The sequence below is a fragment of the Nonomuraea sp. NPDC049684 genome, from assembly GCF_044465345.1.
GTDB lineage: Bacteria > Actinomycetota > Actinomycetes > Streptosporangiales > Streptosporangiaceae > Nonomuraea.
In genome coordinates, this window is the sequence record NZ_JBITLO010000012.1 from 171789 (window position 1) to 228334 (window position 56546).

Annotated in this window: 54 protein-coding genes (2 of these 54 cut by a window edge); 30 read left to right on the top strand and 24 right to left on the bottom strand. The window is 72.4% G+C overall.

All coding sequences use genetic code 11. The features are described 5' to 3' along the window. A protein-coding gene (locus tag ACIBST_RS32950) for a YitT family protein (protein ID WP_397177338.1) crosses the window boundary here: on the bottom strand, positions 1 to 558 show its 5' portion. 45 nt of this gene lie to the left of the window's left edge; 558 of the gene's 603 nt are visible here — the first part of the coding sequence; it begins with the start codon at positions 556 to 558; its stop codon lies off the left edge, out of view. Positions 559 to 621: 63 nt separating this feature from the next. On the opposite strand from ACIBST_RS32950, the gene ACIBST_RS32955 reads away from it, so the two are divergent. Then, entirely contained in the window at positions 622 to 2052 is a 1431-nt protein-coding gene (locus tag ACIBST_RS32955; RefSeq protein ID WP_397177340.1) for a PLP-dependent aminotransferase family protein, read from the top strand. Positions 2053 to 2123: 71 nt separating this feature from the next. Here ACIBST_RS32955 and ACIBST_RS32960 read toward each other — a convergent pair whose 3' ends face one another. Further along, positions 2124 to 2738 carry a trimeric intracellular cation channel family protein gene (locus ACIBST_RS32960; protein ID WP_397177342.1) on the bottom strand — a complete coding sequence of 205 codons (615 nt, stop codon included), beginning with the start codon at positions 2736 to 2738 and terminating at the stop codon, positions 2124 to 2126. Between the two features lie 11 nt (positions 2739 to 2749). Continuing rightward, positions 2750 to 4240: a peptide MFS transporter gene (locus tag ACIBST_RS32965; protein ID WP_397177344.1), complete on the bottom strand. Its 1491-nt coding sequence runs from the start codon at positions 4238 to 4240 to the stop codon at positions 2750 to 2752. A gap of 148 nt (positions 4241 to 4388) precedes the next feature. On the opposite strand from ACIBST_RS32965, the gene ACIBST_RS32970 reads away from it, so the two are divergent. The 3 genes from ACIBST_RS32970 (at position 4389) to ACIBST_RS32980 (ending at position 8126) form a co-directional block, all read left to right on the top strand. Beyond that, positions 4389 to 6242 carry an AMP-dependent synthetase/ligase gene (locus ACIBST_RS32970; RefSeq protein ID WP_397177346.1) on the top strand — a complete coding sequence of 618 codons (1854 nt, stop codon included), beginning with the start codon at positions 4389 to 4391 and terminating at the stop codon, positions 6240 to 6242. Between the two features lie 102 nt (positions 6243 to 6344). Continuing rightward, positions 6345 to 7475: a hypothetical protein gene (locus ACIBST_RS32975; protein ID WP_397177347.1), complete on the top strand. Its 1131-nt coding sequence runs from the start codon at positions 6345 to 6347 to the stop codon at positions 7473 to 7475. Positions 7476 to 7628: 153 nt separating this feature from the next. Continuing rightward, a complete protein-coding gene (locus ACIBST_RS32980; protein WP_397177349.1) occupies positions 7629 to 8126 on the top strand; it encodes a hypothetical protein in 498 nt (165 codons plus the stop codon). Positions 8127 to 8356: 230 nt separating this feature from the next. Here ACIBST_RS32980 and ACIBST_RS32985 read toward each other — a convergent pair whose 3' ends face one another. Further along, positions 8357 to 9010 carry an NAD(P)-dependent oxidoreductase gene (locus ACIBST_RS32985; RefSeq protein WP_397177350.1) on the bottom strand — a complete coding sequence of 218 codons (654 nt, stop codon included), beginning with the start codon at positions 9008 to 9010 and terminating at the stop codon, positions 8357 to 8359. A 112-nt stretch (positions 9011 to 9122) separates the two neighbouring features. Between ACIBST_RS32985 and ACIBST_RS32990 the strand changes: the two genes are divergently transcribed. From ACIBST_RS32990 to ACIBST_RS33000, 3 genes are all read left to right on the top strand, one after another. Further along, positions 9123 to 9488: a winged helix-turn-helix transcriptional regulator gene (locus ACIBST_RS32990; protein WP_397177352.1), complete on the top strand. Its 366-nt coding sequence runs from the start codon at positions 9123 to 9125 to the stop codon at positions 9486 to 9488. A gap of 140 nt (positions 9489 to 9628) precedes the next feature. Continuing rightward, positions 9629 to 10618: a GTP 3',8-cyclase MoaA gene (moaA, locus tag ACIBST_RS32995; protein ID WP_397177354.1), complete on the top strand. Its 990-nt coding sequence runs from the start codon at positions 9629 to 9631 to the stop codon at positions 10616 to 10618. A 1-nt stretch (position 10619) separates the two neighbouring features. Further along, positions 10620 to 11414, top strand: a complete 795-nt coding sequence (locus tag ACIBST_RS33000; protein ID WP_397177356.1) for an NTP transferase domain-containing protein — start codon at positions 10620 to 10622, stop codon at positions 11412 to 11414. A gap of 314 nt (positions 11415 to 11728) precedes the next feature. Here the strand turns inward: ACIBST_RS33000 and ACIBST_RS33005 are convergent, their stop codons facing one another. After that, positions 11729 to 12043, bottom strand: coding sequence for a DUF3099 domain-containing protein (locus ACIBST_RS33005; protein WP_397177358.1), 315 nt, complete (start codon positions 12041 to 12043; stop codon positions 11729 to 11731). 99 nt (positions 12044 to 12142) lie between these two features. Between ACIBST_RS33005 and ACIBST_RS33010 the strand changes: the two genes are divergently transcribed. Next, a complete protein-coding gene (locus tag ACIBST_RS33010) occupies positions 12143 to 12355 on the top strand; it encodes a dodecin (RefSeq protein WP_125642491.1) in 213 nt (70 codons plus the stop codon). Positions 12356 to 12562: 207 nt separating this feature from the next. Here the strand turns inward: ACIBST_RS33010 and ACIBST_RS33015 are convergent, their stop codons facing one another. Then, the gene (locus ACIBST_RS33015; protein WP_397177565.1) at positions 12563 to 13921 is read right to left on the bottom strand and encodes a metallopeptidase TldD-related protein; all 1359 of its coding nucleotides are present in this window, start codon (positions 13919 to 13921) and stop codon (positions 12563 to 12565) included. Between the two features lie 14 nt (positions 13922 to 13935). Continuing rightward, the gene (locus tag ACIBST_RS33020) at positions 13936 to 15429 is read right to left on the bottom strand and encodes a TldD/PmbA family protein (RefSeq protein ID WP_397177360.1); all 1494 of its coding nucleotides are present in this window, start codon (positions 15427 to 15429) and stop codon (positions 13936 to 13938) included. A gap of 77 nt (positions 15430 to 15506) precedes the next feature. Here ACIBST_RS33020 and ACIBST_RS33025 point away from each other — a divergent pair, with 77 nt between their 5' ends. After that, positions 15507 to 16202: a beta-ketoacyl-ACP reductase gene (locus tag ACIBST_RS33025; protein WP_352363417.1), complete on the top strand. Its 696-nt coding sequence runs from the start codon at positions 15507 to 15509 to the stop codon at positions 16200 to 16202. Position 16203: 1 nt separating this feature from the next. Continuing rightward, entirely contained in the window at positions 16204 to 16968 is a 765-nt protein-coding gene (fabI, locus tag ACIBST_RS33030) for an enoyl-ACP reductase FabI (protein WP_352327881.1), read from the top strand. A gap of 7 nt (positions 16969 to 16975) precedes the next feature. On the opposite strand, the gene ACIBST_RS33035 is transcribed toward fabI, so the two are convergent. Beyond that, entirely contained in the window at positions 16976 to 17842 is an 867-nt protein-coding gene (locus ACIBST_RS33035) for a hypothetical protein (protein ID WP_397177362.1), read from the bottom strand. 124 nt (positions 17843 to 17966) lie between these two features. Next, the gene (locus ACIBST_RS33040) at positions 17967 to 18914 is read right to left on the bottom strand and encodes an aldo/keto reductase (protein WP_397177364.1); all 948 of its coding nucleotides are present in this window, start codon (positions 18912 to 18914) and stop codon (positions 17967 to 17969) included. Between the two features lie 146 nt (positions 18915 to 19060). Between ACIBST_RS33040 and ACIBST_RS33045 the strand changes: the two genes are divergently transcribed. The 5 genes from ACIBST_RS33045 to mshC are packed head-to-tail and all read left to right on the top strand — an operon-like array spanning position 19061 to position 22968. Continuing rightward, the gene (locus ACIBST_RS33045) at positions 19061 to 19747 is read left to right on the top strand and encodes a histidine phosphatase family protein (protein ID WP_352327878.1); all 687 of its coding nucleotides are present in this window, start codon (positions 19061 to 19063) and stop codon (positions 19745 to 19747) included. A 9-nt stretch (positions 19748 to 19756) separates the two neighbouring features. Next, the gene (locus tag ACIBST_RS33050; protein ID WP_352363409.1) at positions 19757 to 20305 is read left to right on the top strand and encodes a DUF3090 domain-containing protein; all 549 of its coding nucleotides are present in this window, start codon (positions 19757 to 19759) and stop codon (positions 20303 to 20305) included. After that, complete coding sequence (locus ACIBST_RS33055; protein ID WP_397177366.1) at positions 20302 to 21066, top strand: SCO1664 family protein; 765 nt, start codon at positions 20302 to 20304, stop codon at positions 21064 to 21066. The genes ACIBST_RS33050 and ACIBST_RS33055 overlap by 4 nt, the downstream gene beginning before the upstream one ends. A gap of 31 nt (positions 21067 to 21097) precedes the next feature. Further along, a complete protein-coding gene (locus tag ACIBST_RS33060) occupies positions 21098 to 21754 on the top strand; it encodes an NRDE family protein (protein ID WP_397177368.1) in 657 nt (218 codons plus the stop codon). Then, positions 21751 to 22968 (top strand): cysteine--1-D-myo-inosityl 2-amino-2-deoxy-alpha-D-glucopyranoside ligase, encoded by a 1218-nt coding sequence (gene mshC, locus ACIBST_RS33065; protein ID WP_397177369.1) that lies wholly within the window; start codon positions 21751 to 21753, stop codon positions 22966 to 22968. The genes ACIBST_RS33060 and mshC overlap by 4 nt, the downstream gene beginning before the upstream one ends. Positions 22969 to 23083: 115 nt before the next feature. Here the strand turns inward: mshC and ACIBST_RS33070 are convergent, their stop codons facing one another. Genes ACIBST_RS33070 through ACIBST_RS33110 form a run of 9 tightly spaced genes read right to left on the bottom strand, consistent with a single transcriptional unit; the run spans position 23084 to position 32552 of the window. After that, a complete protein-coding gene (locus tag ACIBST_RS33070; RefSeq protein WP_397177371.1) occupies positions 23084 to 24046 on the bottom strand; it encodes a UDP-glucuronic acid decarboxylase family protein in 963 nt (320 codons plus the stop codon). Next, on the bottom strand, positions 24043 to 24915 hold the full coding sequence (locus ACIBST_RS33075; protein WP_397177373.1) for a glycosyltransferase family 9 protein: 873 nt from the start codon (positions 24913 to 24915) through the stop codon (positions 24043 to 24045). Before ACIBST_RS33075 ends, ACIBST_RS33070 begins: the two co-directional genes overlap by 4 nt. Continuing rightward, a complete protein-coding gene (locus tag ACIBST_RS33080) occupies positions 24906 to 25580 on the bottom strand; it encodes an SDR family oxidoreductase (RefSeq protein ID WP_397177376.1) in 675 nt (224 codons plus the stop codon). Before ACIBST_RS33080 ends, ACIBST_RS33075 begins: the two co-directional genes overlap by 10 nt. Continuing rightward, a complete protein-coding gene (locus ACIBST_RS33085; protein WP_397177378.1) occupies positions 25577 to 26920 on the bottom strand; it encodes a PfkB family carbohydrate kinase in 1344 nt (447 codons plus the stop codon). Before ACIBST_RS33085 ends, ACIBST_RS33080 begins: the two co-directional genes overlap by 4 nt. Further along, the gene (locus tag ACIBST_RS33090; RefSeq protein ID WP_387680190.1) at positions 26920 to 27468 is read right to left on the bottom strand and encodes an SIS domain-containing protein; all 549 of its coding nucleotides are present in this window, start codon (positions 27466 to 27468) and stop codon (positions 26920 to 26922) included. The genes ACIBST_RS33085 and ACIBST_RS33090 overlap by 1 nt, the downstream gene beginning before the upstream one ends. Positions 27469 to 27470: 2 nt before the next feature. Beyond that, positions 27471 to 28661: a glycosyltransferase gene (locus tag ACIBST_RS33095; RefSeq protein ID WP_397177380.1), complete on the bottom strand. Its 1191-nt coding sequence runs from the start codon at positions 28659 to 28661 to the stop codon at positions 27471 to 27473. Next, entirely contained in the window at positions 28658 to 29890 is a 1233-nt protein-coding gene (locus ACIBST_RS33100) for a glycosyltransferase family 9 protein (protein WP_397177382.1), read from the bottom strand. Before ACIBST_RS33100 ends, ACIBST_RS33095 begins: the two co-directional genes overlap by 4 nt. Continuing rightward, a complete protein-coding gene (locus ACIBST_RS33105) occupies positions 29887 to 30924 on the bottom strand; it encodes a glycosyltransferase family 2 protein (protein ID WP_397177384.1) in 1038 nt (345 codons plus the stop codon). Before ACIBST_RS33105 ends, ACIBST_RS33100 begins: the two co-directional genes overlap by 4 nt. Continuing rightward, complete coding sequence (locus tag ACIBST_RS33110) at positions 30921 to 32552, bottom strand: carbamoyltransferase (RefSeq protein ID WP_397177386.1); 1632 nt, start codon at positions 32550 to 32552, stop codon at positions 30921 to 30923. Before ACIBST_RS33110 ends, ACIBST_RS33105 begins: the two co-directional genes overlap by 4 nt. Positions 32553 to 32724: 172 nt before the next feature. Between ACIBST_RS33110 and ACIBST_RS33115 the strand changes: the two genes are divergently transcribed. From ACIBST_RS33115 to ACIBST_RS33125, 3 genes are all read left to right on the top strand, one after another. After that, on the top strand, positions 32725 to 33318 hold the full coding sequence (locus ACIBST_RS33115) for a D-glycero-alpha-D-manno-heptose-1,7-bisphosphate 7-phosphatase (protein ID WP_397177387.1): 594 nt from the start codon (positions 32725 to 32727) through the stop codon (positions 33316 to 33318). Beyond that, positions 33315 to 34235 (top strand): glycosyltransferase, encoded by a 921-nt coding sequence (locus tag ACIBST_RS33120; RefSeq protein WP_397177389.1) that lies wholly within the window; start codon positions 33315 to 33317, stop codon positions 34233 to 34235. Before ACIBST_RS33115 ends, ACIBST_RS33120 begins: the two co-directional genes overlap by 4 nt. Positions 34236 to 34394: 159 nt before the next feature. After that, on the top strand, positions 34395 to 34679 hold the full coding sequence (locus ACIBST_RS33125) for a WhiB family transcriptional regulator (protein ID WP_397177567.1): 285 nt from the start codon (positions 34395 to 34397) through the stop codon (positions 34677 to 34679). Here the strand turns inward: ACIBST_RS33125 and ACIBST_RS33130 are convergent. After that, the gene (locus ACIBST_RS33130) at positions 34615 to 35079 is read right to left on the bottom strand and encodes a peptide deformylase (protein WP_397177390.1); all 465 of its coding nucleotides are present in this window, start codon (positions 35077 to 35079) and stop codon (positions 34615 to 34617) included. The genes ACIBST_RS33125 and ACIBST_RS33130 overlap by 65 nt on opposite strands. Positions 35080 to 35327: 248 nt before the next feature. On the opposite strand from ACIBST_RS33130, the gene ACIBST_RS33135 reads away from it, so the two are divergent. Then, positions 35328 to 36476 (top strand): uroporphyrinogen-III synthase, encoded by a 1149-nt coding sequence (locus tag ACIBST_RS33135; protein WP_397177392.1) that lies wholly within the window; start codon positions 35328 to 35330, stop codon positions 36474 to 36476. 140 nt (positions 36477 to 36616) lie between these two features. Then, positions 36617 to 37366, top strand: coding sequence for a sirohydrochlorin chelatase (locus ACIBST_RS33140; RefSeq protein ID WP_397177394.1), 750 nt, complete (start codon positions 36617 to 36619; stop codon positions 37364 to 37366). 596 nt (positions 37367 to 37962) lie between these two features. Here the strand turns inward: ACIBST_RS33140 and ACIBST_RS33145 are convergent. Further along, on the bottom strand, positions 37963 to 38817 hold the full coding sequence (locus tag ACIBST_RS33145) for a PAC2 family protein (protein ID WP_352325653.1): 855 nt from the start codon (positions 38815 to 38817) through the stop codon (positions 37963 to 37965). A 307-nt stretch (positions 38818 to 39124) separates the two neighbouring features. Here ACIBST_RS33145 and metH point away from each other — a divergent pair, with 307 nt between their 5' ends. From metH to ACIBST_RS33185, 8 genes are all read left to right on the top strand, one after another. Continuing rightward, on the top strand, positions 39125 to 42589 hold the full coding sequence (metH, locus tag ACIBST_RS33150; protein WP_397177395.1) for a methionine synthase: 3465 nt from the start codon (positions 39125 to 39127) through the stop codon (positions 42587 to 42589). 21 nt (positions 42590 to 42610) lie between these two features. Further along, positions 42611 to 43252 carry an HAD family hydrolase gene (locus ACIBST_RS33155; protein WP_397177397.1) on the top strand — a complete coding sequence of 214 codons (642 nt, stop codon included), beginning with the start codon at positions 42611 to 42613 and terminating at the stop codon, positions 43250 to 43252. A gap of 85 nt (positions 43253 to 43337) precedes the next feature. Beyond that, positions 43338 to 43802, top strand: a complete 465-nt coding sequence (locus ACIBST_RS33160) for a cellulose synthase (RefSeq protein WP_397177399.1) — start codon at positions 43338 to 43340, stop codon at positions 43800 to 43802. Positions 43803 to 44076: 274 nt separating this feature from the next. Further along, the gene (locus ACIBST_RS33165) at positions 44077 to 45075 is read left to right on the top strand and encodes an ABC transporter permease (RefSeq protein WP_397177400.1); all 999 of its coding nucleotides are present in this window, start codon (positions 44077 to 44079) and stop codon (positions 45073 to 45075) included. 63 nt (positions 45076 to 45138) lie between these two features. Further along, positions 45139 to 46908 carry an ABC transporter substrate-binding protein gene (locus ACIBST_RS33170; protein WP_397177401.1) on the top strand — a complete coding sequence of 590 codons (1770 nt, stop codon included), beginning with the start codon at positions 45139 to 45141 and terminating at the stop codon, positions 46906 to 46908. 93 nt (positions 46909 to 47001) lie between these two features. After that, positions 47002 to 48015, top strand: coding sequence for an ABC transporter permease (locus ACIBST_RS33175; protein WP_352364030.1), 1014 nt, complete (start codon positions 47002 to 47004; stop codon positions 48013 to 48015). Beyond that, positions 48012 to 49040: an ABC transporter ATP-binding protein gene (locus ACIBST_RS33180; protein ID WP_397177402.1), complete on the top strand. Its 1029-nt coding sequence runs from the start codon at positions 48012 to 48014 to the stop codon at positions 49038 to 49040. The genes ACIBST_RS33175 and ACIBST_RS33180 overlap by 4 nt, the downstream gene beginning before the upstream one ends. Next, positions 49037 to 50068 carry an ABC transporter ATP-binding protein gene (locus ACIBST_RS33185; protein WP_397177404.1) on the top strand — a complete coding sequence of 344 codons (1032 nt, stop codon included), beginning with the start codon at positions 49037 to 49039 and terminating at the stop codon, positions 50066 to 50068. The genes ACIBST_RS33180 and ACIBST_RS33185 overlap by 4 nt, the downstream gene beginning before the upstream one ends. A 72-nt stretch (positions 50069 to 50140) precedes the next feature. On the opposite strand, the gene ACIBST_RS33190 is transcribed toward ACIBST_RS33185, so the two are convergent. The 3 genes from ACIBST_RS33190 to ACIBST_RS33200 form a co-directional block, all read right to left on the bottom strand. Next, positions 50141 to 50824, bottom strand: a complete 684-nt coding sequence (locus tag ACIBST_RS33190; RefSeq protein WP_397177406.1) for a response regulator — start codon at positions 50822 to 50824, stop codon at positions 50141 to 50143. Then, positions 50821 to 51996 (bottom strand): sensor histidine kinase, encoded by a 1176-nt coding sequence (locus ACIBST_RS33195; RefSeq protein ID WP_397177408.1) that lies wholly within the window; start codon positions 51994 to 51996, stop codon positions 50821 to 50823. The genes ACIBST_RS33190 and ACIBST_RS33195 overlap by 4 nt, the downstream gene beginning before the upstream one ends. Before the next feature lie 82 nt (positions 51997 to 52078). Then, positions 52079 to 52939 carry a RecB family exonuclease gene (locus tag ACIBST_RS33200; protein WP_358011338.1) on the bottom strand — a complete coding sequence of 287 codons (861 nt, stop codon included), beginning with the start codon at positions 52937 to 52939 and terminating at the stop codon, positions 52079 to 52081. 116 nt (positions 52940 to 53055) lie between these two features. On the opposite strand from ACIBST_RS33200, the gene ACIBST_RS33205 reads away from it, so the two are divergent. Together ACIBST_RS33205 and ACIBST_RS33210 are read left to right on the top strand one after the other, a co-directional pair. Then, on the top strand, positions 53056 to 54192 hold the full coding sequence (locus tag ACIBST_RS33205; RefSeq protein ID WP_397177410.1) for a site-2 protease family protein: 1137 nt from the start codon (positions 53056 to 53058) through the stop codon (positions 54190 to 54192). Positions 54193 to 54509: 317 nt separating this feature from the next. Continuing rightward, the gene (locus ACIBST_RS33210) at positions 54510 to 56033 is read left to right on the top strand and encodes an FHA domain-containing protein (protein WP_397177412.1); all 1524 of its coding nucleotides are present in this window, start codon (positions 54510 to 54512) and stop codon (positions 56031 to 56033) included. 472 nt (positions 56034 to 56505) lie between these two features. Here ACIBST_RS33210 and ACIBST_RS33215 read toward each other — a convergent pair whose 3' ends face one another. Then, positions 56506 to 56546: the end of a hypothetical protein gene (locus ACIBST_RS33215; RefSeq protein WP_397177414.1), read on the bottom strand. It continues 430 nt past the right edge of the window; 41 of the gene's 471 nt are visible here — the last part of the coding sequence; its start codon lies off the right edge, out of view; it ends in the stop codon at positions 56506 to 56508.

The following is a 56546-nucleotide window of genomic DNA, read 5'->3' on the forward strand; positions in this document are numbered from 1 at the left end:
GATGGCGAGGGCGAAGACCAGCGTCCCGACGCCGACGCTGCCGCCGAGCAGCCAGCCCACGGCCAGCACGGTGAGCTCGATGAGGAAGCGGGCCAGCCGTACGGACAGGCCGAGCCGCATCAGGCCGGTCATGACGCCGTCGCGCGGCCCCGGGCCCATGCCCGCCCCGATGTAGAGCACGGTGGCCAGCGCGATCGCGACCACGCCGAGCGCCACGTACAGCGACTGGACGACCAGGTGGGACGGCGTGGGCAGCAGGAGGATCGCCGCGTCGGCGAACAGGCCGAGGAACACCACGTTGCTGATCGTGCCGAGGCCGGGCCGCTGGCGCAGCGGGATCCACAGCAGCATCACCAGGGCGCCGACGCCGATGATGACGGTGCCGATGGACACGTCCAGCCGCAGGGCCAGGCCCTGGTGGAAGACGTCCCAGGGGTCGTTGCCGAGGCCCGACTCCACCTGCAGCCCGATGCCGGCGCCGTACAGGGCCAGGCCGCCGTACAGGCGCAGGAGGCGGGAGGGGAGGGAACTCAGGCGGGGGACGGTTGCTTCGCTCATGATGGCCCCATGGTGGCAGGCCACCTGGTTGCCAAAACAGGGCCAATCATGGAAAGTGGCCTTATGAGGCATTTGTCGGCTGCGCAAGTGGCCCGGCTGGTCGACGTCGATCCGGCCGCCCGGCCGTACTACCGCGCCCTGGCCGACGGCGTGCGCGCGCTCATCATGGACGGCCAGATCCCCGTACGCGTGCGCATGCCCGCAGAACGCCACCTGGCCGAGACCCTGGGCGTCAGCCGCACCACCGTCACCTCCGCCTACGACCTGCTGCGCGAGCGCGGCTACCTGGACAGCAGGCAGGGCTCGGGAAGCTGGACCACCCTGCCGGACCCGGCCACCACCCGCGAGAACCCCTGGCTGTCCACCGGCGACGACGGCCTGATCCAGCTCCACTGCGCCGCCCCGCCCGCGCCCTCCGCGCTGCGCGAGGCCATGGCCGAGGCCCTGGACGACCTGCCCAGGTACGGCATGGGCAACGGCTACGACCCCATGGGTTTGCCGGTCCTGCGCGAGCGCGTCGCCGCCCGCTACACCGAGCGCGGCCTGGCCACCCGGCCGGACCAGATCGTCGTCACCACCGGCTCCCAGCACGCCATCCAGCTCGTCGCCGGGCTGCTGGTCGGCCCCGGCGACCCCGTCATGGTCGAGTCGCCGACCTACCCGCACGCCATCGACGTGGCCCGCCAGCACGGCGCCCGGATCGTGCCCTTCGGCATCTCGCACGAGGGCTGGCAGCCCGACCTGATGGCCGCCACGATGCGGCAGTCGGCCGCCCGCCTGGCCTACCTCATGCCCGACTTCCACAACCCCACCGGCGCCCTCATGGACGACGCCACCCGCGCCGCCGTCGCCGGCGCGGCCCGCCGCAACGACGTCATCCTGCTGGTCGACGAGACCTGGAGCGAGCTGGCCCTGGACGACGTGCCGCGCACCGCGCCCATGGCCGCCTTCGACACCGACAGCCGCGTGATCAGCATCGGGTCGGCGTCCAAGCTGTGGTGGGGCGGCCTGCGCATCGGCTGGATCCGCACCACGGCCGCCCTGGCCCGCCGGCTGGCCCGGCACCGCGCGGTCGTCGACATCTCCAGCCCGGTCATGGAGCAGCTGGTCACCGCCCGCCTGTTCGAGCGGATGGCGCAGACCCGCGCCGAACGCCTGCGCGGCCTGCGCGCCTCCCGGGACGCGCTGACCGCCGCGCTGGCCCGCCACCTGCCGCAGTGGACGTACACGCCGCCGCGCGGCGGCGGCACGCTGTGGGTGCGGCTCAACGGCGACACCTCCACCACGCTCGCCGACGCCGCCGCCTCCCACGGCGTGCGCCTGGCTCCCGGGCCCTGGTTCGGCCTGGAGGGCACCCTGGAGGGCTACCTGCGGCTGCCGTTCACCCTGCCGCCCGAGACCGTGGCCGACGCCGTCGCCCGCATCGCCCGCGCCCGGATCCAGGGCCCCACCGGCGCCCGCCGCCACCCCGACTCGCTGGTGCCGATGGTGTGAGGGGCTCGCTCGTGCGTGGTGCGGGGGCTACTCATGCGTGGTGCGGGGGCTACTCGCGCGTGGTGCGGGGGCTAGGAGTGTTCCTCGGCGCCCTTGGCCAGGGGCGCGCGCCAGTTGCGGCGCATCGCGGTGATGCGCAGGCCGAAGGCCAGCAGCGCGGCGGCGAGCGTGGCCGGCCAGCCGTGCATCCCGGCCGTGGACAGGCCCGCCATCACGGCCGAGCCCAGCAGCGCGGGCACCGCGTAGAGCTGGCGGTCGTACAGCAGCGTGGGGATCTCGCCGGCCAGCACGTCGCGGATCACGCCGCCGCCGACGGCCGTCGTGACGCCGAGGATGGTGGCGTGCAGCGGGCTGAGGCCGTACTCCAGGGCCTTCTCGGTGCCGACGGCCGCGAACAGGCCGAGACCGGCCGCGTCGAGCACGAGGATGACCGGCATCACGCGGGCCACGTGCGGATGCCAGAAGAAGACGATCACCGTGGCGGCCACCGGCACCAGCACGTACCCCAGGCTCTGGAAGGCGGCCGGCCGCACGTTGAGAATGAGATCGCGGACCAGCCCGCCGCCGAGCGCGGTCATCTCGGCCAGGACGCCCATCCCGACCACGTCGAGCCGCTTGCGCACACCCATGAGCGCACCGGTCAGTGCGAAGACAAAAATACCGACAAGGTCGAGAATTTCAGACACGTTGGATGTTTTTACCGGATCGGCGGCATGGCCGCCGCATGGTAGTGCTCGGCCATGAGCACCCGCAGTTTCCGCGTGAACAGGAACATCGCCAGCCCGGCCGCGATCGCCATGATCGCCAGCACCAGGTAGTACATCGGGTCGGACAGGTAGCGGGTGAGCCGCCCGGTCTGGCCGCCGACCGCGTCGCCCACCGACACCGCGATGAACCAGATCCCCAGCATCTGCCCCTTGAACGCCTCCGGCGCTAGCTTCGTCGTCACCGACAGCCCGACCGGGCTCAGCGACAGCTCGCCGAACACCTGGATCAGGTAGACCAGCACCAGCCACCACACCGACACCCGCCCGCCGGTCGCCAGCCCGGCGGCGATGGCCATCACCACGAAGCTCAGCCCCACCATGACCAGCGCGAACCCGAACTTCTGCGGCGTGCTCACCCGCACCCCGAGCTTCACCCACAACGCCGCGAACACCGGCACGAAGATCATGATGAACAGCGGGTTGAACGACTGCGTCGTCGCCGCCTGGATCGGCACCCCGAACAGCTCCAGCCGGGTGTGGTCGGCGGCGAAGAACAGCAGCTTGCTCGGCGCCAGGTCGTAGATCATCCAGAAGATCGCCGCCGCCACGAACAGCCAGATGTAGGCCTTCATCCGGCTGCGCTCCTCGTCGGTGAGGCTGTGGCTGCCCAGCAGGATGTAGGCGAAGTAGACCACCGGCACGATCAGGATGACGATCGTGATCGCCAGCGCCAGGCGGTCGATGGTGAGCGTGCCCGTGGCCGCCCACGCGCCGAGCGCGACGGCGGTCACCGCCACGCCCGCCCCGGCCGCCCGCCCGAACCGGCGGCGCTCGGGCGGCGTCAGCCGGACGCCGGGCCGCTCCCCGACGCCCCGCAGGTTCCGGCCGCCCCAGACGTACTGCAGCAGGCCGAGGGCCATGCCGACGGCGGCGGCGCTGAAGCCCAGGTGCCAGCGGTCGCCGTCGGCCAGCCAGCCGACGACCAGGGGAGCGAAGAAGGCGCCCAGGTTGATGCCCAGGTAGAACAGGGAGAAGCCGGCGTCGCGGCGGCCGTCCTCGTCCTCGCCGTACAGGCGGCCGACCATGACCGAGATGTTCGGCTTGAGCAGGCCCGTGCCGCTGATGATGAGCAGCAGCCCCAGCCAGACGAAGAACGACGTCGTCACCGGGATCGCCATGCTGATGTGGCCCAGCATGATGACGAACCCGCCCCAGAACACCGACCTGCGCGCCCCCAGCACGCGGTCGGCGATCCAGCCGCCGGGCAGCGCCACCAGGTAGATCAGCGCCCCGTAGACGCCGACCACCGCCTGCGCCGTCTCCTGCGACATGCCGAGGCCCTTGTGGGCGGGCGAGGCCGCCATGAACGTGGCCAGGATCGCCCGCAGGCCGTACCAGCTGAAGCGCTCCCACATCTCCGTGGAGAACAGGGTCGCCAGCCCCCACGGATGCCCGAAGAAGGTCCTTCCGCCCTTGCTCATGCCCGCCCTCCCGAGACACGTACGGCACCTGGACGATCACTCTACGTGACCGCGCCGACTGTTTCCCGTCTGGGTCTTGCCGCTGTCCAGAGGGTGTGGTGCGATGCATGCCACCTGTGCAAGTGATTACTGACTGGAGGCGGGTGCCATGGCCGAAGTCCTCGACGTACGGGCCGAGATCGAGCGGGAGATCGCCGGTCGCACGGTCTGCGAACAGCTCAGGCAGGTGGCCGCCCGGCACCCCGACGCACCCGCGTACTCCGACCCCGACGGCTCGGGCAACCCCGGCGGCTGGACCACGTTGACCTACGGCCAGGCGCGGCGGCGCATCCTGGAGATCGCGGCCGCCTTCGCCGCCCTCGGCCTGCGCCGCGGCGAATCAGTCGCCATCATGATGGTCAACCGCAGCGAGCACGTGCTGGCCGACCTCGGCGCCGTGCACGCCGGCGGCGTGGGCTGCACGGTCTACTCCACCTTCGCGCCCGACCAGATCGCGTTCGTGGCCGGCGACGTGGGCGCCCGCTTCGCCGTGCTGGGCGGCCCCGCCGAGCTGGCCCGCTGGCAGCCGGTGCTCGACCGGCTCGACGGCCTGCGCCGGATCATCATGCTCGACGGCGCCCCCGACGACGAGCGGTTCCTGTCCTGGGCCGACTTCCTCGACCTCGGCCGCGCCCGCCTTGCCGAGGACGAGGCCGCCGTCGAGGCCCGCGCCCGCGAGGTGGCCGCCGGCGACGTCGTCACCGTGCTCTACACCTCCGGCACCACCGGCATGCCCAAGGGCGTGCCGCTCACCCACACCAACGTCTTCTACGAGGCCGCCGCCACCGACCGCATCACCTCGCTGCCGACGCACGGCACCCAGATCTCCTACCTCACCTACGCCCACATCGCCGAGCGCATCCTCAGCCTCTACCTCCCGCTGGTCAAGATGTCGCACGTGCACTTCTGCACCGACCTGGCCAACCTCGGCGCCACGCTCGGCCAGGTCAGGCCGATGATGTTCTTCGGCGTGCCGCGCGTGTGGGAGAAGATGATGGCCCGGCTGCTGGCCGTGCTCGCCACCCAGCCGCCCGAGCAGCAGGCCGCCGTACGCGAGGCCATGGCCGCCGGCGCCGCCTACGTCGAGGCCGGCCAGTACGGCGGCACCATCACCCCCGAGATCCAGGCCGCCTACGACAAGGCCGACGCGGCCCTGCTGTCGGTCGTCCGCGGCATGATCGGCTTCGACCGCGCCGAGTGGACCGCGACCGGCGCCGCCCCCCTGCCCGCCGAGGTCCAGCACTTCTACGCCGGCCTCGGCCTCAAGGTCATCGACGTCTACGGCATGACCGAGACCACCGGCGCCTTCACCGGCAACAGCCCCTCCTGCTACCGCCTGGGCACCGTCGGCAGGGCCGAGCCCGGCGTCGAGGTCCGCATCGCCGAGGACGGCGAGATCCTCACCCGCAGCCCGCTCAACACCGGCGGCTACCTCAACCGCGCCGAGGCCACCGCCGAGCTGCTCGACGCCGACGGCTGGCTGCACACCGGCGACATCGGCACGGTCGACGAGGACGGCTTCTACCGCGTCGTCGACCGCAAGAAGGAGCTCATCATCACCGCCGGGGGCGAGAACGTCTCGCCCGCCGAGATCGAGAACCACCTCAAGGAGCACCTGCTCATCGGCCAGGCCCTCGCCTATGGTGACAACCGCCCGCACCCGGTGGCCGTCCTGACCCTCGACGGCGAGACCGCGCCGGGCTGGGCGCAGGCCCGCGGCATCGGCTTCACCTCCCTGGCCGAGCTGGCCGAGCACCCCGACGTCCTCAAGGAGGTCGCGGCCGCCGTCGAGGCCGCCAACGCCAGGCTGGCCAGGGTGCAGCAGGTCAAGCGGTGGGCGCTGCTCGGCACCGAGTGGACCGCCGAGACCGAGGAGCTCACCCCCAGCCTGAAGCTGAAGCGACGCGTCATCCACGCCAAGTACGCCGACGTCATCGAGTCCCTCTACGGCGACGCGCGCTGAACCCGCGCACCCGTCGGCACCCGTCGGCCCCCGGTCGGCTTTGCCATAAGGGGTGCGTGTCGCGGTCCTGGTCATGACCGGGCGGTTCCTAGCGTCTCGCTCATGACCAGAAGCCTCCTTCTCGTCTCGCTCGCGGCGGGGTCGCTCACGGCGCCCGTGCCTGCGTATCCCGCCGCGACCGAGCTCGCCATCCGCGCCATCACCGTACGGCCCGCGAACCCGGTCGTGGGGGCCCACGACTCGGTGAGCCTGGTGATCGACGTGATCGCGCGGGGCGCGCGCGGCAAGAACGGCGTCACCGTCAAGGTGGAGCCCGGCGCACCGCCCGGCCCGCTGCTGTCGGCCAAACCCCCGGTCGAGGACACCACCGACCTCCCGCCCGCCGCCGAACCCGGCCTCCAGCCGCCGGCTGTCTCCGGACCGTCGGAGTCCTCCTCGTCCGCGGAGCCCGGGTCGTCGTCGGAGCCCGCCGGGTCCACCGGGTCCACCGGGTCCACCGGGTCCACCGGGTCCGCCGGGCCCGCGGGGCCGTCCGGGTCTTCGGCCGCGCCGGGCGGTCCGGCCGCCGCCGTGCAGGGGAGCGTGTACGCGGATCCCGCCGCCGTCCCGGTCGAGGGGCTGCGGGCCCTGATGCCGCTGCCCCTGACGGTCGCCGCCGCGCCGGCCGCCGAGCCTGCCGCCGCGCCGAGGGCCGACCTGCAGAAAGCCCCGTCCGCCGGCACGCTGCCGCCCCGGCTGGTGTGGCGCCAGGGGGCGACTCCGCCGGCCCGGATGGCGGCCGACTGGCAGACCTGGCGTTTCCTGCCCGACAAGAAGCTGAACCGCTTCTACCCGACCGGCACCTGGACGATCAGCGCCACCGCCAGGGACGCGGACGGCGCCACGGTCACCGAATACGCCTCCTTCGAGCTCAGGAGGGCGACCAGGCTGTCGTCCGTCCGGGTGGAGAGGTCGCCGAAGTCCGCCGGCGGCGTGCGCCTGCGCGGCTCGCTGACCAGGATCGACCCGCGCGGCTTCACCGACTTCGGGCCGTACGCCAAGCAGCGGCTGCGCCTCCAGTGGCGCGGGGAGGGCTCGCCGGCCTGGGAGGACGTGGCCGAGACGACGACCGACGCGGCCGGGGCCTTCGTGCAGACGGTGCCGCCCAGGAGAGGCGGCCTGTGGCGGGTGCACTTCCCGGGAACCCCCCACTACGCGCCATACACCACTAAACCCCGACAAATCGCCAGTTAACGTAATAAAGCACGCACAAAAAACCGCCGGGGTATTTGTCGTTATCTAATCGTGATCTGTCGTATCGCAACTTTTCTTTACCCTTACGCGTCATTAGGCGTTGACGTGTCCCGTCCCTGGGGCGCGTCCGAGACGGGGAAGGATTTGTTTTTGATGATGCGACGTCTAGCCGCCGGACTGGCCGCGGCCGCTCTGGGCGCCACGATGGTGGCCACCGCCGCCGCCGCGCCCGCCCTGGCGGACACGGACCCCGATCCCGACTTCGCGGGCGGGAGCACGAGCCTCCAGCTCGACGTCAACCCCGAGCCGGCGCGGCGCGGCAGGGCCCTCGACATCCAGGGCAAGCTGTCGGTGTCCTGCGACGAGGACTACATCAGCGGGTTCGTCGCGGTGCACCACGCCGACTACTGCAAGGACAGCGAGCGCTGGCACCGTCTGGCGTGGAAGCGGGTCGTGATCCTCTTCCAGGCCGACGGCAGCGACGAGTGGGACTACGTCGAGTCGGTCCGGACGAACCGGGACGGCTCCTTCCGTACCAGCGAGCGGGCCTACACCTCGGGCACCTGGCGCGCCGTCTTCGAGGGCTCCAGGTACCTGGCCCCCTCCGAGGGCAAGGACTGGGTGAAGGTCTACGGCGGCCGCCACCACTAGCAGCACCGGCGGAAGCCCGGCCGCAAGGCCGGGCTTCCGGCATGTCCGGCCCCGTTCGGAGCCTCTCCCGAGGCTTCCCGGGCCGTTCCCGAGCCGTTCCCCGGGCCGTTCCCGAGCCGTTCCCCGGGCCGTTCCCGGGCTGTTCCCCGGGCCGTTCCCAGGCCGCTCGCGAGCCGTTCCCGGCCCTGTTCCGAGCGTCTTCCGAGCCGTTCCCGGGCCGGTCGTCGCCGTCAGTAGCCCACGGCGACCTGAACCCGGTGGTGCCGCGGGTCCTCGATCTCCGCCACCACCGCCGCCGCCAGATCGGCGTAGGAGAACACCGGCCCGCCCTCCTCGGCGGCCATGACCTGCTCCCCGCCGAACCGGTGCCGCCCGCTGCGCTCGGCCCGGTCGTCGAGCACCACCGGCGGCGGCGCGATCACCACCCAGTCCAGCGCCCCGCCCTCCTCGCGCAACACCTCCAGCTCGGCGGCGTGCCCGAGGGAGAACGTCCGGGCGTCCTCGGGAAAGCCGGGGGTGTCCACCAGCCGCGTCCCCGGCGCGACCTCCAGCAGGGTGCCGATGCCGAGGGCCACCAGCCGGGGCACGCCCGCCGCCGCCAGCCCGCCGGTCAGCGCCCGCGCCGCCGCCGTGTAGAACTCCGCGGACGGCACGTCCAGCCGGACGCTCGCCTGCACCGCCACGTCGTGCCCCGCCGCGACCGCCGCCACGCTCTCCCGGTCGGTCACGTCACCGGCCACCACCCGCACGCCGTCGCCGGACGGCCCCGCGTACCGGGACGGGTCGCGCACCACGGCCGTCACCTCGTGCCCCCGCTCCAGGGCCTGCCCGGCCACCCGCGCGCCGGCCCGTCCGCCGCCGCCGAAAACCACGATCCTGCTCATCGTCCGCCACTCCGTCCGGCGGCCGGCACACCCGGCCGCGTCCGGCAGACGGTAGACGCCCGACGGTCACTTCCCGCAACGATAGTGAGCCTCCGCCGCCTAGCATGGACGCATGGCCGAACCCCTTGACCCCGACATGTTCGCCGCCTGTGTCCCCCTCGCCCCCGTCCGCGTCGGCGACAAGTGGACCGCCAAGATCATCCGCTGTCTGGAGCAGGGCCCGAGACGCTTCACCGAGCTGCAGGTCCCGCTGCGCGGCATCACCCCGAAGGTCCTCACCGCGTCCCTGCGCGCCATGGAACGCGACGGCCTGCTCACCCGCACGGCCTACCCCGAGATCCCGCCCCGCGTCGAGTACGCGCTGACCACCCTCGGCCGCAGCCTGCTCGCGCCCATGGCGGCCGGCTGCGAGTGGTCCAGGCGGCACCTGTCGGAGCTCATCGACGCCCGCGAGTCCTGGCACGCCGCCCACCCCTGACGGTCCCGTCCCGGCTGCCCCCGAGGAATCGATCACCGGCGCGGCGTGTTGCCTGCCAGGGAGAGGCAGGCGGTTTTGAGCGCCGCGCGACACCCGTCGTAGTCTGGCTCTCTGGCGAAACGGACAGGAGGTGACGCCCCATGTTGCGAGACTCGTTCGGACGGGTGGCCACGGATCTGCGGGTGTCCCTCACGGACAAGTGCAACCTGCGCTGCACGTACTGCATGCCGCCCGAAGGGCTCGACTGGCTGCCCACGGCCCAGCTGCTGACGGCCGACGAGATCGTCCGGCTGGTGCGCGTCGGCGTCGAGCGGCTGGGCATCACCGAGGTGCGCTACACCGGCGGCGAGCCGCTGCTCCGGCGCGAGCTGGTCGACATCGTCGCCCGCACCACCGCCCTGGAGCCGCGTCCCCAGGTGCTGCTGACCACCAACGGCATCGGCCTGGCCCGGGTGGCCGAGCCGCTGGCGCGGGCCGGCCTCGACCGGGTCAACGTCTCGCTCGACACGCTCGACCCGGCCACGTTCAAGCGGCTCGCCCACCGCGACCGGCACGCCGACGTCATCGCGGGGCTGGCCGCCGCCGACGCGGCGGGCCTCCGCCCGGTCAAGGTCAACGCGGTGCTCATGCGCGGCGTCAACGACCACGAGGCCGTGCCGCTGCTGCGCTTCTGCCTGGAACGCGGCTACGAGCTGCGCTTCATCGAGCAGATGCCGCTCGACGCCCAGCACGGCTGGACCCGCGAAGGCATGATCACCGCCGACGAGATCCTCGAACGCCTCTCGGCCGCCTTCGACCTGACGCCCGACGACCTGGAGCAGCGCGGCAGCGCCCCGGCCGAGCGGTTCCTGGTCGGCGGCGGCCCGGCCCGGGTCGGCGTGATCGGCTCGGTGACGCGCCCGTTCTGCGGCGCCTGCGACCGGGTCCGGCTCACCGCCGACGGCCAGGTGCGCAACTGCCTGTTCGCCACCGAGGAGTCCGACCTCAAGACCGCCATGCGCGCGGGCGCCTCCGACGACGACCTGGCCGCCCGCTGGGTCGCCGCGGTCGCCCGCAAGCGCGCCGGGCACGGCATCGACGACCCGTCCTTCCTCCAGCCGTCCAGGCCGATGTCGGCCATCGGCGGCTGAGGTGCCCTTCGACGCGGTGATCCTGGCCGGGGGAGCGGCCCGCCGTCTGGGCGGCGCCGACAAGCCCGGCCTGGCCGTCGGCGGCCGTCCGCTGGTCGAGCGGGTGGTCGCGGCGGCGTCCGGCGCGCGCCGCACGGTCGTCGTCGGGCCGCGCCGGGAGCTGCCCGGGGTCGTGTTCACCCGGGAGGACCCGCCGGGCGGCGGGCCCGTCCCCGCGCTGGCCGCCGGGTTGCGCCAGGTCGACGCGCCGTGGCTGGTGCTGCTCGCCGGCGACCTGCCGTTCCTGACGGCCGCGCACGTGCGGGAGCTGCTGGCGGCGGCCCGTCCAGGCGCGGGGGGGGCCGTCATGGTCGACGACGACGGCCGCGAGCAGTGGCTGGTCGGCGCCTGGCCGGTGCCGGAGCTGCGGGCGGCGCTCGCCGCCTACTCCGGGCGTTCCCTCAAGGGCCTGCTCGGCCCCCTGACCGGAACGCGGCTGGCCTCGCCGGGCCGGCCGTGGTTCGACTGCGACACGATGGACGACCTGAAGGAGGCTCGCATGAACGTACTCGCCGAGTGGACGGCGCTGGTGTGCACGGAGCTGGGCGTCGACCCCGCCCGGGTGGACCGCGACCTGGTCCTCGACCTGACCAAGGAGGTCGCCCACGGGGTGGCCAGGCCCGCCGCGCCGCTCACCGCCTACCTGCTCGGGCTGGCCCAGGGCGCGGGAAGCGCCCCCGAGGACGCGGTGGCCAGACTGGTCACATTGGCGAAGAACTGGGAGCAGGCGACCACCGAGACGCTGACTGACGGCTGACACTCGAACGAACTCTTGAAGTCAAGCCGGCCGCTTCCTCCAGATTTCCTGGGAATTACGAGGAGGAGGCCGGTGTAAACGATTTCGGGAAAGCGGTCCTATCGGACTCCGGCCGGCGCGGGGGACTGATCGTCCAATGCAAAGGGCTGGCCAGGAAAAGGGCGACGCCGGGTGGTTACGGGGGCAAACCACCCGGCGTCGCTTCATCGGCGTTCCGACGGGGGCCCGGAACGCCGGCACCAGCACTCCGACGGGGGACCGGAGCGCTTGCCTAAAGCGTACACCTACAACCCATGGGATGCGTCAAGACTTAGTCACGACCCGATCTCGCGTCGATGCAGCGGTATCTCGGTTTGGTTAGCCTCGGGGGACTGAAAGTGGGGCGGCGGCGCGCCCTCGCTGCGCTCATTGGCCCCGATTACGGCAATGTATGGCAAAAACACTGCCCCGGCGATGAACAGCAGCCGGTAGGGCCACGGCACCGGCACCACGACCGCCAGGATCAGGCAGATCGTCCGGATGCCCATCTTGATCAGGTAGGCGATCTCACGCTTGCGGATGTCCGCCGTCAGCGAGGGTCTGGCGTCGGTGACCTGGTGGACGTCCGGCTTCTTGCGCCACCCCTTCATACCTTCCACGGTAGACCTCGTACGGGCAGGGCGCGACGGCGCGGCCGGGCGATGAGGAGGGTCATGCGATCATGGCCTTCGAGTAAGGAGGATGGGGAGATGACGGATCGAACGTATCGGGTCACTGAGATAGTCGGCACGTCGGGGGAGAGCCTTGACCAGGCCATCCGCAACGGCCTCCAGCGGGCCTCGCAGACCCTGCGCCACCTGGACTGGTTCGAGGTCACCGAGATCCGCGGCCACCTCGACGGAGGCGAGATCGCGCACTACCAGGTGGGCATGAAGGTGGGCTTCCGCCTGGAGGACTCCTGACCGTCCCCGGACGGCCCGGGGCCGGCGCCCCGGCACACTGACACCCGTCCGAGCCCCGGCCCGCCCTGCGGCGCGCTGGGAGCCCGGACGGCCGCCCGGAACGACGACGCCCGCCGCCCCGCTCGATCGCGGGACGGCGGGCGCGTACGGCGGCCGTGACCCCAGGCGTGACCCCAGGCGTGACCCCGGGCGTGACCTGCGGCCGGGTCAGCTCGCCTGGCTGACCGTCGACATGTTGAAGTCCGGCACCCGCAGCGGCGGCATCACCGTGCGCTGGAAGTAGTCGTTCCACTCGCGGGGCAGCGTGCGCTGCGCCGCCCCCACCTCCGTGACGCGCCCGAGCAGGTCGACCGGGCTCTCGTTGAACCGGAAGTTGTTCACCTCGCCGACGACCTCGCCGTGCTCCACCAGGTAGACGCCGTCGCGGGTGAGGCCCGTGACCAGCAGCGTCTGCGGGTCGACCGCGCGGATGTACCACAGGCAGGTGACGAGCAGCCCGCGCCGGGTGGAGGCGATCATCTCCTCCAGCGACCGGGCGCCCTCCGCCGGGCCGGACATGACGAGGTTGTCGACGCCGGGCGTCACCGGCAGCCCGCTCAGCTCGGCCGAGTAGCGTGTCTGGAGCAGCGACTCCAGCCGGCCGTCCCTGATCCAGTCGGTGGGGCCCAGCGGCAGGCCGTTGTCGAACACGGAGCTGTCGCGGCTGGAGGCGTGCGCGGTGACGAACGGCGCGCATGAGATGCCCGCGGCCCGGGGATCGCTGGACAGCGTGATCGGCAGCGTGGCGAGCTGCTCGCCCACCCGGGTGCCGCCGCCTGGCCCGGAGAACACCGAGCGGCCGTCGAGCGCGTCCCTGGCACCCGCGGACCAGTACAGGTAGATCATCAGGTCGGCCACCGCGCTCGGCGGCAGCAGCGTCTCGTAGCGGCCGGCGGGCAGGTCGACCCGGGTCTTGGCCCACTCCAGGCGCTGGGCCAGCGTGGCGCCGAGCGCGGCCACGTCGACGTCGGCGAAGTCCTCGGTGAACACGCCGGTCCAGGCCGACCGCTTCAGGTCGCCGGACTTGGCGTTGAGCTCCAGGCGGCCGGTCGGCTGGTCGTGCCGCAGCCGCACGCCGGTGGAGGTGCCGAGGAAGGTCGAGGTCAGGGAGTGCTCGGCGAAGCCGTAGAGCTTCCTGTCGCCGGACTCGGCGGCCGAGAACGCCTCGCCGAGCGCGGGCGCGAACCGCTCGAACACCCCGATGTCGGTCGGCCGCACCTCGTCGTCCCAGCCGGGCGCGGCCGGGCCGCCCTCGACCAGCGGGCGGGCGTCCTCGGCGGGCCGGGCCTCGCGGGCCGCCCGGTCGGCCGCCGCGACCACGTCGGGAAGCTGGTCGGCGCGCACGGCCGAGCGCGAGACCACGCCCACGCCCTGCCCGGCCACCGAGATCACGGTCAGCCGGGACGAGCGGGCAACGCCGTTGGTGGTCAGCGTGTTGCCCGCGAAGCGCAGGTTGGCCGTGGAGCCCTCGTCCACCAGCACCACGCAGCCGTCGTTCGCGGAGAGCTCCAGAGCCCTCTCCACCATCTCCTGCGGAGTAGTCACTTGCCGCCCTCCTGCACCGTGTTGAGCACGCGCACGCCCCTGAACAGCGCCGACGGGCATCCGTGGCTGACCGGCGCGACCTGCCCCGGCTGGCCCTTGCCGCAGTTGAAGGCGCCGCCCAGCACGTACGTGCCCGGCCCGCCGACGCCGTCCATCGACTGCCAGAAATCGGTCGTGGTGGCCTGGTAGGCGAAGTCTCTGACCTGCCCGGCCAGCTTCCCGTGCGAGATCCGGTACGCCCGCTGCCCGGTGAACTGGAAGTTGTAGCGCTGCATGTCGATCGACCAGCTCTTGTCGCCCACGATGTACAGGCCGCGCTCCACGCCCGCGATGAGCTCCTCGGTGGAGGGCCCGCCGGGCGCGGCGGCCAGCGACACGTTCGCCATCCGCTGGATCGGCATGTGGCCGGGGGAGTCGGCGAAGGCGCAGCCGTTGGAGCGCCCGAACCCCTTCATCAGCGCCATCCGCCGGTCGAGCTGGTAGCCGACCAGCACGCCGTCCTTGACGATGTCGAAGCTCTGCCCGCGCACGCCCTCGTCGTCGTAGCCGACCGTGGCCAGGCCGTGGGTGACCGTGCGGTCGCCGGTGACGTTCATCAGCGGCGAGCCGTAGACCAGCTCGCCGAGCTGGTCGAAGGTGGCGAAGCTGGTGCCGGCGTAGGCGGCCTCGTAGCCCAGCGCCCGGTCGAGCTCGGTGGCGTGGCCGATCGACTCGTGGATGGTCAGCCACAGGTTGGACGGGTCGATCACCAGGTCGTAGTCGCCCGCCTCGACCGAGGGCGCGGCCAGCTTCTCGGCCAGCAGCTCGGGCAGCCGGCCCAGCTCGGCCGGCCAGTCCCAGCCCGTGCCGGTCAGGTACTCGTAGCCGCGGCCGACCGGCGGCGCGATCGTGGACATGTCGTCGAAGCCGCCCTCGTGCGCCTTCATCGCGTTGAGCGACGGATGCACCCGCACGCGCTGCTGCGTGGTCACCGTGCCCGCGGTGTCGGCGTAGAACTTCTGCTCCTTGACCTGCAGCAGCCGCGCCGAGACGTGGTCGGCGCCCTTGAGCAGCCCGGCCGACCACTCGGCCAGCAGCCCCACCTTGTCGGCGGAGGGCACCTCGAACGGGTCGACGTCGTAGTCGGAGACCCACACCGCGTCGGCGTGCACCGGCTCGGGCGCCAGCTCGATGGGCTCCCGGTTGACAGGCGCGCTCACCTCGGCCACCCGCACCGCCTGCTCGGCCACGGCCGCGGCGGCCTGCGGGGTCAGGTGGATGCCAGCCGCGAACCCCCATGTGCCACCCTTGACGACACGGACGGCGTAGCCGAGGTCGTCGGCGTCGAGCGCGCCTTCGAGGCGGGCGTCGTACAGGCGCAGCGTCTCGGCCCTGACGCGTTCGAGCCGGAAGTCGGCGTGCTCGGCGCCGAGGTCGCGGGCGCGTTGCAGGGCCGCGTCCGCGAGCTGCCGCAGCGGCAGTTCCAGGAAGTCGGGATCGATCTGGCGCATGTCCACGATCCTAACCCTGTGATCTTGTGCCACCCGGACAAGCGGATACTCGCAAGTAAGAGATAGCGTCAGATGCCATGGCACGCTCTGTACTCGTCACCGGAGGCAATCGCGGCATAGGCCTCGCGATCGCCCGTGAACTCGCCGCGGCCGGCGACGCCGTCGCGGTCACCTACCGATCGGGGGAGCCGCCGGAGGGCCTGTTCGGCGTCCGCTGCGACGTCACCAGCACGGCCGAGGTCGAGGCCGCCTTCGACAAGGTCGAGGCCGAGCAGGGGCCGGTCGAGGTCCTCGTCTCCAACGCCGGCATCACCAAGGACACCCTGCTGGCGATGATGAAGGAGGAGACCTTCACCGACGTCATCGACGCCAACCTGACCGGGGCCTACCGGGTGGCCAAGCGCGCCATCAGGCCCATGATGAAGATCAAGCGCGGCCGCATCATCCTCATCTCCTCCGTGGTCGGCCTGTCCGGCCAGGCGGGCCAGGCCAACTACGCCGCCTCCAAGGCCGGCCTGGTGGGCTTCGCCCGCTCCCTGGCCCGCGAGTACGGCTCGCGCAACATCACCGTCAACGTGGTCGCGCCCGGCTTCGTGGCCACCGACATGACGGCCGGCCTCGACCAGGAGGCCATCGTCAAGAACATCCCGCTCGGGCGGCAGGCCGCCCCCGCGGAGATCGCGCGCGTCGTCCGCTTCCTGGCCGGCGACGACGCCTCGTACATCACCGGGGCCGTGATCCCGGTCGACGGCGGACTCGGAATGGGGCACTGACGTGGGAATTCTCGAAGGCAAGCGGATCCTCGTGACCGGCGTGCTCACCGACGCCTCCATCGCCTTCTCGGTGGCCAAGCTGGCCCAGGAGGAGGGCGCCACGGTGGTGCTCACCGGGTTCGGCCGGCTGAGCCTGGTCGAGCGCATCGCCAAGCGGCTGCCCCAGACCCCGCCGGTGCTGGAGCTCGACGTCCAGGACACCGACCAGCTCGACACGCTGGCCGCCCGCGTGGGCGAGCACGTCGACGGGCTCGACGGCGTCGTCCACTCCATCGGGTTCGCGCCGCAGAGCGCCCTCGGCGGCAACTTCCTCAACACGCCGTGGGAGGACGTCGCCACCGCCCTGCAGGTCTCCACGTACTCGTTCAAGTCGCTGGCCGTGGCCTGCCTGCCCCTGATGAAGGAAGGCGGCGCGGTCGTCGGCCTCGACTTCGACGCCTCCAAGGCCTGGCCGGTCTACGACTGGATGGGCGTGGCCAAGGCCGGCCTCGAGTCGTGCAGCCGCTACCTCGCCCGCGACCTGGGCAAGCACAACATCCGGGTCAACCTGGTCTCGGCCGGGCCGCTGCGCACGATGGCCGCCAAGTCGATCCCCGGCTTCAAGGAGTTCGAGGAGAGCTGGCCCGAGCGCTCGCCGCTGGGCTGGGACCTCACCGACACCGTCCCGGCCGCCAAGGCGTGCGTGGCGCTCATGTCCGACTGGTTCCCCGCCACCACCGGCGAGATCGTGCACGTCGACGGCGGCGCGCACGCGATCGGCGGCTGAGCGCCCCTCACGCCAGGCGGTGCCGGCCGCTGCCCGCCGGGGCCGGCTCGAACGGGATCGACTCGCTCGGCTCGGCCCGGTGCCGCCGCTGCTGCACGATCCGGGTGGCCAGCACCGCCGAGCCCAGCAGCACGATCGTCAGCACCGTGCCCAGCACGTCCTGAGCCGGCGGGCTGGGCCGCACCACCCGCTGGTCGCCCAGCGGCACGGCCAGCTCGCGCCCGAACGGGTTGGGCCACAGCAGCTCCACCCGCGAGTCGTCGGGATCGGCGGTCGGCTCCTCGGCGGTGACCGGCCGCTCGTCGTCCAGCGTGTACGGCCGGTGCTGCGGCGGCGTGGGCGGCTGCGTCGGCAGCGGCGCGGTGGCCTCGTCGGTCTCGCGCTCGCGCGGCCGGTCGCCGCGGTGCCGCCCGGTCTCGGTCTCGGTCTGGGGCCCGGGGGACGCCGTCGGGGTGGGCCGGGGCGTCAGCGAGGTGAGCACGCCCTGGTCGCCGCAGGCCAGCACCGGCAGGCACACGTCTTTCAGCGTCTCGGGCACCAGGTCGGAGTGGCTGGGGCTGGGGGAGGGGCGGTCCGATCGCGACGGCTTGGCGGGCCTGCCGGTCGGCACGGCGTCGCCGACGGTGCCGAGCACCTCGCCGGTGGCCTTGTCGACGCCCTTGGTCACCGGGTCGGCCTTGCCGCCGGTCACCTCGTCGACCGTGCCCGTGAGCGCGCCGACGACGTCGCACAACGTGTCGGTGACGCCCGAGAGCAGGCCCCCCTCACCCGGGCAGCCCCGGACGGCGGCGGCGGAAGCGGCCGGCGCCCCCGCCGGGATCGCCGCCAGCGCCACCGCGAGCACCCCGGCCGAGATCGCGGTCCTGCTCCCCATCCGTCCCCTCCTGTGTCGCTTCAGGAGGAAATCCTTATGGACAAGGCCCGTCAGACGCAGGCTTTTTCCCGGTAAAGTTGCGATTCGGTATCGACTAGTGATACGCGAGATGGATTCTCGTTCGTCAGTCGAGCGAGGACACGTCATCGAGCGCCTCCCGGATCTCGATCGGGAGCACGACGTCCTCGGCCGACAGGATGCCCTTGAGCTGCGTGTGGGTGCGGGCGCCGACGATCGCCGAGGCCACCCCGGGCTGGTCGCGCACCCACGACAGCGCCACCGCCAGCGGCGAGACGCCGAGCCCGTCGGCGGCGGTCGTGACCGACTCGACCACGCTGCGGCCCCGCTCGTCGAGATAGGGACGGACGAAGTCGGCGAAGTGCGGCGTCGCGGCGCGGGAGTCGGCCGGGATGCCGGTGCGGTACTTGCCGGTCAGCACGCCCCGGCCGAGCGGCGACCAGGCCAGCACGCCGACGTCGAGGTGGGCGGCGGCGGGCAGCAGCTCGCGCTCGGGCTCGCGGGCCAGCAACGAGTACTCGACCTGGGCCGAGGTGATCGGGATGCGGCCGGGGACCGCCTTCTGGGTGACCGCGGCGGCGGCGAGCTGCCAGCCCGCGTAGTCGCACACGCCGGCGTAGACGGCCCGGCCGGAGGAGACGATCGCGTCGAGGGCGGCCAGGGTCTCCTCCAGCGGCACCTCGGCGTCGTAGGTGTGGAGCTGCCACAGGTCGACGTAGTCGAGGCCGAGCCGGTTGAGCGACTCGTCGACGGCGGCGATCAGGTGGCGCCTGGAGGCGTCGCGCGGCCGGCGGCCGGTCGGGGTGACCACGGCCTTGGTGGAGATCACCAGCTCCGAGCGCGGCACGGAGTCGCGCAGCATGCGGCCGAGCAGCCGCTCGGAGTCGCCGCCGGTGTAGACGTCGGCGGTGTCGACGAGGGTGCCGCCCGCGTCGACGAACGAACGGAGCTGGGCGGCCGCCTCCTCCGGGTCGGTGTCACGGCCCCAGGTCATCGTGCCGAGCCCCAGCCGGGACACCGACAGGCCGCTGCGGCCGACATAGCGCTGCTCCATGATCCCGCCAGGTTACCAAGAACGGGCACGCCCGCCAGTCCGCCGCTCCAATGTCCTGCCTGGTGAGGAGCGTGGCGGCGGGTGGATGCGAAGTTTTCTCGCAGGTGCGTGAAACATGGTGATCCGCGCCTGCGACACTTGCTGGTGTGACCACCCTTCTGCTGGCCCGCCACGGGCTGACCGACCTCACCGGGCCGGTGCTGGCCGGGCGCACCCCGGGGGTGCACCTGAGCGAGGCCGGGCGGGCGCAGGCCGAGGCGCTGGCCGGCCGCATCGCCGGGGTCCGGCTCGACGCCGTCGTCTCCAGCCCGCTCGAACGCTGCCGCGAGACCGCCGAGGCCGTCGCCAAGGGCCGCGGGGCGGACGTGCTCGTCGACGAGCGGCTGATCGAGTGCGGCTACGGCACCTGGACCGGCCGCCCGCTCAAGGAGCTCGCGCAGGAGCCGCTCTGGCAGACCGTGCAGGCGCATCCGAGTGCGGTGACATTTCCGGAAGGGGAGTCGCTGGCCGATATGCAACATCGGGCGGTCGCCGCCGTCCGGGAGTGGAATCGACGCCTCGGGTTGAAGGGTGTCTACCTGGCGTGCACCCACGGAGACGTCATCAAGGCGATCGTGGCGGACGCTCTGGGGCTGCACCTCGATCATTTTCAGCGGATAACAGCCGATCCTGCGGCCCTCACCGTGATTCGCTATGCCCCCTTGCGTCCCTTTGTTCTCAGGATTAACGATATGGGGGAATTGCGGTTGCCCGAGGATTCGGAGGAGAAAGACGGGGGAGAAAACATCACCGGGAGCGATGCCGCCGTCGGCGGTGGACCCGGGACCACGTAAGGTCAGGCTATGCCGGTCTTCGACTACGACCCACCGGAGAGGTTCGTCGCCGGCGCCCTGGGGCAGCCGGGCGCGCGGGTCTTTTTTCTGCAGGCCAGGGCCGAGGGCAGACTGACCACCGTGGCGCTGGAGAAGCTGCAGGTGGCTGCGCTCGCGGGCAGGCTCGACGAGCTGCTCGACGAGGTTCTGCGGCTCAGCGGGGGCACCGCGCACGTGCCCGCGCTGGCTCCGGCCGACCTGGCCGACGACGCCCCCCTCGACGTGCCGGTCGCGGAGGACTTCCGGGTCGGCACCATGGCGCTGGCCTGGGACGACGACAAGTCCCAGGTGGTGATCGAGGCGCAGGAGGTCATCGACGAGGAGGACCTCGACGGCCCCGACCCCGCCGTGCTGCGGGTGCGGATCAGCGCCGGCGCCGCGCGCGCCTTCACCCGCAGAGCGCTCCAGATCGTGGCGGCGGGCCGGCCTCCCTGTCCCCTGTGCGGGCAGCCGCTCGACGCCGAAGGCCATGTCTGCGTCCGACTCAACGGCTACCGCGGGGGTGAGGCGGCTTCATGACCGCTCCTGAGAGCGAACCGGCCGTCAAGCCGCCACAAGGGCCGATCATGCAGGAGGAGGAGGCGCTCACGCTGCTGCGCGACGGGCGCCTGGAGGTGGCCGGCCGCCTGGTCGAGGCCACCAACATGACCCTCTACTGCTCGATCAAGCTGGGCAGCCGCAGCGCCGCCTGCGTCTACAAGCCGGTGCGCGGCGAGCGCCCCCTGTGGGACTTCCCCGACGGCACCCTCGCCGCCCGCGAGGTGGCCGCCTACGAGGTCTCCCAGGCGACCGGCTGGCGCATCGTGCCGCCGACCGTCTACCGCGAGGGCCCGTTCGGTCCCGGCATGTGCCAGTTGTGGATCGACACCGAGCGCGAGATCGACCTCATGCGGCTGGTCAAGAGCCGCAACCCGGTGGTGCGCCGGATGGCGGTGTTCGACGCGGTGGTCAACAACGCCGACCGCAAGGGCGGTCACCTGCTGCCGCTGCCGACCGGGCACGTCTACGGCGTCGACCACGGCGTCTGCTTCTCGGTCGAGGACAAACTGCGTACCGTGCTGTGGCAGTGGCGGGGCAAGCCGCTGGCGCGCGAGGCGGTGGCGGTGCTGGCCAAGCTGGAGCGCGACCTGGAGTCGGGGTCGCTGGGGCGGCGGCTGCGCGAGCTGCTCACTCCGGCCGAGGTGGAGGCCACCTGGCGGCGGGTCAGGCGGCTGCTGGACACCGGCGTGCATCCGTACCCGTCGGAAGGGTGGCCGGCCGTTCCCTGGCCCCCCATCTGAGAACTGGCGGGCGTTTTATACCCTTTGCCGCATGTGCACGCTGATCGTGAGAACCGGGGAGCCGCTGACCCTCATGGGCGTGCGGGACGAGCTCACCGACCGCCCCTGGGAGGGGCCCGGGGAGCACTGGCCCGAGCATCCCGGCGTGATCGGCGGCCGTGACCTCAAGGGCGGCGGCACCTGGATGGCCCTCTCGCCGTCCGCCTGCCGCGCCGCCGCCCTCCTCAACGGCCACGGCAGGCAGGCCCCGGAGACCACCAGGGTCTCCCGCGGCGACCTGGCGCTGATCGCGGTGTCCACGGGCGGCGTCCCGGACGTCGACCTGACCCGCTACGACCCCTTCCACCTCGTGCTCGCCGACCTGTCCGGCGTACGGCTGTTCAGCTGGGACGGCGACCGCCTCACCGCCGCCGCCCTGCCCGAGGGCACCAGCATGGTCGTCAACACCGGCCTCGACCCGGACGCCGGCCGCGTACGGGCCCACCTGCCGCGCTTCGCGAGCGCGCCCGACTGGGCGGAGCTGATCACCGGCGCGCACTCCGACCGGCCGGACGCCCTCCTGGTGCGCAACACGCTGCCCGACGGCCGGGTCTACGCCTCGCTGTCGGTGATGCGGGTCACGCTGGCGCAGGACGACACCGCCTACGAGTTCACGGACCTTACGGCACGGATAGGCTCAAAGGCATGAGATCGTGGTCTGCCCAGAACATCCCCAAGCTCCCAGGTGAGAGCATTCCGCTGCGTCTCTACGACACGACGACGAGGCAGGTGCGGCAGACCGATCCCGGCCCCACCGCCCGGATGTACGTCTGCGGCATCACCCCCTACGACGCCACCCACCTCGGCCACGCCAACACCTACCACGCCTTCGACCTGGTGGGCCGGATGTGGCGGGACGCCGGGCACGAGGTCCACTACACCCAGAACGCCACCGACGTGGACGACCCGCTGCTGGAGCGGGCCGCCCAGACCGGCGTCGACTGGCAGGAGCTGGCCGAGCGCGAGATCGAGCTGTTCCGCACCGACATGGAGGCGCTGCGCATCCTGCCGCCGCGCGAGTACGTCGGCGTCACCGAGGTCGTGGGCCACGTCGCCGACCTGATCACCGAGCTCGCCGCCAAGGGCTGCACCTACGACCTCGACGGCGACGTCTACTTCAAGGTGGCCGACGCCCCCAAGTTCGGCCAGGTGTCGGGCTACGACGAGGCCGAGATGCTGGCCCTGTCCGCCGAGCGCGGCGGCGACCCCGACCGGCCGGGCAAGCGGCACCCGCTCGACTGGCTGCTGTGGCGGGCCGAGCGGCCCGGCGAGCCGGCCTGGGAGAGCAGCCTGGGCCGGGGGCGTCCCGGCTGGCACATCGAGTGCACCGCGATCGCGCTGCGCAACCTGGGCCCCGGCTACGACGTGGCGGGCGGCGGCTCCGACCTGATCTTCCCGCACCACGAGTGCGGCGCCTCCGAGGGGCACGCGGCGACGGGGGAGTGGCCGTTCGCCAAGTTCTACACGCACGCGGGCATGGTGGCGCTCGACGGCGAGAAGATGTCGAAGTCCAGGGGCAACCTGGTGTTCGTCAGCCGGCTGCGGCAGCAGCACGACCCGATGGCCGTGCGGCTCGTCCTGCTGGCCCACCACTACCGGGAGGACTGGGAGTACACGCCCGACCAGCTCGCCGCCGCCGAGCGCCGGCTCGCGCTGTGGCGCTCGGCCGTCGCCCTGCAGGGCGCGCCGCGCGCGGAGGAGCTGCTGGCCACGGTCCGCGAGCGGATGGCCGACGACCTCGACTCGCCGGGCGCGCTGGCCGCGATCGACGCCTGGGCCGAGCGGGCGCTGGCCGAGGGCGGGCCGCAGCGGCCCGGCCTGGTCAAGGATCTCGCCGACGCCCTGCTCGGCATCGCGCTCTGACCGCCGCCCGGCTTCGGGCCCAGAGGGCGAACGCACGGGTGACATGGTCGTGGGCCGGGCTGCCGCGCCCGGCCCACGACCTCCCGTGGAGTCGCCGATCCCTCGGCGTTCTCCGTCACACACGCAGCTCCTCGAACCTGTCGTTCGCGGCGAGCTCCGCGGTGAACCACTCGATCGTGCGCCGCAGCCCCTCCTTGGCGGGCACCTCCGCCCGCCAGCCCAGCCGCTCGGCGGCCAGGGTGGTGTCGGGCCTGCGCACCTTCGGATCGTCGGCGGGCCGGTCGATGAACTCGATCTCCGAGGCCGAACCGGTCAGGTCGCGGATGAGGGTGGCCAGCTCCAGCATGGTCAGCTCGTCCGGGTTGCCGATGTTGACCGGGCCGGTGAAGTCGCTGCGGGCCATCGCCAGGATGCCCGAGACGGTGTCGTCCACGTAGCAGATCGACCTGGTCTGGGAGCCGTCGCCGGTGATGGTGAGCGGCTCGCCCTTCAGCGACTGCCGGATGAACGTCGGGATCGCCCGGCCGTCGAACGGGCGCATCCGCGGGCCGTAGGTGTTGAAGATGCGCACGATGCCGGTGTCGGTGCCGCGCGAGTGGCGGTAGGCGGTGGTCAGCGACTCGGCGAAGCGCTTGGCCTCGTCGTACACGCTGCGCGGGCCGACCGGGTTGACGTTCCCCCAGTACGTCTCCTTCTGCGGGTGCTCCAGCGGGTCGCCGTACACCTCGCTGGTGGACGCCAGGACGAACCGGGCGCCCTTCTCCCTGGCCAGCCCGAGCGCGTGCAGGGTGCCCACGCTGCCCACCCGCAACGTCTCGATCGGGTAGCGCAGGTAGTCGGCCGGCGAGGCGGCCGAGGCGAAGTGCAGCACCAGGTCCACCCGGCCCGGGACGTGCACGTACCCGGTCAGGTCGCTCTCGATGAGCCGGAAGGCGGGATTGTCCAGCAGGTGCTCGACGTTGCGCGGGCCGCCGGTCAGGAAACTGTCCATGCAGATGACCTCGGAGCCCTCCTCCAGCAGACGTTCGCACAGGTAGGAACCGAGGAAGCCGGCTCCGCCGGTGACCAGAGCCCTCATGACGTGACCTCCAGAGCTGCGTCGACCACTTCCGACACCTCGATCCTGAGCAGGCCGGGATCGGGGCGCAGGCCGTGCGGGTCGCCCTTGCGACCGGCCCACAGGGCCACGTGCCGCCATCCGGGCGGCGGCCCCCACTCCGACGGCGGCACGGGGCCGAACAGCACCACCGACGGCACGCAGAACGCCGTCGCCAGGTGCGCGACCCCGGTGTCGCCGCAGACCACCAGCCGGGCCCGGCTGACCAGGTCGATCAGGTCGGCCAGACGGGTGCGGCCGGCCAGCATGCGTTCCGGCGGCAGCCCGGCCAGCTCGGCGACCTTCGTGGCGATCGGCACCTCGTCGGCGTTGCCGGTGACGACCACGTCGTCCAGCGCCGCCGCGACCTCGGCGAACCGCTCGGGCGGCCAGCGCCGCGCCGGGTAGGCGGCCCCCGGATGCACGATCACCGGGCCCGTCCGGTCGGAGATGCCGAGCGTCAGGTCCTCCGGGTCGGCGGGGATGCCGTGCCACTCCAGCAGGCCGCACCAGCGCCGCACCTCGTGCACGCCGTCCTGCCACGGCGGGCCGACGCCGAAGCTGATCAGCCGGCCCGGGTCGGTGGCGCGCAGCGCCTCGATGCTCTGCGGCCCCTTGCCGTGCAGGTTGACCGCGATGTCGGGCCGCCGGAACGGCACCGGGCCCGGCCCGGACACGTCCACCTGGGCGTCCACCGCGCCGATCAGCGGCAGCAGGGCCTCCAGGGACTTGGGCGCGGCCAGCGTGATCCGGTGCCCGGGAAAGGACTGGCGCAGCGCCCGCAGCGCGGGGACGGCCGTGAGCAGGTCGCCCAGGCCGAGCCCGCGCAACGCGAGCAGTTCTAGGGCCATGACGTCTCCGTGGAGGGGCAGACGACCAGCTCTCTGACCTCGCACCCGGCCGGCTGCCGGAGCGCGAACACGACGGTCTGGGCGACGTCGGCCGGGTCGTTCAGCCCCGCCTCCGGGCCCGGCTTGTACTGCTCGGGACGTCCGTCGAAGAAGCTCGTCCGCATGCCGCCCGGGATCAGCAGGGTCACCCCCACCTCGCCGCGCAGCTCGACCGCCAGCCCCCTGGTGAAGCCGACGACGCCGAACTTGGACGCCGAGTACGCCGAGGCGTCGCTCAGCGGGCGCAGCCCGAGCGTCGAGGCGCAGGTCACCACCTTGCCGCGGGTCCGCTTCAGGTACGGCAGCGCCGCCCGGACGACGGCGGCCGTGCCGAGCAGGTTGACCTGGATCACCCGCTCCCAGTCGTCGGCGGGCACGTCCTCCAGGCGCCCGCAGGCGTCGATGCCGGCCGCGGTCACCACGCCGTCCAGGCCGCCGGCCCGCTCGGCCAGCTCGCGTACGGCCCGCTCGGCCTGCCCGCGGTCGGCCAGGTCGGCCGTGACGTGGTCGAAGCGCTGGTCCGGCTCGCGCACGTCGACGACGAGCGCCCGCCAGCCCTCCTTCTCGACCGCTTCGGCGGTGGCCAGGCCGAGACCGGAGGCGCCCCCGGTGATCAAAATATTCACTGGATCTCCCTGATCAGATTGCTGGTCGAACGTCCCGGCAGCGTGCTGAGCGCGACGAACTCGGCGCCGAGCCGCTTCAGGACCTGTGACTCGGGCAGGACTTCCCCCTCGTAGTCCCCGCCCTTCACCCACACGTCGGGCCGCAGCAGCTCGATGGACTCGGCCGGGGTGTCCTCCTCGAACACCAGGACCGCGTCCACGCAGCTCAGCGCCCGCAGCACCTCGACCCGGTCACGCGCGTCGACGACGGGCCTGGACGGGCCCTTCAGCCTGCGCACCGAGTCGTCGGAGTTGACGCAGACGACGAGAGCGTCGCCCAGCGCCCTGGCCCGCCGCAGGAGGCTCACGTGCCCCGCGTGCAACAGGTCGAAACAGCCGCCGGTGGCGATCAGCCGGCCGCCCCGCGCGCGGGTGAGCCTGGCCACCTCCAGCGCGGTGCGCGGCCGGTCGCCGAGCCGCTGCTCCTGGGTCCTGACGGTGGCGGCCCCGCCGCGCTCGACGAAGCGCGAGGCCTCGCCGACGCCGATGGTGACCGCCTCCTCGACGTCCGCGCCGTCCCGCAGCGCGAGCGCCGCGGCGCCGGCGAGCCGGTCGCCCGCGCCGCACGCGTCCTGCCCGGCGGCCGTCACCGGCGGCGGCACCCGCGTCAGCGGGCCGCCCTGGACGGCCAGCGTGGCGCCGTTGCCGCCGGTGGTGACCGCCACGGCTGCGGCGCGCAGCTCCCGCACCAGGCGGCGGGCCGCCTGGTCGGGGCCGCGGTAGCCGTCCGGGCACAGCATCCTGGCCTCCGCCTCGCTCGGCGTCAGCAGCGTGCAGCCCGGCATGGGCGGCCCGCCCCGGGGATGCGGGTCCCACACGACCGGTACGCGGGTCTCGCGCAGCGGCTCCCGGGCCAGGCCGGCCACGCCCCTGCCGTAGTCGGAGACCAGCACGGCGCCGGCGCGGGCCAGCACCGCCGTGATCTCCTCGGGGATCTCGCCGGGCGGGTCGGACGGGGCCACGCCGTCGCCGCTGTCGAGCCTGAGCATGGTCTGGCCCCTCGACCTGACCCTGGTCTTGCGCACGGTCCCGCCGTTCAGCGGCAGGCGTACCAGCTCGACCTCCTCCGACAGCAGCGCGCACAGGCGGTGACCGTCGGGGTCGTCGCCGATCGCGGTGATCAGCACCACCTCCGCGCCGTCCCGCGCGGCCAGCAGCGCGGCCAGCCCGGCCCCGCCGGGACGGGCGTGCTCGGCCGCGATGTCGACCACCGGGACCGGCGCGTCCGGGCACAGCCGCTCGCTGTCGCCCTCGACGTCCACGTCGAGCAGCGTGTCGCCGATGACGACGAGGGGGCCCATCAGACGGCCTCCTCGACGGCGTCGCAGAGCAGGTGGATCATGGCGAGATGCACCTCCTGGACGGTGGCCGTCTCCTGCGCGGGCACGGCCACCGCCTCGTCGCACAAGTCGGCCAGCGGGTTCGGCGCGGGCCCGGTCAGCGCCCAGGCGACGACGCCGACCTCCTGCGCCGCCCGGGCCGCGGCCAGCACGTTCGGGCTGCCGCCGCTGGTCGACAGGCACATCAGCACGTCACCGGGACGGCCGTGCGCGCGCACCTGGCGGGCGTAGACCTCCTCGTGGCCGAAGTCGTTGGCGATCGCGGTCATCGAGGAGCTGTCGCCGTGCAGCGGGATCGCCGCGTACGGCGGCCGGTCGGCCCGGAACCGGCCCACCAGCTCGGCCGTCAGGTGCTGGGCCTCGGCCGCCGACCCGCCGTTGCCGCAGGCCAGCAGCCGGCCGCCGGCCGACAGCACGCCGGCCAGCTTCCCGCCCCAGGCACGGATGGTGACCGCGTGGTCGTCGACCTTCTCCAGCGTGGTCCAGAGCTTTTCCAGATGTCTGTCCATGATCAACCCCCCAGAGCGGCCAGGCGGCAGAGCTTGCCGTCGATGACCTGCGTGTACACCGCCTCGGTCTGCTCGGCGATGCGGGACCAGCCGTACCGCTCGCGGGCCCGCCGCGCCCCCGCCGCGCCCAGCGCCGCGCGCCTGCCCGGGTCGGCGAGCACGTCGCGCAGCGCCCTGGCCAGCGCCCGCGGGCGGCGCGGCGGGACCAGCACGCCGCAGCCCGCGACCGTGTCCAGGTGGCCGCCGACCGCCGAGGCCACGACGGGCACGCCGCAGGCCATCGCCTCGATCGGGACCATCCCGAACGGCTCGTACCAGGGCACGGTGACCACGACGTCGGCCGAGCGCATGAGCGCCGGCACGTGCGTGCGCGGGACGCTGCCGATCAGGTGCACCCGGTCCTGGAGCCCGTAGGCGAAGGCCAGGTCGCGCAGCCGCGCGGTCTCCTCCTCGTCGTCCGGGCCGCCGCCGGCGATCACCAGGTCGGCGTCCGGGAGCTGGCGCAGCGCGGCGATCAGGGTGTCCACGCCCTTGCGCGGCACCATCCGGCCGATGCTGAGCACCACCTTGGCGCCCGCGCGCGGCGCGACCGGCCCCTGCGGGCGGAACGCCGTCAGGTCCACCCCGCAGGGCACCACCGTGACGCGCCGCTCGGGCACGCCCATCGCGCACAGCTCGCTCACCTCGTCGCTGCAGGTGGCCAGCACAGCGTCGGCCCGCTTGCCGATCTCGCGCTCGGTCTCGATCCGGTGCGCCGGGCTGGTGTCGGCCTCGCCCTGCCAGCGCCGCTTCACGGTCCCCAGCGCGTGGAAGGTCTGCACCACCGGCACGCCCCCGGCGGCCCGCAGGGCCGCCTGGCCGCTCATCCAGAAGTGCGCGTGCGCCACGTCCGGCGGGTCGGCCGCCCAGCGCTCGGCCAGGCGTTGGGTGAACTCCGGCATGTACGGCGGCAGCTCGTCCTTCGGGACGACCGCGGCCGGGCCCGCCGTGACGTACTCGACCGTGACGCCCGGCGCCATGGTCACCGCGTCGGGCTGCGACCGCGCCGAGCGCCTGGTGTGGACGACGACCGTGTGCCCGCGCTCGGCCAGTGCGACGGCCAGGTGCGCGACGTAGACGTTCTGCCCGCCCGCGTCCACGCCACCGATCGCCGCCAGCGGATCGGCGTGTTCGGAGATGAGATCGACCTTCACTGCGTCAGCTCCCTCACTGCCTTGACCACCTGCTCACTTGTCACCAGGGACAGGCACGGGTGCCCGGCCACCGGACAGGTGCGCGCCCTGCTTCCCGAGCAGGGCGCCTGCTGGTCGCCGAGCAGCACCGTGGGCACGCCGTACGGGGCCCATCGAGCGGCGGGGACGACAGGGGCGAACAGGCTCACGACCGGCGTGCCGACCGCCGCGGCCAGGTGCGCGGGACCGGTGTTCCCGGCCACCAGCACACTGGCGCCTTCGATCACGGCGGCCAGCTCGGCGAACGTGGTCCTGCCCCCGAGGTCGACTGCCGCGTCGCAGGCCACGTAGGCGGTGAGGTCACGTTCCTTGCCGGTCACGACGACCCGGTGCCCGTCGTCCACCAGCTCCCTGACGGCCTGCCGATGCCTGTCGGCCGGCCACGTTCTGGCGGGGGCTGACGTCCCTGGATGCACCACGACGTACGAGCGTTCATCGGCAGCGCCGCCGACGCCTAGGAGATGCCCGCTTTCCCGGCCGATATCCGGCAAGGGCCGCCGAACAGCCAGTTTGCCGTCGTCGCCGGGTGGCAGATCGAACCCGGCCGCCCGCGCGAGGGCCAGCATGCGCTCGGCCTCGGGCACGTCGAGCGTCTCGTCCACGACGTGCCGGACGTCCAGGAGCGAGCCGGGGTAGTCGTTGCTGATCGCGCAGACGCGCCGCACGCCGGCCATCCGCAGCAGCAGGGCCAGCGGCAGCGCCGACTGGTGGAAGGAGGTCAGGAGCAGCGCCTCGTCCACGCCCTTGACCCGGGCGATCAGGTCGGCGACCTGGGCGTTGGACACGGCGGCGGGGGAGTGGTCGATCCACGGCGCCCGCCACTCGATCACCCGGTCCACGCCGGGCAGCAGCTCGGCGGCGGCCCGGCCGTTGGGACCGGCCAGGAAGACCAGTTCGTCGGCGAGCGTGCGCACGGCCCGGGTGGCGGGCCCGGCCAGCAGGACGTCCCCGGCGTCGTCGAGCCGCGCCACCAGGACGCGTCCCCGGCCGCCGCCGTGCTCTCCGGCCGCCCGGCAGGCCAATGCCTCCGGCGTGGCGGGGGCCGCCGTCGTGGTCTGAGCCGTGGTGTTCTGCGCTGCGGTGTTCTGCGCGGGCTTGCGGGCGCGGGCGGGCCGTCCGGCCTTCCCGCCGCACCGCGCGGCGCTCGTACGGCTGCCGCCGCAGCGAGCCGCCGGATCGCGACGTCTCATCGCCGCCACCTCCATTCCCCCCGAAGCCGGTGCACACAGGCGACCGGCGGGATCACCACGCTGGTGACGGCCATGCGCCACACCTCGCGCGGGGTACGCGGCCCTGGGGCGATGCGCCGCCAGGCGAACTCGGCGGTCATCGCCGCCCACAGGGCTCCGGCGAGCGCGGCCAGCACCGGCAACGCCCGCCACCCGCCGGCCGCGCCGCGCCTGCCGGGCCGCCGATCGAGCCGCCCGCCGGGCCGTCTCACGGGCCACCGGTCCGCGCGTCCTCTTCCGGGCGGGCGGGCCGCGGTGGCGGCCAGGCCGAGGGCGGCGGCCGTGAGCGCGGCGGCGGAGGTGGCGGCGTGGCGGCGCAGCCGGCCCCCCGACCCGCCGATGGCCTGCCGCCAGCCCGGCCCGTGCAGCCGCCGCATCAGCGCGTCGTCGGCGTTGCCGCGCTGGAAGCGCACGCTCGCCCAGAACCCGTCCTGGCGCACCGGGTGCGTGGTCACGCGCTCGCCCGCGACCAGCCGGTGGCCGGCCCGCGCCACCCGCAGGGCGATGTCGGCGTCCTCCCGGTAGGCCCGGGGGAAACGTTCGTCGAACCCGCCGATCTGCTCCAGCACCGAACGCCGGTAGGCCATGTCGGCCGTCACCCACAGCGCGTCCGACAGCCCCAGCGTGTGCCGCTCGGCGTCGGTGGGCCGCCGGCCGGCCGGTCGCGGCACCTGGATCCGGCCCTGGCTGCCGCCCACGTCGTCGGGCAGGTCCACCAGGTCCTTCCAGACCGCCTCGGCCCACCCGGGCGCGGGGATCACGTCGTCGTCGAGGAACACCACCCAGGGCGTCCCGGCGGCCCGCCACCCGGCGTTGCGCGCCGCGGCCGGGCCCCGGCCGCCCGAGCGCACGACCCGCACGTGATCGGGCAGCTCCAGCGCGGCGGCGGCCTCCCGCCGGTCGTCCACCACGATCACCGGCGCCGTCCGGCCCACCGCGGCCAGCGTCTCCCGCAGCGTGGCGCGGCCGATGGTGGGGATCACGACGGTGATCACGACGCGAACACCTCCCCGCGCCGCACCAGGTACGGCCCCAGCGCCAGCACGTCCACGGGCGAGGAGCCGAAGCACTCCAGCGCGTCCCGCGGGTCGTCGACCATCGGCCGGCCCGCGGTGTTCAGGCTGGTGTTGACCACCACCGGCAGCCCCGTGCGCGCCTCGAACTCGGTCAGCACCCGCGCCATCAGCGGGTCGTCGGCCGGCGAGATCGTCTGGATGCGCGCGGTGCCGTCCACGTGCACCACCGCCGGGATGCGGTCCCGCCAGGGCTCGCGCACGTCGTGCACGAACAGCATGTACGGCGAGGGAACCGGCCCCCGCCCGAAGATCTCCGGCGCCCTGGACTCCAGGACCATGGGCGCGATCGGCCGGAACTGCTCCCGGCCCTTGACGTCGTTGAGCCGCTCGGTGTTGCGCGCGTGCCCCGGATGGGCCAGCAGCGACCGGCGGCCGAGCGCCCGCGGCCCGTACTCCGACCGGCCCTGGAACCAGGCCACGATCCGGTCGGCGGCCAGCTCGGCGGCCACCGCCGCGCCCAGGTCGGCCGGCCGCGTGTACGGCACCCGCGCCACGTCCAGCCAGGCGCCCAGCTCCTCGTCGGTGAACCCGCGGCCGAGCGCCGCGCCCGGCATGGGACCGGCCGGCTCGCCGTAGGTCTGCGCCAGGTGCAGCGCGCCGCCCAGCGCCGTGCCGGAGTCGCCGGCGGCCGGCTGGGCCCACACCTCCTCGAACGGCCCCTCGTCCAGCAGCCGGGTGTTGGCCACGCAGTTCAGCGCCACCCCGCCGGCCAGCGCGAGCCGGCGTTCGCCGGTGCGCTCGTGCAGCCAGCGGGCCAGCTCCAGCAGCACCTCCTCCAGCCGGGCCTGCACGCTGGCGGCCAGGTCGGCGTGGTCGGAGGTCCACGGCTCGCCCATGGCCAGGGCCTTGACGTAGACGTTCCAGTCGACCGGCTCGACGCGGAAGCCGCCGTCGCCGGTCGTGTAGATGATCTCGCGCAGCGACTCCAGGTGGCGCGGCCGGCCGTAGGAGGCCATGGCCATGACCTTGTACTCGTCGCTGGAGCGCAGGAAGCCCAGGTGCTGGGTGACGTCCTCGTACATCAGGCCGAGCGAGTGCGGCAGCTCCTGGGCGGCCAGCACCTCCAGCTCGCCGTCGCGGTAGCGGCCGGCCAGGTGCGAGACGTTCTCGCCGCGCCCGTCGCACACCAGCACCGCGCAGTCGCGCCAGGGGGAGGCCAGGCCGGCCGAGGCGGCGTGCGCCACGTGGTGCGGCACGTACGAGACCTGCCCGGCGTCCAGGCCCGGCAGCGCGGTCGCCAGGAAGGCGGGCGCCCTGACGGCGTACTTCGTGCGCAGGTCCTCCCAGTCGCCCTCCGGCCGCTGGACGACCAGCGCCGGGTCGTAGGAGTAGGCCACGGCGTCCAGGTCCTCGGGGGACAGGCCCGCCTCGCGCAGGCACCAGGCGGCGGCCTGCTCGGGCAGCTCCCACGCCGAGAACGCCAGCGGCCGTTTGCCGTGCTTGCGGCGGCTGAAGCGCTCCTCCTCCGCCGCGGCCACGATCTTCCCGTCGACGACCAGCGCCGCGGCCGGGTCGTGGAAGATCGCGTTGATGCCGAGAAACTTCATCGTTTCCTCCCCCGCAGATGTCGAGAACCGCTACCGAGAGAAGCGGCTCTCAAACCTTGGGCTACCTCGCGAGATGCGAAAACGGGCGTAACCGCCTGGGATTGGTCACTCCCTGTAGTTGTTTGCCGGGTGGCGGCCCGGGTAGCTGCCGGACCGGCGACGGAGGTGAGAGGTGTTCGAAAAGCGACGTCCCGGGGCCGTCCTCTTCGACCGGGACGGAACCTTGATCAAAGACGTGCCGTACAACGGCGACCCGCGCCTCGTCGAGCCCATGCCGGGAGCGATCGAGGCGCTCGGCAGGCTCCGCCGGGCCGACGTGCCCGTCGCGGTGGTCACCAACCAGTCCGGCGTGGCCAAGGGCCTGCTCTCGCCGGACGAGATGGACCAGGTCAACGCCAGGGTGGAGGAACTGCTCGGGCCGTTCGACGCGTGGGCCATCTGCGTGCACGACGACGCCGACGGCTGCACCTGCCGCAAACCGGCGCCGGGGCTGGTGATCCGGGCGGCCGCCGTCCTCGACGTCAGCCCGCGCGACTGCGTGGTGGTCGGCGACATCGGCCGGGACATGGAGGCGGCCAGGGCCGCGGGGGCCCGGGGCATCCTCGTGCCGACCAGGCAGACGCTGGAGGAGGAGATCGAGCAGGCGGCCGAGGTCGCCGACGATCTCACCGACGTCGTCGACCGGGTGCTCAGCGCGCCCGAGGTGCCCGTGGCGGCGGCCTCGTCCGCGCCCTGGGCCAGGGCCATGGGCTGGAGCCGCTGGTGAGGATCCTCATCTGGCACGTCCACGGCTCGTGGACCAGCGCCTTCGTCAGCGGCGGCCACGACTACGTGCTGCCGCTCGTCCCCGGGCGCGGACCCGACGGCCGGGGGCGCGCCGCCACCTACGACTGGCCGGACAACGTCCGCGAGGTGGCCTACGACCGGCTCCGCGACGAGCCGATCGACGTGGTCGTCTACCAGCGGCCGCACGAGATCGACCTGGCCCGCGAGTGGCTCGGCCGCGCGGTGCCCGGCGTGTACGTCGAGCACAACACCCCGGCCGGCGACGTCCCGCGCACCAGGCATCCGCTGTCCGGCCAGAGCGACGTCACGATCGTCCACGTGACCCACTTCAACGAGCTGTTCTGGGACAACGGCCGGGCGCCCACCCAGGTGATCGAGCACGGCGTCCCCGACCCCGGCCACCTGTACACCGGCGAGCTGGCCAGGGCCGGCGTCGTGGTCAACGAGCCGGTACGCCGTACCAGGGTCGCCGGCACCGACCTGCTGCCGCGCTTCGCCGAGCGCGTCCCGCTGGACGTGTTCGGCATGAAGGTGGACGGCCTGCCGTACGGCACCTACGAGGACCTGCCGCAGCACGTCATGCACGCCGCCCTGGCCCGCAGACGCGCCTACCTGCACCCCTACCGCTGGACGTCGCTGGGCCTGGCCCTCATCGAGGCCATGACCCTCGGCCTGCCCGTCGTGGCGCTGGCCACGACCGAGGCCGTCGAGGCGGTGCCGCAGGAGGCCGGGGTGCTCTCCACCAGGGTGGACGTGCTGGCCGACGCCCTGCACGCCTTCGTCGCCGACCCCGAGCGGGCCGCCCAGTCCGGCAAGGCCGCGCGGGCCGCCGCCCTGGCCCGCTACGGCCTGCCCAGGTTCCTGCGGGACTGGGACCGGCTGCTGGCCGAGATCTGAGCCGAGATCTGAGCTGGGATCTGAGCTGGGATCTGAGCTGGGATCTGAGCTGGGATCTGAGCTGGGATCCGAGCCGAGATCTGAGCTGGGAACCGAGCTGGGAACTCGGCCGGGATCTGCCAGGTATGACGCCGGAAGGCATGGGTAGGCGCGATGGGCATGATGATGCTCAACTGGTCACGCAGGGCAGCCTGCCTGGAACTGGACCCCGAACTGTTCTTCCCGATCTCGCTCGAAGGCCCCGGCCGCTCGCAGGTCGAGAAGGCCAAGACCATCTGCGGCCGGTGCCCCGTGCGCCGGCCCTGCCTGCAGTACGCCCTGGACACCCGGCAGGCGCACGGCGTGTGGGGCGGCACCGACCCCGAACAGCGGCGCGAGCTCAGCTCGCCGGCAGTGCCTCGGCAAGGAAGCGTGCCCGCTCCTCAGCTTCGAGGTGGTCGCTGAACAGCACCCCGTCGAGATGATCGGCCTCGTGTTGCAGCACCCTCGCCAGCACGCCCAGCGCCCGTAGCGTCACCGGCTTGCCGAACATGTCCCGGCCGCGCGCCGTGACCATGTAGGAGCGTTCCAGCGGACGCCAGAGGCCCGGCGCCGACAGGCACGCCTCGTCGGCGGTGATCCGCCGCTCCGACAGCTCCAGCCGCGGGTTGACCAGATGCCCGGAACGGCCGTCGTAGGAGTAGACGAGCACCCGCACCGGCTCGCCGATCTGCGGGGCCGACAGGCCCGCCCGGCCCGTGCCCGCCCGCAGGGTGAGCGTCAGCGACTTCACCAGGCGCCGCAGCTCCCGGTCGAAGTCCTGGACCGGCTCCGCCACCACGCGGAGCACCGGATCGTCGAACACGCGAATAGGCCGGACCGTCACCCGCAACTCCCCGAAACGCCGCGATCGTCATGCGGAACGGTTCCCGTCGCCGGATCCCCTCAACCCTGAAGGCCGTGCCTTGTAGCACAGCGGTAACAGCGGAGACCCAAGGGCGAAACCACCCGAAAGCAGGATCGGAGCGTGATCTCACTTGCGTCGCCCGCGCCTGTGATGCCCGGCCGGGTGCTCGGGGCCCGGCCGGGCCCCGCCTGCCCGGAGGTGCCGGCATGACCGTCCTTTCCGAAGGGGCTCCCGAGACGGCGCCCGACGCGCTGGCCGGGTTCACCGTCGGGGTGACCGCCACGCGGCGGCGGGAGGAGTTCGCCGCCCTGCTGGCGCGGCGCGGCGCCCGCGTCGTCAGCGCCCCCGCCATCCGCCTGGTGCCCCTGGCCGAGGACGCCGACCTGCTCGCCGCCACCCGGCTCACCCTCCAGGCCCCCCTGGACGACGTGGTCGTCACCACCGGCGTCGGCTTCCGCGGCTGGATGGCCGCCGCCGAGGGGTGGGGCCTGTCCGCCGACCTCGGCGACCACCTCGGCAGGGCGCGCCTGCTCACCCGCGGCCCCAAGGCCAGGGGAGCCGTACGGGCCGCCGGGCTGACCGACCACTGGACCCCCGTCACCGAGTCCTGCGACGAGGTCAAGGAGCACCTGCTCGCCCAGGACCTGCGCGGCCGGCGCATCGCGGTCCAGCAGCACGGCGAGCCGCTCACCGCCTTCGTGGCCGACCTGCGCGCGGCGGGGGCCGAGGTGATCGAGATCCCGGTCTACCGGTGGCTGCCCTGCCGCGACGGCTCGCCCCTGCGCCGCCTGATCAGCCAGACCGTCTCCGGCGCGGTGGACGCGGTGGCCTTCACCAGCGCGCCCGCCGTCCACGCCATGCTCGGCGCGGCCCGCGCCGACGGGCTGGAGGACGCGCTGCTGGCCGCGTTCGGCGGGTCCGTCGTGGCCGCCTGCGTGGGGCCCGTCACGGCCGAGCCGCTGACCTCGCGCGGCGTACGCGTCCTGCGGCCCGACCGGTCCCGGCTCGGCGCCCTGGCCCGCGCGCTGGCCAGGCACCTGCCCGAGCACGGCGTCACCCGGCTGGTCGCGGGCGGGCACCGGCTGGAGGTGCGCGGCCACGCCGTCGTCGTGGACGGCGACCTGCGTCCGCTGCCGCCCGCGCCGATGGCGGTGCTCAAACGCCTGGCCGACAAGCCGGGCCACGTGGTCTCCCGCGCCGACCTGCGCACCGTCCTGCCGGGCGCGGCCCGCGACTCGGCCGAGCACGCGGTGGAGATGGCCGTCACCCGGCTGCGCCGGGCTTTGGGACCGGCCGGCATCGTCGAGACGGTCGTCAAACGCGGCTACCGCCTCTCCTGCCCCCACACCCCATGACCCCCAACCACCCCACCGCCCGCCTGACCCTTCACGAGCCGGGCGACCGCATGGGCCCCCAGCAGCCCGCCCACCCCATGCCTCCCGAGGAGCCCACCCGCTCTGGCCCGGCGCCGGGTCGGGGCGCTGCCCTGGTACGTGTGCCTGCTCCGGCGGAGGCGTTCGCGCCGGAGGACGGGTCGCGGCCCACGCTGGTGCTGGCCGCCCACGGCACGCGGAGCGCGGCGGGGGAGCGGGCGCTGGCCGCGCTGGCCCGCTCGGTCCGCAGGGCCCGGCCGGGATGCCGGGTCGAGCTGAGTTTCCTGGAGATCAGCGCGCCGCTGCTCGCCGACGTGCTGCCCGCCGTGCCGGGGCCGCTGGTGGTCGTGCCGTTGCTGCTGGCCGGGGGCTACCACGTGCACGTCGACCTGCCCGAGGTGGTCGCCGCCCATCGTCCGGACGCGCTGGTGGCCGGCCGGCTCGGTCCGCACACCCTGCTGACCTCGGCACTCGTCCGCACGTTGGCCCAGGCGGGGCTGCGCGCCGACGACACGGTGATCCTGGGCGCGGCGGGCTCGTCCGACCCCGCGGGGCTCGCCGACGTGCGCGCCGCGGCCCGGCAGCTCTCGGTACGCCTGTCGCGGCCGGTCACGGCGGCCTTCGCCACCTCAGGGACGCCGTCGCTGCCCGCCGCGGTGGACCAGGCACGCAGGACGACTCATGGCCGGGTGGTGGTGGCCTCGTACGTACTGGCCCCCGGCTTCTTCCACGACCGGCTGACCGCCTCGGGCGCCGACCTGATCACCGCCCCGCTAGCCCCGGACCCCGCCGTGACCACCTTGATCTGGCACCGCCACGACCAGTCCCTCGCACACCAACCCTCACACCCGGCCCACGCAATACGCAGGTGACCCCGCACCGCCGGGAATCCGGCCACGCGACCTCGCAGGCACCAAGAGACGCAGCCAGCGACCTCGTCCCCTCGCCCCCGAGACGTGAGCGAGCGCCCCACAGCCCCAGCCTGGGCTGCACCTCAAGCAACCTCCCAGCCACAGCTTGGGAAACAGCCGAGCGACCACACAGCCCTGGCCCCGGACGTCCGACCTCCTGAACGCGGCCCGGGACATAGCTCCACAACCCCACCGCCCTGGCCTGGCCCCGGGGGTTGCCCGCCGAGTCGGCCGCCGGATGTGGAGGACAGCGCCACGGGACTCCTCCGGGAGCGAGCCACCGGGCGTGACGGCCTGAGCCGAGACGACCCCGGAGTCGGCGGCCGGGACAGCCAAGCCGCGCGATGCCCCCGGAGTCGGCGCCGGGGGAGCTAAGCCGCGCGATGCCCCCGGAGTCAGCCGCCGGGTGCGACAGCCTGGGCCGGAATGGGCCCCGGAGCCGGCCAACGGTTGTGGCGGTCTGGGCCGGGATGGCCCCCGGGGCCGGCGGGCCGGGGTGGCGGCTTGGGCTGCGATGCCCCGGCAGGCCGGCAGGTGTGGCGGGCTGGGGGGCGAGGTCAGCTGTCGGTGTCGCGGTCGCGGCGGCGCAGGTAGCGTTCGAACTCGGCGGCGATCGCGTCGCCGCTCGCCTCGGGGAGCTCGGCCGCGTCCTTGCGCTCCTCCAGCTCCTTGACGTATTCGGCCACCTCGCTGTCCTGCGAGGCCAGCTCGTCGACGCCGCGTTCCCAGGCGCGCGCCTCCTCGTCGAGGTCGCCGAGCGGCATCGGGATCTCCAGCACGTCCTCCATGCGGCGCAGCAGCGCGAGGGTGGCCTTCGGGTTGGGCGGCTGGGCGACGTAGTGGGGGACCGAGGCCCACAGCGAGATCGCGTCGAGCCCGGCCTCGCCGAAGGCGTGCTGGAGCACGCCGACGATGCCGGTGGGGCCCTCGTAGCGGCTGAGCTCCAGGTTGGTCGAACGGGCCAGCGCCTCGTCGGTGGCCCCGCCCAGGATCGGCACCGGACGGGTGTGCGGCGAGTCGTTGAGCAGCGCGCCCAGCATGACCGCCAGCTCGACGCCGAGCTCGCGGCAGACCTGGATGATGTCGGCGCAGAACGAGCGCCAGCGCATGTTGGGCTCGATGCCGCGCAGCAGCACCACGTCGCGCTCGCTGCCCGGCGGACGGGCGTGGAACAGCCGCGTCGTCGGCCACACGATGGACCGGGTCAGCCCGTCGCCCATCTCCACCACGGGACGGGTGACCTGGAAGTCGTAGTAGTCGTCGGGGTCGAGCGCGATCAGCGGCTCGGCCTTCCAGGACGACTCGAGATGGGCGATCACACCGCTGGAAGCCTCGCCCGCGTCGTTCCAGCCCTCGAACGCGGCAATGAGCACCGGGTCGACGAGCTCGGGGAGCCCTTCGAGCTCGATCACGTGTCGCCTCCTCTCTCCCTCATCGCGCTAAGCCTATGCGGTAAGCAGGCGTCGGCGTCACCGATCTCCCCGCGAACGCTCCGAGCCACCGGCCCACCCCTTTCGCCCAGCCCACCACGCGACTATCCCCCGTCCCGCAGCGCTCACCCCTCCCTTCCGTTCGCCCCTAGCGGATCACCCCGAAAGGGGGCGGACCGCCCGCCCGGAGCACGCGACGGGAGCAGGACGGGCCCGCCGGTATTGGACGCCGGGTCAATTGACAGGCGGAAGAATAAGCGGTCGGGACTCAGCCGATAAGCTCTACGGCATGAGCATCTCCCCGTCCTTCCGAGAAGTGTTGTCCCAGCGCGTGATCGTGGCCGACGGGGCTATGGGCACGATGCTCCAGGCGCAGGACCCGACGCTCGACGACTTCGAGGGGCACGAGGGCTGCAACGAGGTCCTCAACGTCACCCGTCCCGACATCGTCCAGGGCGTGCACGACGCGTACTTCGCCGTCGGCGTCGACTGCGTCGAGACCAACACCTTCGGCGCCAACCTGGCCGCCCTCGGCGAGTACGACATCGGCGAGCGCGTCTTCGAGTACTCCGAGGCCGGCGCCCGCATCGCCCGCGAGCGGGCCGACCACTGGTCCACGCCCGAGCAGCCGCGCTTCGTCCTCGGCTCGATGGGTCCTGGCACCAAGCTGCCGACGCTGGGCCACCTGCCTTACCGCAGCCTGCGCGACGCCTACCGCGACAACGCGGCCGGCCTGATCGCGGGCGGCGCCGACGCGCTCATCATCGAGACCTGCCAGGACCTGCTCCAGGTCAAGGCCGCCGTCATCGGCGCCAAGCGGGCCGTCGAGGCCGCCGGCCGGGACGTCCCGATCATCGCCCAGGTGACGATCGAGACCAACGGCGCGATGCTGCTCGGCTCGGAGATCGGCGCCGCGCTCACCGCGATCGAGCCGCTCGGCGTCGACATCGTCGGGCTCAACTGCGCGACCGGCCCGGCCGAGATGAGCGAGCACCTGCGCTACCTCGCCCGCCACTCGCGGCTCAAGCTGTCCTGCATGCCCAACGCCGGCCTGCCGGTGCTCACCTCCGACGGCGCGTACTACCCGCTGTCGGCGCAGGAGCTGGCCGACGCGCACGAGACCTTCGCCCGCGACTACGGCCTGTCGCTGGTCGGCGGCTGCTGCGGCACCACCCCCGAGCACCTGCGCCAGGTGGTCGAGCGGGTGCGCGGCAAGGAGCCCGTCGCGCGCCGCCCCCACCCCGAGCCGGGCGCCTCCTCCCTCTACCAGACGGTCCCCTTCCGCCAGGACACCTCCTACCTGGCCATCGGCGAGCGCTGCAACACCAACGGCTCCAAGGCCTTCCGCGAGGCGATGCTGGAGGGCCGCTGGGACGACTGCGTGGAGACCGCCCGCGACCAGGCCCGCGACGGCGCCCACATGCTCGACCTGTGCGTCGACTACGTCGGCCGCGACGGCGTGGCCGACATGAAGGAGCTGGCCTTCCGCTTCGCCACCGCCTCCACGCTGCCGATCATGCTCGACTCCACCGAGCCCGCCGTGCTCCAGGCCGGCCTGGAGATGCTCGGCGGCCGCGCGGCCGTCAACTCCGTCAACTACGAGGACGGCGACGGCCCCGACTCCCGCTTCCAGAAGATCATGCGCCTGGTGCGCGAGCACGGCGCGGCCGTCGTCGCGCTGACCATCGACGAGGAGGGCCAGGCCCGCACCGCCGACTGGAAGGTGCGCGTGGCCACCCGCCTGATCGAGGACCTGACCGGCAACTGGGGCATGCGCGTCGAGGACATCATCGTCGACTGCCTGACCTTCCCCATCGCGACGGGCCAGGAGGAGACCAGGCGCGACGGCCTGGAGACCATCGAGGCCATCCGCGAGCTCAAGCGCCGCTACCCGGGCGTCCAGACCACGCTGGGCCTGTCCAACATCAGCTTCGGCCTCAACCCGGCCGCCCGCATGGTGCTCAACTCGGTGTTCCTCAACGAGTGCGTCAACGCCGGCCTCGACTCCGCCATCGTGCACGCCTCCAAGATCCTGCCGATGGCCCGCATCCCCGACGAGCAGCGCCAGGTCGCGCTCGACATGGTCTACGACCGCCGCCGCGAGGGCTACGACCCGCTGCAGCGCTTCATGGACCTGTTCGAGGGCGTCGACGCCGCGGCCATGCGCGCCGGCAAGGCCGAGGAGCTGGCCGCGCTGCCGCTGTGGGAGCGGCTCAAGCGGCGCATCATCGACGGCGAGCGCAAGGGCCTGGAGGCCGACCTCGACGACGCGCTCACCCAGCGTCCCGCGCTGGAGATCATCAACGAGGTGCTGCTCGACGGCATGAAGACGGTCGGCGAGCTGTTCGGCTCCGGCCAGATGCAGCTGCCGTTCGTGCTCCAGTCGGCCGAGGTGATGAAGGCCGCGGTGGCCTACCTGGAGCCGCACATGGACCGCGTCGAGGGCGAGACCAAGGGCCGCATCGTGCTGGCCACGGTCAAGGGCGACGTGCACGACATCGGCAAGAACCTGGTGGACATCATCCTGTCCAACAACGGCTACCAGGTGGTCAACCTCGGCATCAAGCAGCCGGTCTCGGCCATCCTGGAGGCCGCCGACGAGCAGAAGGCCGACGTGATCGGCATGTCCGGGCTGCTGGTGAAGTCGACGGTCATCATGAAGGAGAACCTGGAGGAGATGAACTCCAGGGGCCTGTCGGAGAAGTACCCGGTGCTGCTCGGCGGCGCCGCGCTCACCCGCGCCTACGTCGAGCAGGATCTCGCCGAGCTGTTCGAGGGCGAGGTGCGCTACGCCCGCGACGCGTTCGAGGGGCTGCGGCTGATGGACTCCTTCATGGCCGTCAAGCGCGGCGTCGAGGGCGCCACGCTGCCGCCGCTGCGCGAGCGGCGGGTCAAGACCGGCGCGGTGCTGCAGCGCACGCCGGTGGAGGAGCTGCCCGCCCGCTCCGACGTGGCCGCCGACAACCCGGTGCCGGCCGCGCCCTTCCACGGCGACCGCGTGGTCAAGGGCATCTCGCTGGCCGAGTACTCCGCCTTCCTCGACGAGCGCGCCCTGTTCCTGGGCCAGTGGGGCCTCAAGCCCACCAGGGGCGGCGACGGGCCCGGCTACGAGGAGCTGGTCGAGACCGAGGGCCGGCCCCGGCTGCGCATGTGGCTGGAGCGCATGCAGACCGAGGGCCTGCTGGAGGCGGCCGTTGTCTACGGCTACTTCCCGTGCGTCAGCGACGGCGACTCGCTGATCATCCTGGGCGACGACGGCAACGAGCGCACCCGCTTCACCTTCCCGCGCCAGCGCCGCGACCGGCACCTGTGCCTGGCCGACTTCTTCCGCGGCAAGGACTCCGGCGAGGTCGACGTCGTCGGCTTCCAGGTGGCCACCATGGGCGCCAAGATCTCCCAGGCCACCGCCGAGCTGTTCGCCAAGGACGCCTACCGCGACTACCTGGAGCTGCACGGCCTGTCGGTGCAGCTCACCGAGGCGCTGGCCGAGTACTGGCACGCCCGGGTGCGCGCGGAGTGGGGCATCGGCGGCCAGGAGACCCTCGACGACATGCTCAAGGTCAACATCCAGGGCTGCCGCTACTCCTTCGGCTACCCGGCCTGCCCCAACCTGGAGGACCAGCAGCAGCTGTTCGAGCTGCTCGACCCGGGGCGCATCGGCGTCAGCCTGTCGGAGGAGTTCCAGCTCCACCCCGAGCAGGCCACCTCGGCGCTGGTCGCGCACCACCCCGAGGCCAAGTACTTCAACGTCTAGTTCGTCATCGGGGGAAAGCACGTGGAAGCGGTCTTCTTCGACATGGACGGCCTGCTCGTCGACAGCGAGAAGGTCTGGCTGGAGATCGAGACCAGGGTGATGGCCAGGCTCGGCGCCGCCTGGACGCCGCAGCACCAGGCCCACCTGGTCGGCGGGTCGATGGAGCGCACGCTCGACTACATGCTCGCCGTCTCCGGGGCCGACGTGCCGGCGCCGACGGTGCAGGAGTGGATGGTCTCCGGCATGGTCGAGCGTCTGGCCGAGGGCGTCGCCGTCATGCCGGGGGCCGCGGAGCTGCTGGAGGCGCTGCGCGACGAGGGGGTGCCGGTCGGCCTGGTCACCTCGTCGATGAAGGAGATCGCCGACGCCGTGCTGAAGGGCTTCGGCGAAGACCGCTTCGACGTCGTCGTCACCGCCGCCGACGTCGAGCGGACCAAGCCCGACCCCGAGCCCTACCTCAAGGCCGCCGGGCTGCTCGGCGTCGAACCGGTGCGCTGCGTGGTGCTGGAGGACTCACCCAACGGCGTGGCGGCCGCCACGGCGGCCGGGTGCGCCGTCGTGGCCGTCCCCAACCTGCTGCCCGTCGAGCCGGCCCCCGGCCGCCTGGTGGTCTCCTCGCTGGCCGAGGTCGGCGTCGCCGATCTGCGCGCGCTGATCCCCTAGGGGGCGTCTGGTCCTCGCGGAGGAGAGGCCCCCGGCGTTTCGCGTGCCAGGATGGAAGGCGTAGTCGAGACGAGGGGCGGCCTCAATGTTCAATCAGATCGCCTGGTTGCCGCTGTGCGCCGGGGTGACGGCGGTAGGGCTGGTGCTGAGCTTCCTGGCCTTCAGGCGCCGGGGCGCGGCGGCGGGGATGAGGCTGGCGGCCTGGTTCCTGCTGCCGGTGGCGGCCTACCTGACCGGCGCGCTCAGCGCGCTGTGGACGATCGGGGCGACCGCGGTGGGGTTCGTCACCGGGCTGGTGCTCAATCCGATGGTGTGGGCCGGTGTGGCCGTGGCGGGCCTGGCCGCCGTGCTGTTCGTGGTCTCCGGGGTGATGCGCGGCCGCAGGCTGTCCTTGGGCCGCAAGAAGAAGGCCGCTCCGGAGCCGGGCGGGAAGCCGCCGGTTCAGCCCGTAGCGAACAAGACCCAGCCGTCGGTGGCCGCCAAGACCCCCAAGAACGACGATGACTTCTCCGATATCGAAGCGCTTCTGAAGCGCCGCGGCATCAGCTGATTTCGGACGGAAACGGTCGTGGATCGGCACTGTCACAGTTCCGAGACCCAACCGGGACGGGCCGTAGACATTCACATCAAGATCGATACGAATAAGTTTCGCGTGAATCACAGTTGAGCCACATCGAGCGCTGAGGGACTGGTCATACCAGCTCAGGCCATAGATTCTGCCTCCTGGGGCCGCGACTCTGCGGACTCGCCTTGCACGGGCGCACTACCCTGACCGGGTCGCGCCGACACGGACGACGTCGTCTGGAATCCAGGGGGCCACTGGCATGACCGCACCGCTCGATGTTCCTGACTCGGCCGTCGAGGCCGGGCCGGAGACCGTTCTTGAGGGGGCGGAGTCTTCAGTCATCCGGGGGCGTTCCCTCGGGCAGATCGCCTGGATGCGCCTCAAGCGCGACCGCATCGCGATGATCGGCGGCATCGTCATCGTCCTGCTGATCCTCGTGGCGATCTTCGCGCCGCTGCTGGTGTCGTGGTTCGGTCACGACCCGGCCGAATGGCACCGGGAGAAGATCGACCCGGCGATCCAGGCTCCGATCGGCGCCTTCGGCGGCATGAGCTGGGACTTCCTGTTCGGTGTCGAGCCCACCACGGGCCGCGACCTGTTCAGCCGGATCCTGTACGGCGCCCGCATCTCGCTGCTGATCGCGTTCTTCGCGACGCTGCTGTGCGTGGTGATCGGCACCGTGCTGGGCATGATCGCCGGCTTCTTCGGCGGCTGGGTCGACACCGTCATCTCCCGCCTCATGGACATCTTCCTCGCCTTCCCGCTGCTGGTGTTCGCACTGGCGCTGGCCGGCGTCATCCCCGACAAGGCGTTCGGCATGTCGGGCGACACCCTCAGGATCAGCCTGCTGGTCTTCATCATCGGCTTCTTCAACTGGCCCTACATCGGGCGCATCATCCGGGGCCAGACGCTCTCCCTGCGCGAGCGGGAGTTCGTCGACGCCTCCAGAAGCCTGGGCGCGCGCAGCCACACGATCTTGTTCAAGGAGATCCTGCCCAACCTGCTCGCGCCGATCCTCGTGTACTCGACGCTGCTGATCCCGTCGAACATCCTGTTCGAGGCCGCACTCTCCTTCCTCGGCGTGGGCGTGCGGCCGCCGACCCCCACGTGGGGAGGCATGCTGGCTGAGGCGGTCCACAACTACGACGTGGCGCCCAACTTCATGATCTTCCCCGGCCTCGCGATCTTCATCACCGTGCTGGCGTTCAACCTGCTCGGTGACGGCCTCAGGGACGCCTTCGATCCCAAGGCCCGATAAGGCCTCGTGAGTAGTTATCCGCAAGTTCTCTCAACTCCTAGATTCAAGGGGTGTGTCAGGTCGATGAAGATGAGATCTAAGGCGTCGGCGATCGCGGTGACCGCCGCTCTCGCCGTGGTCGTCTCCGCGTGTGGTGGCGGCGGCGGTGGCAGCAAGAACACCAGCGGCTCGGGCAGCGACGACAAGCCGTCCAGCAAGTACAACGCGGGCGTGACGGCGGTCATCAACCCGTCGGACAAGGTCGGCGGCACCCTCCACATGGGCATGCCCGGCGACTTCGACTCGGTGGACCCGGGCGACATGTACTACGGCTACGCCTGGAACTTCGCCCGCCTCTACACGCGCGCGCTCACCATGTTCAAGCCGGTCCCCGGCGAGGAGGGCCTGCAGCTCGTCGGCGACCTGGCCGAGGGCCTGGGCACGCCGAGCGACGGCGGCAAGACGTGGACGTACAAGCTGCGCAAGGGCGTCAAGTTCGAGGACGGCACCCCGGTGACCTCGAAGGACGTCAAGTACGGCGTGGCGCGCTCGCTGGACAAGGACATCCTGCCCAGCGGCCCGACGTACTTCAACGACTGGCTCGACCTCGGCGGCTACACCGGCCCGTACAAGATGAAGGGCAAGCTCGACGACCTCAAGGCGATCGAGACGCCCGACGACCAGACCATCGTCTTCCACCTGAAGAAGCCGTACGGCGGTTTCGACTACTTCGCCATGCTCCCGCAGACGGCCCCCGTGCCCGAGGCCAAGGACACCGGCTCGAAGTACAAGGAGCACCCGGTCGCGACCGGCCCGTACATGTTCAAGGCGCACGAGCTCACCAAGCGCATCGAGCTCGTCAAGAACCCGAACTGGGACGCGGCGACCGACCCCAACCGCAAGCAGCTCAACGACTCGATCGAGGTGCTGCTCGGCCAGAACGAGGACGACCTCGACCAGCGCCTGCTCTCCGGCAAGATCGACGTCAAGGTCAACAGCACCGGCGTGGCGGCCAACGCCCGCAAGACGGTCCTGACCGACGAGAAGGTCAAGCAGTACGCCGACTCGGCCCCGATCGACCGCACCTGGTTCACCAACATCAACGGTGACGTGCCGCCGTTCGACAACATCCACTGCCGCAAGGCCGTGCTGTACGCGACCGACCGCTCGGCCATCCAGGGCGCCTACGGCGGCCCGGACGCCGGTGGCGACGTGGCCCTCAGCCTCATGCCGGCCAAGATGACCGGCTACGAGAAGATCGACCCCTACGGCGTCGAGGCCAACCCGACCGGTGACCTCGCCAAGGCCAAGGAGGAGCTGGCGGCCTGCGGCCAGCCCAACGGCTTCAGCACCACCATCTCCTTCCGCAACGAGCGCTCGGCCGAGAAGCAGACCGCCGAGTCGCTGCAGCAGTCGCTCGGCCGCGTGGGCATCAAGCTGGAGCTCAAGGGCTTCCCGCAGGGTGACTACTTCAAGCTCTACGCCGGCAAGCCCGACTTCGCCAAGAAGAACGGCCTGGGCCTCATGGTCTACGGCTGGGGCGCCGACTACCCCGAGGGCTTCGGCTTCTTCCAGCAGATCGTCGACAGCCGGGTCATCCGTCCCGCCGGTAACACCAACCTCGGCGTGAAGGACCCCAAGATCGACGAGCTGATCGACCAGGCCGCGGGCGAGACCGACGCGACCAAGCGGAACAGCATCTGGGCCGCCGTCGACAAGCAGGTCATGGAGTCGGCCTACATCCTTCCCTACGTCTGGGCGCACGGCCTGTTCTACCGTCCGCCGCAGCTGAAGAACGTCTTCGTCTCCCAGAACTGGGGCATGTACGAGTTCCTCACGCTGAGCACCCAGTAGCAACGGCGCATACTGCCGGAACGTCCCGTACCGAAAGCAGGTGAAGGCTTCGGCGGCCGGGCTCACAAGGCCCGGCCGCCATGGCCGAGATCAGTGTTCACATACATTCTCAGACGGTTGATAGCGGCCGTCATGCTGCTCTTCGTGGTGAGCATCGCGACGTTCGCCATCTTCTTCCTCGTGCCTCGGCTCGCTGGGATGTCCGCTGACGACCTGGCCTCCCGGTACGTGGGCAAGGCGGCCAACGCCGAGGTGATCCACGACACGGCTGTGCGCCTCGGCTTCTACGACCCGATCCTGGTCCAGTACGGACGTTTCGTGCAGGGCATCTTCGTCGGCGTCGATCGCAACTACGGCCCCGGCATCGAGCACTGCCCGGCGCCCTGCTTCGGCTACAGCTACGTCAGCCAGAACCCGGTCCTGCCCGACCTGCTCAACCGCCTGCCGATCACCTTGTCGCTGGCGCTCGGCGCGGCCGTGGTGTGGGTCATCTTCGGCGTGGCCACCGGCGTGTTGTCGGCGCTGCGCCGCGGCAGCTTCTTCGACCGCCTGTCCATGGGCATCGCCCTGGCCGGCGTCTCGCTGCCGATCTTCTTCACCGGCATCGTCTCCCTGGCCATCTTCCGCGACCAGCTCGGCCTGGTCGGCGACGTGGCCGACTGGGTGCCGATCAGCGAAGACCCGCTCACCTGGGCCAACAACCTCATGCTGCCCTGGGTGACGCTCGCCTTCCTGTACGCCGCCGGCTACGCCCGCCTCACCCGCGCGGGCATGCTGGAGACCATGTCGGAGGACTACATCCGCACGGCCAGGGCCAAGGGCCTGCCCGAGCGGAAGGTGGTGCTCAAACACGGGCTGCGGGCCACGCTCACCCCCGTGGTCACCATGTTCGGCCTCGACCTGGGGCTGCTGCTCGGCGGCGCCGTCCTGACCGAGAGCACCTTCTCGCTGCCCGGCATCGGCAAGTACGCCGTCGACGCCATCAGCAACAACGACCTTCCCCAGGTGATGGGCGTCACGATCGTCGCGGCGGCCTTCATCATCCTGGCCAACCTGATCGTCGACCTGCTCTACGCGGTCGTTGACCCGAGAGTGAGGCTGGCGTGAGTCCCTTCCTCGACGTCAAGGACCTGAAGATCCACTTCCCGACCGACGACGGCCTGGTCAGGTCCGTCGACGGGCTGACCTTCAGTCTCGAACGCGGCAAGACCCTCGGCATCGTCGGCGAGTCCGGCTCGGGCAAGTCGGTGACCAGCCTCGGCATCCTCGGCCTGCACAAGGGCAAGGGCGCCAACGTCTCGGGCGAGATCTGGCTCGACGGCGAGGAGCTCGTGGGCGCCTCGCAGGAGCACGTGCGCGGGCTGCGCGGCAAGAAGATGGCGATGATCTTCCAGGATCCGCTGTCGGCGATGCACCCCTTCTACACCGTCGGCGACCAGATCGTCGAGGCGTACCGGATCCACCACAAGGTCAGCAAGGCCGTCGCCAAGAAGCACGCCGTGGACATGCTGGGCCGCGTGGGCATCCCCGAGCCGCAGCGCCGCGTCGACTCCTACCCGCACGAGTTCTCCGGCGGCATGCGCCAGCGCGCGATGATCGCCATGGCGCTGTCGTGCGACCCCGAGCTGCTCATCGCCGACGAGCCGACCACCGCGCTCGACGTGACCGTGCAGGCCCAGATCCTCGACCTCATGGTCGACCTGCAGCGCGAGTTCAACTCCGCGCTGATCATCATCACCCACGACCTGGGCGTGGTGGCCGAGCTGTCCGACGACATCCTGGTCATGTACGGCGGCAAGTGCATCGAGTACGGCACCGCCGACGACATCTTCTACCGTCCCGAGCACCCCTACACATGGGGTCTACTGGGATCGATGCCCCGCCTCGACCGGGAGCCCACCGAACGGCTGATGCCGATCAAGGGCTCGCCGCCGTCCCTGATCAACGTGCCTCCGGGCTGCGCCTTCCACCCCCGCTGCCCCTACGCCGAGCGCACCGGGGGCAAGTCCAGCAGTGAGGTGCCCGGCCTGATCGAGACCGAGGGCGGCCACCTGGTGCGCTGCCACATGAGCAGGACGGAGCGGCGGGAGCTGTGGGAGAACGAGATCAAGCCAGTGCTGGAGAGCCAGTGAGCGAGACGGTGACCGCGAACGAGCCGCTTCTTTCCGTCCAGGGGCTGGAGAAGCACTTCCCGGTGACGAAGGGCCTGCTCAAGCGGCAGGTCGGCGCCGTCAAGGCGGTCGACGGGGTCAGCTTCGACGTCTTCAAGGGCGAGACGCTCGGCCTGGTGGGGGAGTCCGGCTGTGGCAAGTCCACCACCGGCCGCCTGGTCACCAGGCTCCTTGAGCCGACCGGAGGCAAGGTCGTCTTCGAGGGCCAGGACATCACGCACATGGGGCAGGGCAGGCTCAGGCCGCTCCGCCGCGACATGCAGATGATCTTCCAGGACCCGTTCTCGTCGCTGAACCCCCGCCACACCGTCGGCACCATCGTCGGCGCGCCGTTCCGCATCCAGGGCGTGCAGACCGAGAACGGCGTCAAGAAGGCGGTCCAGGACATCCTCGCCCTGGTCGGGCTCAACCCCGAGCACTACAACCGCTACCCGCACGAGTTCTCCGGCGGTCAGCGGCAGCGCATCGGCATCGCCCGCACGCTCGCGCTCAAGCCCAAGCTCATCATCGCCGACGAGCCGGTCTCCGCGCTCGACGTGTCCATCCAGGCCCAGGTCGTCAACCTGCTGGAGGACCTGCAGAACGAGCTCGACCTGACCTACGTCGTGATCGCCCACGACCTGTCGGTGGTGCGCCACATCAGCGACCGGGTCGCGGTCATGTACCTGGGCAAGATCGTCGAGATCGCCGACCGCAAGAGCCTGTACAGCTCGCCGATGCACCCCTACACCAACGCCCTGCTGTCGGCCGTGCCCGTGCCCGACCCCAAGGCGCGCAAGGAACGCGAGCGCATCAGGCTCACCGGCGACGTGCCGAGCCCGCTCAACCCGCCGCCCGCCTGCCGCTTCCACACCCGCTGCTGGAAGGCGCAGGAGATCTGCAAGACGGTCGAGCCGCCCCTGGAGCAGCTGGCCGGCGGCCACCGCGTGGCCTGCCACTTCCCGGAGAACGCGCCCGCCGCCGCGACCGCCGCGGCGACGCAGGCCTGACCCCGGCGTGACGCGGGCCCGACGCGGGCCCGGAGACCTTGCGGCCGCCGCCCTCCTGCCGGGGCGGCGGCCTCAGGACATCGCGCCGGGCGTGATCAGCCCGGTCTCGTACGCCAGCACCACGGCCTGCACCCGGTCGCGCAGCCCCAGCTTGGTCAGCACGTTGCCCACGTGCGTCTTGACCGTCGTCTCGCTCACCACGAGCTTGGCCGCGATCTCCGCGTTGGACATGCCCTTGGCGATCAGCCGCAGCACCTCCAGCTCGCGCTCGGTCAGCCGGTCGAGGCGGGCCGGCGTGGCCTGCTCGTAGGCCGAGGGCAGCCGCTTGGAGAACCGGTCGAGCAGCCGCCTGGTCACGCTCGGCGCCACGATCGCGTCGCCCGCGGCCACCACCCGGATCGCCTGCACCAGCTCGTCGGGCGGCACGTCCTTCAGCAGGAAGCCCGAGGCTCCCGACCGCAGCGCCTCCACGATGTACTCGTCGAGGTCGAACGTGGTCAGCACCAGCACCTTCGGCACGTGCGCCGTGGGCGCGGCCTCCCGCACGATCCGGCGGGTCGCCTCGATGCCGTCGACGCCCGGCATGCGGATGTCCATGAGCACGACGTCGGGCAGCAGCGCCCTGGTCTGCTCCATTGCGCCCTTGCCGTCGCCGGCCTGGCCGACCACCGTGATGTCGGGCTCGGCCTCCAAGATCAGGCGGAATCCCGTGCGCAGCAGCGGCTGGTCGTCCACCAGCAGCACTCTGATCGTCATTGGCCGTCCTTCAACGGGAAGCTCGCCCGCACCTCGAAACCGCCCCCCGGTCGCGGACCGATGTTCAGAATTCCACCATAGAGTGCGACCCGCTCGCGAATGCCGACCAGACCGTGGCCCGGCCGGTCGGCCGCCGGCGCCGCGCCCCTGCCGTCGTCCTCGACGCGTACGTCAAGGCCCGAGGGGGCGTGCGAGACGGTGACCACCGCCTCGGCCCCGGCGCCCGCGTGCCGCAGGCTGTTCGTCAGCCCCTCCTGGACCAGCCGGTAGGCGGCCAGGTCGACCCCCGCGGGCAGCGGCCGCGGCTCGCCCTCCACGCGCAGCCGGGTGGGCAGCCCCGCCTCGCGCATCTGCTCCACCAGCACCGGCAGGTCGCCCACGCCCGGCTGCGGCCCCAGCTCGGCCCGCGCGTCGGTACGCAGCACGCCCACGATGTTGCGCATCTCGGACATGGCCAGCCGCCCGGTGTTCTCGATCGCCGACAGCGCCTCCCGCGCCAGGTCGGGATCGGCGGCCAGCACCCGGCGGGCAGCGGCCGCCTGCACCGTCATCACGCTCACGTGGTGGGCCACCACGTCGTGCAGCTCGCGGGCGATGCGCGAGCGCTCCTCGGCCCGCGCGGCCCGCGTGTCGGCCGCATGGGCCCGCTCCAGCCTGGCCGCCCGGTCGCGCAGCTCCTCCAGGTACGCCCGCCGCAGCCGCAGGCTCCGGCCCGCCCCCCAGACCGCCAGCAGCACCAGGACCGCCACCACGTGCCCGCTCGCGCCCGGCGGCAGGTCCGGCGCGGCCAGCGCCCCCAGCGCGTACGTCAGCAGCGAGACCAGCAGCCCGCCCAGCGCCACCGCCAGCCCCCGGTTGGAGGCCACCGAGTACACCAGCACCAGGCTGGACACCCCCGACGCGCCGGTGCCGTAACCCAGCGCGGTCAGCGCCGTCTCGGGGATCAGGCCGGCGCACAGCGCCGCCAGCGGCCAGCGCCTGCGCACCGCGATGGGCGCGGCGGCCACCACCAGCAGCGCCGCGCCGAGCCCGTCGGGCGCGCGCATGCTCACCGTCGTCAGCTCCGCCGGCTCCAGGCGCTCGGGCCCGTAGAGGAGGAAGAGCGTCACCGAGGCCGCGGCCACCACCACGGCCAGGACCGTGTCGTGGAACAGGGGTCGGTCGATCCGCACCGCTTCACTGTAGGCCCAGGTGAGAGCCTTGAACTCCTCCCTTCGGAGGATTAGGAGCGGCCTGTCGGAGGGCTATCGGCGGCTACAGCTCGTCGGTGGCCGCGCGCCGGTTGCTGCGCACCGTGTCGCCCGGCTGGCGGTCGGGCACCGGCGGCGGGGTGCCGCCGAACTCCGGGCACAGCGCCTGGTGGTCGCACCAGTCGCACAGCCGGCTGCGGCGCGCCCGCCACTCGCCGGTCTCCAGCGCCCGCTCGATCGCCGTCCACAGCGCCATCACCTTGCGCTCGGTGGCCAGCAGGTCGGCCTCGTCGGGGGCGTAACGCAGCACCTCGCCGCGCCCGCCCAGGTAGACCAGCTGCAACAGCCGGGGGACCTGCCCGCGCAGCCGCCACAGCACCAGCGCGTAGAACTTCATCTGGAACAGCGCCTTGGCCTCGAAGTCGGGGCCGGGCGCGCTGCCCGTCTTGTAGTCGACCACCCGGACCTCGCCGGTGGGCGCCACGTCGAGCCGGTCGACGTAGCCCCGCAGCATCAGGCCGCCCTCCAGCACCGCCTGCACGTAGAGCTCGCGCTCGGCGGGCTCCAGCCGGGTCGGGTCCTCCAGCGTGAAGTAGCGCTCCAGCATCGCCCGCGCCTGCGCCAGCCACTCGGCCTGCTCGGCGTCGTCGGCGAACATCCGCGCGTACTGCTCGTCCTCCTGCAGCAGCCGCTGCCACTGGGGCTCCAGCAGCTCCAGCGCCGCCTGCACCGACCGGCGCGGCGCCGGCAGGTCGTAGAGCCGCTCCAGCACGGCGTGCACCACGGTGCCGCGCACGGCCGCGGGGGAGGGTTTCTCGGGCAGCTGGTCGATGACCCGGAACCGGTAGAGCAGGGGACAGGTCATGAAATCGCCTGCCCGGGACGGGGAGAGAGCTCCGATGATCACCGGTTCGGTCAACGTCATGCACCGCACTCTAGGTCAAGAGCCCGACAGAATAACCCTCGCCGGGACGAGGATCACGTGATCCGGCGCGTAGCATCGAGGCAGCAACAGCACGTAATGGACGTACGAGGAGTGCGGTGAGCGAGCAGAGCCCGCGTCAGGAGTTCCCCGGCCTTCGGATGGGGCGGCCCTTCGGCATCCCGGTGTACGTCTCCTGGACGTGGTTCATCGTCGCTGCCTTCATCACCGTCATGTTCGGCCCCCGCATGCGCGACATGCTGCCCGAGCTGGACAGCACCGTCGCCTACGCGGTGGCCTTCGTCTTCGCCGTGCTGCTCTACGTCTCGGTGCTGCTGCACGAGCTGGCCCACAGCGTGCTGGCCAAGATGTTCGGCCTGCCGGTGCGCCGGATCACCCTCTACTTCCTCGGCGGCGTGTCGGAGATCGAGAAGGAGCCGCCCACGCCGGGCAAGGAGTTCCTGGTCGCCGCCGCCGGGCCGGGCCTGTCGCTGGGCCTGGCCGGGCTCGGCCTGCTCGCCGACACATACGTGATCAACGACGGCGGCATCGCCGAGGTGCTCATCTGGCAGCTGTGGGTGGCCAACCTCATCGTCGGCGTGTTCAACCTGCTGCCCGGCCTGCCGCTCGACGGCGGCCGGATGCTGCGCGCGGGCGTGTGGAAGCTGACCAGGAACCCCGGCTCCGGCACGGTCGTGGCCGCCTGGGGCGGGCGCGTGCTGGCCGTGCTGCTGGTCGTCCTGCCGTTCGCGACGTCGATGACGAGCGGGCAGGAGTTCGACCCCGTCGAGCTGCTGTGGCCGGTGGTGCTGGCCTCCTTCATCTGGATGGGCGCCACCCAGTCGCTGCGCGTGGCCCGCATCCGCGCCCGCATCCCGCAGGTCAACGCGCGCGCGCTGGCCCGCAGGGCGATCCCGGTGGCGGCCGAGACGCCGCTGGCCGAGGCGCTGCGGCAGGCCGCCGAGCAGCGGGCGGGCGCCCTGGTGGTGGTCGACCACGACGGACGGCCGGTCGCCATCGTCAACGAGGCCGCCGTCCAGGCCACCCCCGAGCACCGGCGCCCGTGGGTCGACGTCGGCTCGCTGGCCAAGGCGCTCGAACCGACCATGGTGCTGGCCGCCGACCTGACCGGCGAGCCGCTCATCGACGCCATGCGCTCGGCCCCCGCCGGGGAGTACCTGCTGGTGGAGCACGGCGGCGAGATCTACGGCGTGCTCGCCACCGCCGACGTCAACCGCGTCTTCACCGGGGTCTGACATGCCCGGCGCGTTTGCGGCTAAGGTCTTGTCCGGCCACTTCCCGTAGCCCGGCGATTTCGATGCCAGGACGGCAGGCCGATAGTCTTCTGTTTGGCCGAACTTGCACAGTAGACGGGTTGGTCGTGGTCCACCGGTTCACCGAATCGAGACGCCTGGGCCGCGACACGGCGTCGTCGTCTGGGTATGCGTATGGCTGGTGGCCGGCACGGCAGTGCGGGTGCCGTAACACCGCCGGCTTCCGGGGAGGAGAGTTGAGTGACCGAGCGCAGCGAGGGCACCGATGAGCGCAGCACGGTCGTCATGAGGGAGGGCGCATGAGCGGCCAGGGCTTCGGAGTGGTGCGTCCCCTTCCCGGCGACGGGCTGGTCGCCTACATCGGCGGCCTGCTGCTGGTGTGCGACGCGGGCGAGGCGGCCGCCGACGGCCTGATCGAGGCGCTGCGCGAGACGGCGGCCTCCGGCGGCGACGGCCGGGCGCTGGCCCGCCGCGCGGCGCAGGTGCTGGCCGCCAACATGGCGGGCGACCCGGCCACGTGCGCGGTCGCCGGTCCCGTGGGCGGCGGCGTGGCCGTCCTGGTCAGCGGCTCGGCCTCGGCCTCGGTCAGCACCTCCGGCGGCGAGACGCGCCTGGCCGGCAGCGACTCCCTCACCTGGGCCGACCGGCTGATCAGCGGCCCGGTCGAGCGCGTCGAGCTCACCCTGCCCGGCGCCGGCGACGCGCATCCCGCGGTCGGCTTCGAGGGCGGCGTCGTCCACGGCGGCGGCCTGATCGGCGACCTCACCGACCAGCCGTCGCACGTCCGTCCCCAGGGGCGGGCGGCCGACCGGCCGCTCACCAGCGAGATGCCCAACACGGCCCTGCACATGGAGCCCGACCTGGCCCCGCCGCCCGAGCGGCCCGCCGAGAGGCCGGTCGAACGACCCGTCGAGCGGCCTCCCTACCCGCTGGCCGACCAGCCGCCGATCGTCCAGGGTCCGCCCTCGGGCGCGCAGGCCGGCGTCCCGCATCCGGGCCCCCAGCCCGGTCCCCACTCCGGGCCGCCGTCGCTGGACCAGCCGCCGTTCGGGCACGAGCAGCCGCCCTTCGGCCAGGAGCAGGCGCCGTTCGGGCACGAGCAGCCGCCCTACCTTCCGCCCCAGGACCAGCCTCCCTTCCTGCCCGCGCAGGAGCAGCCCCACCCCGAGCCCCAGCAGTTCCCGTCCTACGACGAGCTGCCGCCGTCCGGCAACGGCATGGCCGACCAGCAGCAGCACATGGGCCCGCCCGATCACTTCGACCAGCCGGCCCCGCCCGTGCTCGGCCCGCCGGAGCATTTCGACCACCCGGGGCCGCCGCCGCAGGAGCAGCAGGGCGACCACGGCGACCGCCCGCTGGTCTACGGGGTCGACTGCAAGAACGACCACTTCAACGACCCCAGGGTGCCCTACTGCGCCGTCTGCGGCATCGCCCTGGTGCAGCGGACGCTGGTGCCGTACAAGGGGCCGCGGCCCTCGCTCGGCGTGCTCATCCTCGACGACGGCACGGCGCTGCCGCTGGAGAGCGACTACCTGCTGGGCCGTGACCCCGAGCGCGCGCCCGAGGTGGCGGGCGGCTCGGCCAGGCCCGCCAAGGTCACCAGCCCCGACGGCTCGGTCTCGCGCCGCCACCTGCGGGTGGCCCTCGACGGCTGGGACGTCAACCTGGTCGACCTGGGCTCGGTCAACGGCACCCAGATCCAGCCGCCCGGCGACCCCAACTTCTACGACATCCCGCCCAACGAGCCGGTCACCATCGCGCCCGGCACGACGGTGCGCGTGGGCGTCTCCCGCACGCTCCGCTTCGAGGCCCACCGGGGCTGATTCCGGCGCCCGTCCGCCCGCACCTCTTTTCCGGGGGTGCGGGCGTTCGTGTTTCCGGATAAGCGTTTACGAAATGCGCCGGGAATGGTCGGGGGTGAATGGGTGAGGGGAAATTCTCGGCGTCTGAGGGAGGGGTTAGTAAGGGTATTTCGTGGGCGTTGGGCGATATTTCGGGAAAAGTCAGGACCGGGTCCGCGGCCCTCTTCGAAAGAGAGATCCGGGCCGTCCCAAAGGGGGCGGCCGTGCCAATGAGCCGGCCGTCCCGAGGGGGCCGGAGTTCCTGAGATGCGGTCGTTCCGAGAGGGCAGGTGTTCCGAGGGTGCAGCCGTCTCGGGAGATGCGGGCGTCCCGGAGGTGCTGCCCCTCCCCGAAGAGGTGGCTGGTCGGCAGGTGCATCGGTTCGAGGGGCGCGCGTCCCTGAGGTGGCAGCTCAGAAGGGGGGCCGTGCCGACGAGGCGGTTGGGGTGGAGGGTCAGCTGGGGCGGAGGGCGCGGACGCCGCGCAGGAGCCGTA

Coding starts and splice junctions, on each gene's coding strand:
- ACIBST_RS32955 (WP_397177340.1), top strand. CDS start 622: ATGAGGCATTTGTCGGCTGCGCAAGTGGCCCGGCTGGTCGACGTCGAT.
- ACIBST_RS32965 (WP_397177344.1), bottom strand. CDS start 4,240: ATGAGCAAGGGCGGAAGGACCTTCTTCGGGCATCCGTGGGGGCTGGCG.
- ACIBST_RS32970 (WP_397177346.1), top strand. CDS start 4,389: ATGGCCGAAGTCCTCGACGTACGGGCCGAGATCGAGCGGGAGATCGCC.
- ACIBST_RS32975 (WP_397177347.1), top strand. CDS start 6,345: ATGACCAGAAGCCTCCTTCTCGTCTCGCTCGCGGCGGGGTCGCTCACG.
- ACIBST_RS32980 (WP_397177349.1), top strand. CDS start 7,629: ATGATGCGACGTCTAGCCGCCGGACTGGCCGCGGCCGCTCTGGGCGCC.
- ACIBST_RS32985 (WP_397177350.1), bottom strand. CDS start 9,010: ATGAGCAGGATCGTGGTTTTCGGCGGCGGCGGACGGGCCGGCGCGCGG.
- ACIBST_RS32990 (WP_397177352.1), top strand. CDS start 9,123: ATGGCCGAACCCCTTGACCCCGACATGTTCGCCGCCTGTGTCCCCCTC.
- moaA (WP_397177354.1), top strand. CDS start 9,629: ATGTTGCGAGACTCGTTCGGACGGGTGGCCACGGATCTGCGGGTGTCC.
- ACIBST_RS33005 (WP_397177358.1), bottom strand. CDS start 12,043: ATGAAGGGGTGGCGCAAGAAGCCGGACGTCCACCAGGTCACCGACGCC.
- ACIBST_RS33010 (WP_125642491.1), top strand. CDS start 12,143: ATGACGGATCGAACGTATCGGGTCACTGAGATAGTCGGCACGTCGGGG.
- ACIBST_RS33015 (WP_397177565.1), bottom strand. CDS start 13,921: ATGGTGGAGAGGGCTCTGGAGCTCTCCGCGAACGACGGCTGCGTGGTG.
- ACIBST_RS33020 (WP_397177360.1), bottom strand. CDS start 15,429: ATGCGCCAGATCGATCCCGACTTCCTGGAACTGCCGCTGCGGCAGCTC.
- ACIBST_RS33025 (WP_352363417.1), top strand. CDS start 15,507: ATGGCACGCTCTGTACTCGTCACCGGAGGCAATCGCGGCATAGGCCTC.
- ACIBST_RS33035 (WP_397177362.1), bottom strand. CDS start 17,842: ATGGGGAGCAGGACCGCGATCTCGGCCGGGGTGCTCGCGGTGGCGCTG.
- ACIBST_RS33040 (WP_397177364.1), bottom strand. CDS start 18,914: ATGGAGCAGCGCTATGTCGGCCGCAGCGGCCTGTCGGTGTCCCGGCTG.
- ACIBST_RS33050 (WP_352363409.1), top strand. CDS start 19,757: ATGCCGGTCTTCGACTACGACCCACCGGAGAGGTTCGTCGCCGGCGCC.
- ACIBST_RS33055 (WP_397177366.1), top strand. CDS start 20,302: ATGACCGCTCCTGAGAGCGAACCGGCCGTCAAGCCGCCACAAGGGCCG.
- ACIBST_RS33060 (WP_397177368.1), top strand. CDS start 21,098: ATGTGCACGCTGATCGTGAGAACCGGGGAGCCGCTGACCCTCATGGGC.
- mshC (WP_397177369.1), top strand. CDS start 21,751: ATGAGATCGTGGTCTGCCCAGAACATCCCCAAGCTCCCAGGTGAGAGC.
- ACIBST_RS33070 (WP_397177371.1), bottom strand. CDS start 24,046: ATGAGGGCTCTGGTCACCGGCGGAGCCGGCTTCCTCGGTTCCTACCTG.
- ACIBST_RS33075 (WP_397177373.1), bottom strand. CDS start 24,915: ATGGCCCTAGAACTGCTCGCGTTGCGCGGGCTCGGCCTGGGCGACCTG.
- ACIBST_RS33085 (WP_397177378.1), bottom strand. CDS start 26,920: ATGGGCCCCCTCGTCGTCATCGGCGACACGCTGCTCGACGTGGACGTC.
- ACIBST_RS33090 (WP_387680190.1), bottom strand. CDS start 27,468: ATGGACAGACATCTGGAAAAGCTCTGGACCACGCTGGAGAAGGTCGAC.
- ACIBST_RS33100 (WP_397177382.1), bottom strand. CDS start 29,890: ATGAGACGTCGCGATCCGGCGGCTCGCTGCGGCGGCAGCCGTACGAGC.
- ACIBST_RS33110 (WP_397177386.1), bottom strand. CDS start 32,552: ATGAAGTTTCTCGGCATCAACGCGATCTTCCACGACCCGGCCGCGGCG.
- ACIBST_RS33125 (WP_397177567.1), top strand. CDS start 34,395: ATGATGATGCTCAACTGGTCACGCAGGGCAGCCTGCCTGGAACTGGAC.
- ACIBST_RS33135 (WP_397177392.1), top strand. CDS start 35,328: ATGACCGTCCTTTCCGAAGGGGCTCCCGAGACGGCGCCCGACGCGCTG.
- metH (WP_397177395.1), top strand. CDS start 39,125: ATGAGCATCTCCCCGTCCTTCCGAGAAGTGTTGTCCCAGCGCGTGATC.
- ACIBST_RS33160 (WP_397177399.1), top strand. CDS start 43,338: ATGTTCAATCAGATCGCCTGGTTGCCGCTGTGCGCCGGGGTGACGGCG.
- ACIBST_RS33165 (WP_397177400.1), top strand. CDS start 44,077: ATGACCGCACCGCTCGATGTTCCTGACTCGGCCGTCGAGGCCGGGCCG.
- ACIBST_RS33170 (WP_397177401.1), top strand. CDS start 45,139: ATGAAGATGAGATCTAAGGCGTCGGCGATCGCGGTGACCGCCGCTCTC.
- ACIBST_RS33190 (WP_397177406.1), bottom strand. CDS start 50,824: ATGACGATCAGAGTGCTGCTGGTGGACGACCAGCCGCTGCTGCGCACG.
- ACIBST_RS33200 (WP_358011338.1), bottom strand. CDS start 52,939: ATGACGTTGACCGAACCGGTGATCATCGGAGCTCTCTCCCCGTCCCGG.
- ACIBST_RS33210 (WP_397177412.1), top strand. CDS start 54,510: ATGAGCGGCCAGGGCTTCGGAGTGGTGCGTCCCCTTCCCGGCGACGGG.